General features: G+C 43.7%; 71 protein-coding genes (2 of these 71 running past the window's edge). 16 read left to right on the top strand and 55 right to left on the bottom strand.

The features are described 5' to 3' along the window. Positions 1–842, top strand: the 3' portion of a protein-coding gene (locus tag ACXAFM_RS06870; RefSeq protein ID WP_474833918.1) for an NRAMP family divalent metal transporter. The gene continues 430 nt to the left of window position 1, outside the view; 842 of the gene's 1272 nt are visible here — the last part of the coding sequence; its start codon lies off the left edge, out of view; the stop codon is at positions 840–842. Positions 843–1007: 165 nt separating this feature from the next. Here ACXAFM_RS06870 and glyA read toward each other — a convergent pair whose 3' ends face one another. Then, positions 1008–2264 carry a serine hydroxymethyltransferase gene (gene glyA, locus ACXAFM_RS06865; RefSeq protein ID WP_474828066.1) on the bottom strand — a complete coding sequence of 419 codons (1257 nt, stop codon included), beginning with the start codon at positions 2262–2264 and terminating at the stop codon, positions 1008–1010. A 221-nt stretch (positions 2265–2485) separates the two neighbouring features. On the opposite strand from glyA, the gene ACXAFM_RS06860 reads away from it, so the two are divergent. Continuing rightward, complete coding sequence (locus tag ACXAFM_RS06860) at positions 2486–3343, top strand: LysR family transcriptional regulator (RefSeq protein WP_474833916.1); 858 nt, start codon at positions 2486–2488, stop codon at positions 3341–3343. Between the two features lie 88 nt (positions 3344–3431). On the opposite strand, the gene ACXAFM_RS06855 is transcribed toward ACXAFM_RS06860, so the two are convergent. From ACXAFM_RS06855 to ACXAFM_RS06845, 3 genes are read right to left on the bottom strand one after another with little or no spacing between them, the layout of a single operon-like run. Beyond that, positions 3432–3761, bottom strand: coding sequence for a zinc ribbon domain-containing protein YjdM (locus ACXAFM_RS06855; RefSeq protein WP_474828062.1), 330 nt, complete (start codon positions 3759–3761; stop codon positions 3432–3434). Positions 3762–3785: 24 nt separating this feature from the next. Beyond that, the gene (locus ACXAFM_RS06850; RefSeq protein ID WP_474833914.1) at positions 3786–4241 is read right to left on the bottom strand and encodes a GNAT family N-acetyltransferase; all 456 of its coding nucleotides are present in this window, start codon (positions 4239–4241) and stop codon (positions 3786–3788) included. A 50-nt stretch (positions 4242–4291) separates the two neighbouring features. Then, positions 4292–4720 carry a GNAT family N-acetyltransferase gene (locus tag ACXAFM_RS06845; RefSeq protein ID WP_474833912.1) on the bottom strand — a complete coding sequence of 143 codons (429 nt, stop codon included), beginning with the start codon at positions 4718–4720 and terminating at the stop codon, positions 4292–4294. Between the two features lie 423 nt (positions 4721–5143). Here ACXAFM_RS06845 and ACXAFM_RS06840 point away from each other — a divergent pair, with 423 nt between their 5' ends. Then, positions 5144–5317 (top strand): type II toxin-antitoxin system RelE/ParE family toxin, encoded by a 174-nt coding sequence (locus ACXAFM_RS06840; RefSeq protein ID WP_474833910.1) that lies wholly within the window; start codon positions 5144–5146, stop codon positions 5315–5317. Here the strand turns inward: ACXAFM_RS06840 and ACXAFM_RS06835 are convergent. The 9 genes from ACXAFM_RS06835 to ACXAFM_RS06795 form a co-directional block, all read right to left on the bottom strand. After that, positions 5244–5396, bottom strand: a complete 153-nt coding sequence (locus ACXAFM_RS06835) for a type II toxin-antitoxin system RelE/ParE family toxin (RefSeq protein WP_474835552.1) — start codon at positions 5394–5396, stop codon at positions 5244–5246. The genes ACXAFM_RS06840 and ACXAFM_RS06835 overlap by 74 nt on opposite strands. Positions 5397–5448: 52 nt before the next feature. Further along, the gene (locus ACXAFM_RS06830; protein WP_474828055.1) at positions 5449–5712 is read right to left on the bottom strand and encodes a Txe/YoeB family addiction module toxin; all 264 of its coding nucleotides are present in this window, start codon (positions 5710–5712) and stop codon (positions 5449–5451) included. Continuing rightward, on the bottom strand, positions 5705–5959 hold the full coding sequence (locus tag ACXAFM_RS06825; protein ID WP_334031478.1) for a type II toxin-antitoxin system Phd/YefM family antitoxin: 255 nt from the start codon (positions 5957–5959) through the stop codon (positions 5705–5707). Before ACXAFM_RS06825 ends, ACXAFM_RS06830 begins: the two co-directional genes overlap by 8 nt. 189 nt (positions 5960–6148) lie before the next feature. Next, the gene (locus ACXAFM_RS06820; RefSeq protein ID WP_474833908.1) at positions 6149–6658 is read right to left on the bottom strand and encodes a hypothetical protein; all 510 of its coding nucleotides are present in this window, start codon (positions 6656–6658) and stop codon (positions 6149–6151) included. Between the two features lie 96 nt (positions 6659–6754). Next, positions 6755–7357 (bottom strand): YfbM family protein, encoded by a 603-nt coding sequence (locus ACXAFM_RS06815; protein ID WP_474828050.1) that lies wholly within the window; start codon positions 7355–7357, stop codon positions 6755–6757. A gap of 130 nt (positions 7358–7487) precedes the next feature. Then, positions 7488–7976: a DUF695 domain-containing protein gene (locus ACXAFM_RS06810; protein ID WP_474828048.1), complete on the bottom strand. Its 489-nt coding sequence runs from the start codon at positions 7974–7976 to the stop codon at positions 7488–7490. Between the two features lie 127 nt (positions 7977–8103). Continuing rightward, complete coding sequence (locus ACXAFM_RS06805) at positions 8104–8466, bottom strand: hypothetical protein (RefSeq protein WP_474833906.1); 363 nt, start codon at positions 8464–8466, stop codon at positions 8104–8106. Continuing rightward, the gene (locus ACXAFM_RS06800) at positions 8450–8602 is read right to left on the bottom strand and encodes a hypothetical protein (RefSeq protein ID WP_474833904.1); all 153 of its coding nucleotides are present in this window, start codon (positions 8600–8602) and stop codon (positions 8450–8452) included. Before ACXAFM_RS06800 ends, ACXAFM_RS06805 begins: the two co-directional genes overlap by 17 nt. Then, a complete protein-coding gene (locus ACXAFM_RS06795; RefSeq protein WP_474808919.1) occupies positions 8592–9050 on the bottom strand; it encodes a hypothetical protein in 459 nt (152 codons plus the stop codon). Before ACXAFM_RS06795 ends, ACXAFM_RS06800 begins: the two co-directional genes overlap by 11 nt. A 196-nt stretch (positions 9051–9246) precedes the next feature. Here ACXAFM_RS06795 and ACXAFM_RS06790 point away from each other — a divergent pair, with 196 nt between their 5' ends. Both ACXAFM_RS06790 and ACXAFM_RS06785 read left to right on the top strand, forming a co-directional pair. Next, positions 9247–9495, top strand: a complete 249-nt coding sequence (locus tag ACXAFM_RS06790) for a type II toxin-antitoxin system Phd/YefM family antitoxin (RefSeq protein ID WP_032095995.1) — start codon at positions 9247–9249, stop codon at positions 9493–9495. Then, on the top strand, positions 9485–9778 hold the full coding sequence (locus ACXAFM_RS06785) for a type II toxin-antitoxin system RelE family toxin (protein WP_474833902.1): 294 nt from the start codon (positions 9485–9487) through the stop codon (positions 9776–9778). The genes ACXAFM_RS06790 and ACXAFM_RS06785 overlap by 11 nt, the downstream gene beginning before the upstream one ends. Before the next feature lie 54 nt (positions 9779–9832). Here the strand turns inward: ACXAFM_RS06785 and ACXAFM_RS06780 are convergent, their stop codons facing one another. The 7 genes from ACXAFM_RS06780 to ACXAFM_RS06750 all read right to left on the bottom strand — a co-directional run bounded on the left by ACXAFM_RS06780 (position 9833) and on the right by ACXAFM_RS06750 (position 12825). Beyond that, positions 9833–10264, bottom strand: coding sequence for a hypothetical protein (locus ACXAFM_RS06780; RefSeq protein ID WP_474833900.1), 432 nt, complete (start codon positions 10262–10264; stop codon positions 9833–9835). A 31-nt stretch (positions 10265–10295) separates the two neighbouring features. Next, on the bottom strand, positions 10296–10823 hold the full coding sequence (locus ACXAFM_RS06775; RefSeq protein ID WP_474833898.1) for a hypothetical protein: 528 nt from the start codon (positions 10821–10823) through the stop codon (positions 10296–10298). A 47-nt stretch (positions 10824–10870) separates the two neighbouring features. Next, the gene (locus ACXAFM_RS06770; RefSeq protein WP_474833896.1) at positions 10871–11299 is read right to left on the bottom strand and encodes a hypothetical protein; all 429 of its coding nucleotides are present in this window, start codon (positions 11297–11299) and stop codon (positions 10871–10873) included. 135 nt (positions 11300–11434) lie between these two features. Continuing rightward, complete coding sequence (locus tag ACXAFM_RS06765) at positions 11435–11713, bottom strand: hypothetical protein (RefSeq protein WP_474828035.1); 279 nt, start codon at positions 11711–11713, stop codon at positions 11435–11437. 120 nt (positions 11714–11833) lie between these two features. Further along, the gene (locus ACXAFM_RS06760; protein WP_474833894.1) at positions 11834–12115 is read right to left on the bottom strand and encodes a hypothetical protein; all 282 of its coding nucleotides are present in this window, start codon (positions 12113–12115) and stop codon (positions 11834–11836) included. A gap of 138 nt (positions 12116–12253) precedes the next feature. Continuing rightward, a complete protein-coding gene (locus tag ACXAFM_RS06755) occupies positions 12254–12547 on the bottom strand; it encodes a HigA family addiction module antitoxin (RefSeq protein WP_474828029.1) in 294 nt (97 codons plus the stop codon). Further along, positions 12547–12825: a type II toxin-antitoxin system RelE/ParE family toxin gene (locus tag ACXAFM_RS06750; protein ID WP_334022385.1), complete on the bottom strand. Its 279-nt coding sequence runs from the start codon at positions 12823–12825 to the stop codon at positions 12547–12549. The genes ACXAFM_RS06755 and ACXAFM_RS06750 overlap by 1 nt, the downstream gene beginning before the upstream one ends. Positions 12826–13042: 217 nt before the next feature. Between ACXAFM_RS06750 and ACXAFM_RS06745 the strand changes: the two genes are divergently transcribed. Together ACXAFM_RS06745 and ACXAFM_RS06740 are read left to right on the top strand one after the other, a co-directional pair. Continuing rightward, positions 13043–13285, top strand: a complete 243-nt coding sequence (locus tag ACXAFM_RS06745; RefSeq protein ID WP_014978218.1) for a type II toxin-antitoxin system ParD family antitoxin — start codon at positions 13043–13045, stop codon at positions 13283–13285. Then, on the top strand, positions 13282–13584 hold the full coding sequence (locus ACXAFM_RS06740) for a type II toxin-antitoxin system RelE/ParE family toxin (RefSeq protein WP_474833892.1): 303 nt from the start codon (positions 13282–13284) through the stop codon (positions 13582–13584). Before ACXAFM_RS06745 ends, ACXAFM_RS06740 begins: the two co-directional genes overlap by 4 nt. An 85-nt stretch (positions 13585–13669) precedes the next feature. On the opposite strand, the gene ACXAFM_RS06735 is transcribed toward ACXAFM_RS06740, so the two are convergent. The 21 genes from ACXAFM_RS06735 to ACXAFM_RS06635 all read right to left on the bottom strand — a co-directional run bounded on the left by ACXAFM_RS06735 (position 13670) and on the right by ACXAFM_RS06635 (position 27966). Next, complete coding sequence (locus ACXAFM_RS06735) at positions 13670–13936, bottom strand: DUF2442 domain-containing protein (protein WP_390609594.1); 267 nt, start codon at positions 13934–13936, stop codon at positions 13670–13672. Then, the gene (locus ACXAFM_RS06730) at positions 13917–14153 is read right to left on the bottom strand and encodes a DUF4160 domain-containing protein (RefSeq protein WP_474833891.1); all 237 of its coding nucleotides are present in this window, start codon (positions 14151–14153) and stop codon (positions 13917–13919) included. Before ACXAFM_RS06730 ends, ACXAFM_RS06735 begins: the two co-directional genes overlap by 20 nt. A 166-nt stretch (positions 14154–14319) precedes the next feature. Next, positions 14320–14685, bottom strand: a complete 366-nt coding sequence (locus ACXAFM_RS06725) for a DUF7674 family protein (RefSeq protein WP_474833889.1) — start codon at positions 14683–14685, stop codon at positions 14320–14322. A gap of 124 nt (positions 14686–14809) precedes the next feature. Then, on the bottom strand, positions 14810–15151 hold the full coding sequence (locus tag ACXAFM_RS06720; RefSeq protein WP_474833887.1) for a hypothetical protein: 342 nt from the start codon (positions 15149–15151) through the stop codon (positions 14810–14812). Between the two features lie 1387 nt (positions 15152–16538). Then, a complete protein-coding gene (locus tag ACXAFM_RS06715) occupies positions 16539–17069 on the bottom strand; it encodes a hypothetical protein (protein ID WP_474833885.1) in 531 nt (176 codons plus the stop codon). Positions 17070–17195: 126 nt separating this feature from the next. Continuing rightward, complete coding sequence (locus tag ACXAFM_RS06710; RefSeq protein WP_474833883.1) at positions 17196–17702, bottom strand: DUF2199 domain-containing protein; 507 nt, start codon at positions 17700–17702, stop codon at positions 17196–17198. Positions 17703–17830: 128 nt separating this feature from the next. Then, positions 17831–18127, bottom strand: a complete 297-nt coding sequence (locus ACXAFM_RS06705; RefSeq protein ID WP_105933275.1) for a type II toxin-antitoxin system RelE/ParE family toxin — start codon at positions 18125–18127, stop codon at positions 17831–17833. Between the two features lie 3 nt (positions 18128–18130). Beyond that, on the bottom strand, positions 18131–18349 hold the full coding sequence (locus ACXAFM_RS06700; RefSeq protein WP_474828022.1) for an addiction module protein: 219 nt from the start codon (positions 18347–18349) through the stop codon (positions 18131–18133). Between the two features lie 1083 nt (positions 18350–19432). Beyond that, a complete protein-coding gene (locus ACXAFM_RS06695) occupies positions 19433–19858 on the bottom strand; it encodes a hypothetical protein (RefSeq protein WP_474833881.1) in 426 nt (141 codons plus the stop codon). A 109-nt stretch (positions 19859–19967) separates the two neighbouring features. Beyond that, the gene (locus tag ACXAFM_RS06690) at positions 19968–20282 is read right to left on the bottom strand and encodes a hypothetical protein (RefSeq protein ID WP_474833879.1); all 315 of its coding nucleotides are present in this window, start codon (positions 20280–20282) and stop codon (positions 19968–19970) included. 113 nt (positions 20283–20395) lie between these two features. Further along, positions 20396–20878 (bottom strand): hypothetical protein, encoded by a 483-nt coding sequence (locus tag ACXAFM_RS06685; protein ID WP_474825198.1) that lies wholly within the window; start codon positions 20876–20878, stop codon positions 20396–20398. A 1041-nt stretch (positions 20879–21919) separates the two neighbouring features. Next, positions 21920–22360, bottom strand: coding sequence for an ankyrin repeat domain-containing protein (locus ACXAFM_RS06680; protein WP_474833877.1), 441 nt, complete (start codon positions 22358–22360; stop codon positions 21920–21922). Between the two features lie 93 nt (positions 22361–22453). Continuing rightward, positions 22454–22972, bottom strand: coding sequence for a hypothetical protein (locus tag ACXAFM_RS06675; RefSeq protein WP_474833875.1), 519 nt, complete (start codon positions 22970–22972; stop codon positions 22454–22456). Positions 22973–23118: 146 nt separating this feature from the next. Further along, entirely contained in the window at positions 23119–23493 is a 375-nt protein-coding gene (locus tag ACXAFM_RS06670; protein ID WP_474833874.1) for a hypothetical protein, read from the bottom strand. 117 nt (positions 23494–23610) lie between these two features. Further along, the gene (locus ACXAFM_RS06665) at positions 23611–23922 is read right to left on the bottom strand and encodes a hypothetical protein (protein ID WP_474833872.1); all 312 of its coding nucleotides are present in this window, start codon (positions 23920–23922) and stop codon (positions 23611–23613) included. A 121-nt stretch (positions 23923–24043) separates the two neighbouring features. Next, positions 24044–24502, bottom strand: a complete 459-nt coding sequence (locus ACXAFM_RS06660; RefSeq protein ID WP_474828012.1) for a DUF4262 domain-containing protein — start codon at positions 24500–24502, stop codon at positions 24044–24046. Between the two features lie 141 nt (positions 24503–24643). After that, positions 24644–25009 carry a DUF7674 family protein gene (locus tag ACXAFM_RS06655; RefSeq protein ID WP_474835551.1) on the bottom strand — a complete coding sequence of 122 codons (366 nt, stop codon included), beginning with the start codon at positions 25007–25009 and terminating at the stop codon, positions 24644–24646. Positions 25010–25136: 127 nt separating this feature from the next. Further along, positions 25137–25508, bottom strand: a complete 372-nt coding sequence (locus tag ACXAFM_RS06650) for a GNAT family N-acetyltransferase (protein WP_474825957.1) — start codon at positions 25506–25508, stop codon at positions 25137–25139. A 120-nt stretch (positions 25509–25628) separates the two neighbouring features. Further along, positions 25629–26051 carry a GNAT family N-acetyltransferase gene (locus ACXAFM_RS06645; RefSeq protein WP_474828010.1) on the bottom strand — a complete coding sequence of 141 codons (423 nt, stop codon included), beginning with the start codon at positions 26049–26051 and terminating at the stop codon, positions 25629–25631. A gap of 1062 nt (positions 26052–27113) precedes the next feature. Continuing rightward, positions 27114–27485 carry a GNAT family N-acetyltransferase gene (locus tag ACXAFM_RS06640; protein ID WP_474825957.1) on the bottom strand — a complete coding sequence of 124 codons (372 nt, stop codon included), beginning with the start codon at positions 27483–27485 and terminating at the stop codon, positions 27114–27116. 115 nt (positions 27486–27600) lie between these two features. Continuing rightward, positions 27601–27966, bottom strand: coding sequence for a hypothetical protein (locus tag ACXAFM_RS06635; RefSeq protein WP_474828008.1), 366 nt, complete (start codon positions 27964–27966; stop codon positions 27601–27603). Between the two features lie 286 nt (positions 27967–28252). On the opposite strand from ACXAFM_RS06635, the gene ACXAFM_RS06630 reads away from it, so the two are divergent. Next, positions 28253–29221 (top strand): integron integrase, encoded by a 969-nt coding sequence (locus ACXAFM_RS06630; protein WP_474828006.1) that lies wholly within the window; start codon positions 28253–28255, stop codon positions 29219–29221. 77 nt (positions 29222–29298) lie between these two features. Here ACXAFM_RS06630 and fadA read toward each other — a convergent pair whose 3' ends face one another. Together fadA and fadB are read right to left on the bottom strand one after the other, a co-directional pair. After that, entirely contained in the window at positions 29299–30462 is a 1164-nt protein-coding gene (gene fadA / locus ACXAFM_RS06625; protein WP_071816941.1) for an acetyl-CoA C-acyltransferase FadA, read from the bottom strand. 18 nt (positions 30463–30480) lie between these two features. Further along, positions 30481–32631, bottom strand: a complete 2151-nt coding sequence (fadB, locus tag ACXAFM_RS06620) for a fatty acid oxidation complex subunit alpha FadB (protein ID WP_474828003.1) — start codon at positions 32629–32631, stop codon at positions 30481–30483. Positions 32632–33127: 496 nt separating this feature from the next. Between fadB and ACXAFM_RS06615 the strand changes: the two genes are divergently transcribed. The 3 genes from ACXAFM_RS06615 to ACXAFM_RS06605 all read left to right on the top strand — a co-directional run bounded on the left by ACXAFM_RS06615 (position 33128) and on the right by ACXAFM_RS06605 (position 37950). Beyond that, positions 33128–35191 (top strand): transglycosylase SLT domain-containing protein, encoded by a 2064-nt coding sequence (locus tag ACXAFM_RS06615; protein WP_474828001.1) that lies wholly within the window; start codon positions 33128–33130, stop codon positions 35189–35191. Positions 35192–35443: 252 nt separating this feature from the next. After that, positions 35444–36775, top strand: a complete 1332-nt coding sequence (pepQ, locus tag ACXAFM_RS06610; RefSeq protein ID WP_474827999.1) for a Xaa-Pro dipeptidase — start codon at positions 35444–35446, stop codon at positions 36773–36775. Positions 36776–37233: 458 nt separating this feature from the next. Beyond that, positions 37234–37950, top strand: a complete 717-nt coding sequence (locus ACXAFM_RS06605; protein WP_474827997.1) for a ZIP family metal transporter — start codon at positions 37234–37236, stop codon at positions 37948–37950. 204 nt (positions 37951–38154) lie between these two features. Here ACXAFM_RS06605 and ispB read toward each other — a convergent pair whose 3' ends face one another. Then, the gene (gene ispB, locus ACXAFM_RS06600; protein WP_039222260.1) at positions 38155–39129 is read right to left on the bottom strand and encodes an octaprenyl diphosphate synthase; all 975 of its coding nucleotides are present in this window, start codon (positions 39127–39129) and stop codon (positions 38155–38157) included. An 854-nt stretch (positions 39130–39983) separates the two neighbouring features. Here ispB and rplU point away from each other — a divergent pair. The 3 genes from rplU (at position 39984) to cgtA (ending at position 42005) form a co-directional block, all read left to right on the top strand. After that, positions 39984–40295, top strand: coding sequence for a 50S ribosomal protein L21 (gene rplU / locus ACXAFM_RS06595; RefSeq protein WP_012517169.1), 312 nt, complete (start codon positions 39984–39986; stop codon positions 40293–40295). A 15-nt stretch (positions 40296–40310) separates the two neighbouring features. After that, entirely contained in the window at positions 40311–40568 is a 258-nt protein-coding gene (gene rpmA, locus ACXAFM_RS06590) for a 50S ribosomal protein L27 (RefSeq protein ID WP_012517170.1), read from the top strand. Between the two features lie 258 nt (positions 40569–40826). Continuing rightward, entirely contained in the window at positions 40827–42005 is a 1179-nt protein-coding gene (gene cgtA, locus ACXAFM_RS06585) for an Obg family GTPase CgtA (RefSeq protein WP_474827994.1), read from the top strand. Positions 42006–42221: 216 nt separating this feature from the next. Here cgtA and ACXAFM_RS06580 read toward each other — a convergent pair whose 3' ends face one another. Further along, on the bottom strand, positions 42222–42587 hold the full coding sequence (locus tag ACXAFM_RS06580) for a hypothetical protein (RefSeq protein WP_474827992.1): 366 nt from the start codon (positions 42585–42587) through the stop codon (positions 42222–42224). 164 nt (positions 42588–42751) lie between these two features. On the opposite strand from ACXAFM_RS06580, the gene folA reads away from it, so the two are divergent. Beyond that, positions 42752–43249 (top strand): type 3 dihydrofolate reductase, encoded by a 498-nt coding sequence (gene folA, locus ACXAFM_RS06575; protein WP_474830532.1) that lies wholly within the window; start codon positions 42752–42754, stop codon positions 43247–43249. Between the two features lie 128 nt (positions 43250–43377). Here folA and rpoS read toward each other — a convergent pair whose 3' ends face one another. From rpoS to ACXAFM_RS06525, 10 genes are all read right to left on the bottom strand, one after another. Then, positions 43378–44370, bottom strand: coding sequence for an RNA polymerase sigma factor RpoS (gene rpoS, locus ACXAFM_RS06570; RefSeq protein ID WP_118490355.1), 993 nt, complete (start codon positions 44368–44370; stop codon positions 43378–43380). A gap of 72 nt (positions 44371–44442) precedes the next feature. Further along, positions 44443–45312, bottom strand: a complete 870-nt coding sequence (locus ACXAFM_RS06565) for a peptidoglycan DD-metalloendopeptidase family protein (protein ID WP_474827990.1) — start codon at positions 45310–45312, stop codon at positions 44443–44445. Between the two features lies 1 nt (position 45313). Beyond that, complete coding sequence (locus tag ACXAFM_RS06560; RefSeq protein WP_474827988.1) at positions 45314–45892, bottom strand: YqaA family protein; 579 nt, start codon at positions 45890–45892, stop codon at positions 45314–45316. After that, complete coding sequence (locus tag ACXAFM_RS06555) at positions 45889–46524, bottom strand: protein-L-isoaspartate(D-aspartate) O-methyltransferase (protein ID WP_474827986.1); 636 nt, start codon at positions 46522–46524, stop codon at positions 45889–45891. Before ACXAFM_RS06555 ends, ACXAFM_RS06560 begins: the two co-directional genes overlap by 4 nt. An 81-nt stretch (positions 46525–46605) precedes the next feature. Beyond that, positions 46606–47691: a tRNA pseudouridine(13) synthase TruD gene (truD, locus tag ACXAFM_RS06550; protein WP_474827984.1), complete on the bottom strand. Its 1086-nt coding sequence runs from the start codon at positions 47689–47691 to the stop codon at positions 46606–46608. Then, the gene (ispF, locus tag ACXAFM_RS06545; RefSeq protein WP_474827982.1) at positions 47688–48161 is read right to left on the bottom strand and encodes a 2-C-methyl-D-erythritol 2,4-cyclodiphosphate synthase; all 474 of its coding nucleotides are present in this window, start codon (positions 48159–48161) and stop codon (positions 47688–47690) included. Before ispF ends, truD begins: the two co-directional genes overlap by 4 nt. Further along, positions 48161–48919 (bottom strand): 2-C-methyl-D-erythritol 4-phosphate cytidylyltransferase, encoded by a 759-nt coding sequence (ispD, locus tag ACXAFM_RS06540; RefSeq protein ID WP_474827980.1) that lies wholly within the window; start codon positions 48917–48919, stop codon positions 48161–48163. The genes ispF and ispD overlap by 1 nt, the downstream gene beginning before the upstream one ends. A gap of 5 nt (positions 48920–48924) precedes the next feature. Then, a complete protein-coding gene (ftsB, locus tag ACXAFM_RS06535; RefSeq protein ID WP_025256637.1) occupies positions 48925–49215 on the bottom strand; it encodes a cell division protein FtsB in 291 nt (96 codons plus the stop codon). 98 nt (positions 49216–49313) lie between these two features. Further along, positions 49314–51029, bottom strand: coding sequence for a TIGR03545 family protein (locus tag ACXAFM_RS06530; RefSeq protein ID WP_474833869.1), 1716 nt, complete (start codon positions 51027–51029; stop codon positions 49314–49316). Positions 51030–51344: 315 nt separating this feature from the next. Then, a complete protein-coding gene (locus ACXAFM_RS06525) occupies positions 51345–52967 on the bottom strand; it encodes a methyl-accepting chemotaxis protein (protein ID WP_474827975.1) in 1623 nt (540 codons plus the stop codon). Positions 52968–53407: 440 nt separating this feature from the next. Here ACXAFM_RS06525 and putA point away from each other — a divergent pair, with 440 nt between their 5' ends. After that, positions 53408–54621, top strand: the 5' portion of a protein-coding gene (putA, locus tag ACXAFM_RS06520; RefSeq protein ID WP_474833867.1) for a bifunctional proline dehydrogenase/L-glutamate gamma-semialdehyde dehydrogenase PutA. It continues 2584 nt past the right edge of the window; 1214 of the gene's 3798 nt are visible here — the first part of the coding sequence; the start codon lies at positions 53408–53410; its stop codon lies beyond the right edge, outside the window.

Below are 54621 nucleotides of genomic sequence, written 5' to 3'. Positions count from 1 at the left end.
CAGGGCATTTTGAAGGGCTCGACAACATTGCCAAAGGCATAATGGGCGTGCTTGTAGTGGCAACGATTGCTGTGTTTATCGTTGCTCTTAGTAATTATACTGCACCGCTCATCCCCGCTGATTCGCAGCCCTCTCCATGGACACTCGCCACCTTAGGCTTTTTAGTGGTAACAATGGGGTGGATGCCTGCACCTATTGAAATATCCTCTATTACTTCTCTTTGGTTAAAGCGTCAGTGCAAAGGTCAAGCGGTAACGCCGAAGTCGGCCCTTTTCGATTTTAACCTGGGCTATGCGGTAACCGTATTACTTGCACTGTTGTTTTTGGGGTTAGGTGCGTTAATTCTGTATGGCAGCGGCACAGAACTCAGTACTAGTGGTATTGGCTTTTCTCATCAGCTTATCAGCATGTACTCGTCAACCATCGGGGAGTGGGCGCATCTGCTTATCGCGATAGTGGCGTTTTTATGTATATTCGGCTCGGCGCTAACCGTATATGACGGTTATGCGCGAGTGGTTGCAGAAGCAATTGCGCTATTGTTTAACAAGGATAACGCCGCTCGCAATACACTTGTAACACCAGTATTGCTTTTCATGGCAATATTCAGCTTTGTCATTGTACTCTTTTTCAAGTCTGCTTTATTAGCCATGCTAGGCTTTGCGATGACGTTAGCTTTTGTAACCACGCCAATGTTTGCTTGGCTTAATCATAAGCTGGTGGCACAAACTAAGCTGCACCCTGATGCCGCGCCTAATAAGGTTGTAAAGTTACTTAGCTTGCTAGGCCTGGTTTACCTGTTCGGGTTTCTTTTGGTATTTGTTTGGTGGAAGTGGCTTAGCTAACGGTTTACCCCGGAATATAGCCTCAATTACACCCACCTTTGCCAGCCGGTTACTGCTATTGCTAACCGTCCCACTTCAGCAATTTTAACAAACGAGCTAAACTCGTGTGGCGGGTGATGGTGGCTACCTGCAGCGCACGAGTTCGCTCTTTGTAAGCCGCTAGGTTTACTTAGTGTAAACTGGGCGGGCAGAGGTTAGCGTGGCAACCTTATCTTTAACTTGTTGAATAAGGTTACCGTCTTTAGGTTCTGATAACACATCGCAAATCCAGTTGGCTAACTGGGCGCAGTCGTCTTCACTAAAATTACGAGAAGTCACCGCTGGCGTACCTATCCGAATACCACTTGTTACAAAAGGCGACTGTGGGTCGTTAGGTACAGTATTCTTATTCACAGTAATGTTCACACTATTTAAAATGGCGTCGGCTTCTTTCCCGGTCATTCCTTTGTTTACAAGACTTAGTAGGAACATGTGGTTGTCGGTTCCATTAGATACTACGTCAAACCCACGCGTCATAAATACATCAGCCATAGCGCGCGCATTGATAACCACTTGCTTTTGATATGCTTTAAATTCGGCTGTCATGGCTTCTTTAAACGCTACAGCTTTAGCCGCGATAACGTGCATTAGCGGGCCGCCCTGAATCCCCGGGAAAATAAGTGAGTTAAACTTCTTTTCAAGTTCAGGGTTTGTCTTACACATAATAAGCCCGCCGCGAGGGCCACGTAGTGTTTTGTGGGTAGTGGTAGTAACCACGTGCGCCGCGTTAATTGGCGAGGGATAAACACCCGCCGCGACAAGGCCTGCTACGTGTGCCATATCTACCAGCAAATACGCGCCTACACTATCGGCAATCTCTCTAAACTTTTGCCAATCTACAACGCGAGAATACGCTGAAAAACCAGCCACGATCATCTTTGGGTTATGCTCTTTAGCTAACGCTTGTACTTGGTCGTAGTCAATCTCACCGGTTTCGGTGTTTAGCCCATATTGAATGGCGTTGTATAGCTTGCCTGAAAGATTAGGTTTTGCACCATGGGTTAGGTGACCGCCGTGATCAAGACTTAACCCGAGTATGGTATCGCCAGGGCTTAGTAGTGCCATGTAAACCGCAGTATTCGCTTGCGAACCAGAATGGGGCTGAACATTTACATAATCAGCTTCAAACAGGGCTTTGGCTCTGTCGATAGCAAGCTGTTCAACTTTATCCACGGCTTCACAGCCACCGTAATAGCGCTTACTCGGATAGCCTTCTGCATACTTGTTCGTCAGTTGGCTACCTTGCGCCTGCATAACGGCTTTGCTGGTGTAGTTCTCTGATGCGATTAGCTCAATGTGATGTTCTTGGCGTTCGTCTTCTTGTGCAATAAATTCGGCGATATCTGGGTCTTGCTGGGTAAGGTTTTGGTTTAGCGTATTCATGCTGTCTCCTAATTGTCGTTGTTGTGTATTCGATACTAGAAGTGCAAAATGAATAAATAAAATTAATAAAAAATATGGCATTATAATTTTATTAAATGCCTATGGCTGTGCTTTTGGCACAGCACAGCGCGTTTTTTGTCTGTAATAGAGTAAGCCTTTAAACTTTGTTGGTGAAAGTTCAGTGTTTAGTTGACTCTATAGAGAGGGTGTAAATCAAAGTAATGAAGAACTTGTCCATAGATTTTCTACGCTCGTTCGTGCTTATTGCACAGACGGGTAGCTACACGCAGTGCGCCGAGCAGCTGCAGCGGACTCAACCTGCAATAAGCCTTCAAATTAAAAAGCTAGAGGAAATGATTGGGGAGAAGCTATTTTCTCGCGACAAAAATCGTCTAGCGCTTACTGGCGCTGGTAGCCGCTTGTTGTCATATGGTGAGAAAATAGTAGCGCTTAATGACCAAGCTATGGCTGAGTTCGGTAAGCCTCAGGTGACCGGAAATATTAAGTTGGGCATCCCCAGTGAATTTAGCACCACGCTTATGCCTAAAATTATTCGACAGTTCACACAAACTTACCCGGAAATATCGCTAGAGGTGCATTGCGCGCTAAGCAAAGATTTGTTGAGCGAACCATTAAAAAGCCAGTTCGACTTAATTTTGTCATTACAGGAAACCCCAAATCCACAGCAGGATGGCTTCATCATCTCAGATCAACTGGTATGGGTAGGCAGTCAGCGCTTTGTTAACAGTGTGCCTGCTAAGCTCCCTATTATTGCAGCCCCCTCACCGTGTATTTATCGCAAACGCGCCACTAACCTTTTATCCGCAATCAAAAAGCCGTGGCAGGTGGTATACACCATTGCCGATTTAAACGGTATTCAAACTGCTATTAATGAAGGGCTAGGCATTACGGTACTGGCAAAAAGCTCAGTACCGTCAGGATTACACGTTTTATCTAATTCAGAAAACTTGCCCGAACTAGGGCATGTAGGCGTTTGCTTAGTTAACCCTCAAAAAGTGTCATCTAAAGCGATTAGCCTGCTGACCGAAACCATTACTAACGAAGTCGCAAATTTTTAAAAAGTGATAGATTGCTTTAACTAGCGCGCTTGGTTAACAAAAAAGTAAGTGTGCTAAAAGGAAATGAAGCTTTTCAATAAAGCGCCGTTTATGCCTTTTTAACAAACTGCGCGGTAAGCATCATTTCACCTGCACCATCTACTTTACAATCTAGCTGGTGGTCTTTGGCATCTTTCACATGACGGATGACCGCTTTGGTACCAATTTTAAGTACCAGCGAACTGCCTTTTACTTTCAAATCTTTTGCTAACGTTACCTTGTCACCAGCAACTAATGGGGTACCGTTATAATCTTTTGCAGAGACTTCTTCTTCAACCTCGTTCGGGTTCCACTCGTGACCACATTCGGGGCAAATAAGTAAAGACTGGTCTTCATATACATATTCAGACTGGCAATGCGGGCAAGGAGGTAGTGACATGTGGAATTCTCTTAAAATACTTAATTAAAGCGCTCGGGTCATAAAGTGACTATTAGGGTCAAGCGAATAGTCACCAAAAGGGCCGCAGTCGATAAAACCGAACTTTTTATAAAGCGTTCTCGCCGCTAAAAAGTAGTCTTGCGTTCCCGTTTCTAAACTTACCGAACTAAACCCTTTCATTTTCGCATGTTCTAAGGCAAAAAGTAACAACTGAGACGCCACGCCGCAGCCCCTGAAAGGCTTTGCAGTGCGCATAGACTTAAGTTCGGCTCTATGTGTATCAAGGGTTTTAATAGCCACACAACCAGCAAGCTGTTGCTGTTTCCAGCCACTAAAAAAAGTAATGTTGGGAGCTTTCAGTGCATCAACGTCTAGCGCATGCACGCTTTCTGGTGGTGACGTGGCATACATATCAGATAAATGTTCTTCTAAAAGCGCCAGCACTTCTCCCCCTGTGAGGTCATCAATAATGATCTTCATTTTTTGGCCTGTGGTTAGTTTTCCGTTAAGTGCTTGTAAATGAATTATTTTCAGGGGGATACTGGTTTAATCATGTTGAAAAAACGGTCGTCTTCGCTTTGAATGACAAAACCTACTTTTTTATAAAGCGAAACCGCCGGGCTAATTTTGAAAACCCGTAACGTGAGTAAAGTGGCGTTAGCCCTCAATGCCAGCTTTTCAGCTTCTTCAATGGCGGCGCTCCCTATGCCTTTATTTTGTTCACTCGGAATAACTTGAAGATCGCGTAAAATACAGGTGTTATCTTCAAACTGTAGGCGCATAACCCCCACTGTTTGGTTGTCTAATTGAATGTCGTAGTTAACGAGTTCAGCCGTAACCTCTAGCACTTTTTCAGCGTTCCAGTCGGGAGCAAATTTAGCGTAATACTCTTCCATGTTCGCAAAGGTAAATACAGCAGCACGCCGTAAGTCTGAGCTTGGTACAAAAGTAATTTTCATAATGCTTTAGTTGTCTTTTTCGGATTTTAGCGTTCGTTTAGGTCTCTTGTGGAGCTAACAAAAAAATCGCTATACAAATATAAACACCACGAGCGATCTTGTTGCTGGAAAACACCTATACCTAATGGTTAAGTTCTTTTCTGCCTTTTAACTGGAAATAAGCCGAACCAAAATGCTCCTTCTAGAATAAACCCTAATATGACGAATAGAAACACACCTGACTGAATCCCCATACTGTAAGAAGTGATAGCTGCTACTAAAAGAACTAGAGCAATAAGAATTCGATAAATACCTTTCATTTGAAAACTTCCTTTTAAGTGTCTACCGCCTTTGTAACAGGCTGTAATACGTGGGCTAAAATAGGAGCGAAGCTGAATACGACCTTGAGCATCTGATATCAGAACTAGACGCTGAATTAAAAGAGTGAAACCGTTTAAGTTAACCGTACTGGCAAAATCAGATCTAAAAGATATTGCATTGTTTACTCAACGGAAATGGGGCCGACAACAGCGTAATGTATATCTTAAACAATTCGACGATTCATTTTTGATGTTGTCTGAAAATCAATGTCATCGATACCTTGTACGGTGTGGATAGCAGCTAACTGCATGCGAAGCTTTTTCGCGAGCTTAGTCTGTATGCCTGAAGTTTTCTCTTTTTCGAAAAACAGCTTCAGGCCCTTATGTCAAAATGACTTAATTTTTTTGTTAGCTGCCACCTGCCACCTACTAGTAATGGTAACGACATGAAATAACCGTAATTGCGGTATCGTCCACGGCATATACCAAACGGTTAACGTCATCTATTCTACGGGACCAGAAACCTGAAAGATTTTCTTTTAGAGGTTCCGGTTTTCCAATTCCATCAAATGGAGAACGCTTAACATCGGAAATTAACTTATTGATACGTTTCAAGGTTTTCTTGTCTTGAGTCTGCCAATAAACGTAGCTATTCCAAGCTTCATCAGTCCATGATAACAACCTGTTACTCATCAATAAGTTCTCGCTGGGTCGTTTTTGCTGCTTTTAACTGTGCTATTGAACGATTTAAGTGTTCAGCGTTCGCTGGAGAACGAAGTAGATGAACGGTTTCCATAAGGCTGTTGTAGTAATCTAATGACATTACGACAGCATCCTCAGAGTCACGACGGGTGATCACTGTTGTATCTGCATCGTTGATTACATTGTCCAAAACGGCTTTTAGACCGTTTCGAGCTTCGGTAAAAGAGACAATTCTCATTTTGCACCCCACTTGTACATTATATGAGACAAGTTTAGATCGGAAATGAGTACATGTACAGGATGTTGTGCATTACTGCGCTGTGGCAGCTAACACCTAAATATGGGGCACAAACAGGCAGGCTATAATGGCGAAGCCGCCCCGCGTGTATGCGTCCCAGCGAACGCAGTGAGTGACTTAATTTTTTTGTTAGCTGCCACTTAAACCTACTGATTTCAGATAAACATACAAATATGGAATTAGTATTATCAAGATAACAACTACTGTACCAATGTAAAAAAAATGAGCCTCTTTTTCTGCTTGGTCAAAATCATAGGTTTGCTCAATACTTTCTAATTCGGATGGATCAACTCCATCTTCTATCGCTCTCTCATTTATCTCTGATATTTTTTCGAATAATTTCTCATGCTCAGCCATTGCTGTTTTATGAATATCTGATTTGAATTTTTTATAATCAAGATAATGTCTATGAGCATGGTATGACCACGCAAGGGTGTATATAAAACAGAGCGAGCTAATCGTTGCTGAAAACTCAAATTGCACAACACTAAAAGCTATTAGAAATATCAAAATACCACAAAGACAATCTAAAATTTCACCTGCCGGTTGATACGGACGTCTTAAGCGATTTTTGTCAAAAAGACCAAAACAGCAACTCAACAAAAAAACGCAACAATAAAAATAACCCCAAACAGGCACTTGGTCTCTCCTTGGCAGCTAACGCCCGGCTCACCAGCGCCCAAACCCACAAAAGCAGCGTAGGTTTGGGCGTCTGCGTGGAGCCGCTTGTTATGCTTAGCATATATACACAGCCATACCCAGATTATTGTTGGCGCAATTAGCTACGAAATTTTTAAGATTTACAAAGTATTCCGTAATATACTCCAAGCCTTCGTTGCCATCTCTGCTCCATATGTTTGGGTATATGTCTAACTTATCCATATCCTCTGGATCGTAATTTGCTGACACATCTGCTTCAGTGATGTTTAAAAGGCGTGAATGGATTTCTTTTACCGTCTCGCTATTAAACAAACGCGCGGGTCCGTAACCTACGTCAATATCACCAGCGACTACTCCACCTACAGTAATGAAATCCATTGGAGTTTCCGCTTCATAAGCAGTCTTATTCATGCAGTAGTGAATTCCTTGCCACGACTTATCTAAGTCGTCATCGACGTTCTCACCTTCGACGAAACTTAAATTTGGAATTTCGGTTTCCGTTGTAACTTTCTTTCCGAAAAGCTTAGACAGAAAGCCAGCTCGATTCTTTTCCTTAATTGCTTCTTCATATATTTCTGGGTCATCAGAAGCAATAAGTCTCCAAATAAGCTCCGGACGCTCCAATATTTCTTTAATATTTGCATCTGACACACTATGAAGTGCTAAACACATACCCATGATTTACTTCCTTGCTGGTTTTGAAGCATAACGCTAAGCTTTGGACACAAACGCAGCGCTACAATGGCGAAGCCGCGCTGCGTTTGTGTCCCAGCGACCGAAGGGAGCGAGTTAAGCGCATTGTTATGTTTCATAGCTGTTCGAAGTACCATTTTGCTTGTTTCCATTCGAGGTCTTGCTCCATGTGCCAATCAAAAGGTCTGGGGTGTTTTTGGTTGTCAATGATATGCTGAAGGTGTGCATGAGCTATTTCCGGGTCATATACGCGCCAAACTAGGCGACGAGTTTTATTCCAAGTTTCGCGAACAAAAAATAACGCATTCCCGCCCGACTTAATATCCTCATCGAGTTTGTCACAAAATGGTTCGACGATCTGTCTTTCTTCTTCGGATGGCATTCCATTTTCGATAATATCCGTGAAGTCGATTATGACGGAAAGGTGCCAGCCAAAAACTCTTTTGTGTTCGAAGTTTTTGAGCGCAGAATTCAATACCCCAACGCATGGAAGTTTGTCCGCTTCCCACTCCATGACAGTGTAAGTTTCTTCCGGTAGTGTTACTCGAACCTCGTTTTCTTTAAAAGGTTTATCTTTCTTCTTTCCAAACAACCTACTTAACATGGTTTTCCTCCGTGAAACATAACACCCACATAAGGGGCAGTAACACGTGGGCTAAAATGCGAAGCAGCCCCGCGTGTATGCGTCCCAGCGAACGTAGTGAGTGTGTTGATTGGGTTGTTAGGTGCGCTCATGCCAAGACCCCATTTAGCAGCATACTAGGCATAAAAAAGTAAAAAGCCAATAAGCCCGAACCTGTAAATAGAAGTGCGACGGCACAAAAAGAAGCTTGAACGAAAAAGACGGAAGGTTTAGCGGATGCACTATGCCTAAGAGCTACTACTGAGGTTTTTAAACATTCTTTAATTGCTTGGTATTTAGCTGAGAACCAAGAAATGATTGGAGCAAGGCTAGCAAAAACGAGAGCAAATGCGATTTCCACACCGCCTAATTGAACTAAGAAGGCTATCTCTGGCAAAACTGCGGCCGCAACAACCATTGCGATGCCGATAACTGCGCGTTGTAGATTAGTTAATTCATTCCATGATTTCATAATTTTTCCTTTTAGCACCTAACGTTTGAATAAGGGGCGATAACTCGTGGGGCATAATAGCGAAGCGGCCCTGCGTGTTAGCGTCCCAACGAGCGACAGCGAGTGACTTTACTTGGTTGTTATGTTCAATTTTCATCGGGTAACCTTATTAATGTCAAAAAGGCTTTTAGCAAACCCCAGATGAAGCAAACTACTCCAACCATTAGGACAAAGGCCAGAATCAAATGCTGATTTATAAACAATGAGTGGCTATCGCCCATAAATGGCGCCGAAGCAAAGATAAAAAATACGCCAAGAAAAATATATCCGATAGCTTCCAAATACGGCCGCTGACCTTCTGATAGTCTTAGTATCTCTGAAAGCTCTCTGTTTAACCAATTTGATTCGGGCAGAAATACACTAAACAGGCTTGTTGCCACGCTGAATCCGGACCAGCTGGCTACTACCAACGAAGTGATGAATATGGTTGTCGGAGAGTTGTGTCTTGAAAAATACTCTTCATTATTTCCAATGGATTCAAGGCAGAAGTATGCAAGAAGAACGCTTAAGGCCAATATCACAAAATTTAAAGCTATCTTTTTCATATTCTGAATTTAATTCATCCTTGATTGAACATAACACCCGCATAACGGGCAAAAACACGTAGGCTACAATACCAAGCGAAGCGCTGGGAGCCTACGTATTTTTGTCCCAGCGAACGTAGTGAGCGAGTTTATGTGCTTGTTAAACCAACAATGATAGACTAACATGACCTAATTAAAGACCTTTTAGGAGACCTTTATGGCGGCGAGAGTTTTGGCTGAAGTTGCTGCAAGTATTACAGAACTAAAAGCAAACCCTATGAAAGTTGCGAGCAGTGCATATGGCGATCCTGTCGCCATATTGAATAGGAATGAACCCGCATTCTATTGTGTCCCAGCAGAGATTTACGAAAAAATGATGGATCGTTTGGAGGATCTGGAACTACTACAGCTTGTTAAAGAAAGGCAAGGTGAAGAAAGCGTTTCGGTGAATTTGGATGACCTATAAATTAGAGTTTAAAAGAAGCGCCCTAAAAGAATGGAATAAGCTTGGTAGTACTTTGCAGCAGCAATTAAAAAAGAAGTTAGCAGAGAGGTTAAAAATACCGCACGTAGCCCCAGATAGAGTGTTAGGTGCCGATAATGTTTATAAAATAAAATTACGTCAATCAGGATATAGGTTGGTGTATCAGGTACTTGATGACGTAGTTGTAGTTATAGTGCTTGCAGTGGGAAAACGCGAAAGAAATGAGGCTTACAAAAAAGCATTAAAGAGACTTGATGCTGAATAAGGGTTTAACGCCCCAGCGAGCAGCGCGAGCGCCTTTAGTTTTTTGTTAGGTGTTTCAAACCTTGAGGCCGCTTTTTTCATTTAAGTAACTTTCCAAGAGATGAAAGCCTTTTAGCTGTTCTGTAACAGACAAAAATCGTTTACCTTCAGAGTCGTATAAGTGAAGCACTTGTGTACTTGCGATATGACGGGCTTTAGAAATATTTTGCCAGCTAATACTGATAGCTTGTTTACCTTTAAGTACAGTAATCTCGTTGTCTGTAAGTGTAATCACTGAATTCATGAACGGAAGTGTGCGTAAACCATGAGTTGTCATGTATAGATTGCCACCACCTAATAGCGCAGCCGCAAGAAACATAGCTATATCGTATCGGTCATACCATACAGGCAAAAATAAACACCAAACAGCTAAGCAAAACATGACCGGTAAAAATACCCAGCCTATTAACCTTATCCAATAAGGGTGACGAAGTTGAATGCTATCCACGCACCTACACCTAACGCCGCCATATGGGGCATTAGAACTCCAGCACTCTGTTGAATTTAAAAGCCAAGTGGCCATCAATGCAATGATAGTTTGGCGACACAAACTGAACCGTCCAAGATGGCATTGCATTGGTATTGAACCCTAGTTTTGTAAGATGGCTTTTTATGTCTGTGTCTTTGATGTATTCCGTTGACTCAAACTTAGACGCTACACTTTCAATTGATTTGTCTTCGGGAATTTCGATGCGCGCGTTATAAATACAATCGATATTATCTAGTTCAAGTTCGTTGAACTTTTTATATAGATCAGCGTTCCCACTGATAAAATTATCCAGTTCTTTTTGCTCAGCTTTATCAAGTTTTCGGACCAAAGAAGGATCGCAGCCTTCTTGCTTGAAAGACCTTTTAAAAGTATTTGATACAAAACGTTTTGAAAATACCGTCATTTTCTTCTGCGTTTCACCGTTAATTGGGTTAATGCACTTATACTCTAAAATTTTGTATACCTGCCAAATTCCAGCACTGTAGCTTCTTATCCAATCGCCAATTTTTAAGTCCATGTAGTTTTCTTTGTCCCTAGCGAGCGCAGCGAGTGTTAATGCGTTTGTTAGCTGCCAATGCAATCAGATGGTCGCATAGTAAAACTATGTAATTTTCGCCCATCACGGGTTACGTAGTTTGAAGTCACTGCAACACCCACTTTAGAAAAATAACTATTTTCATTTGAATTACAGTATTCATTTAACTGCGCATCTTTAAGCGGGCCAAAAGCTAAAAGATCCTCGGATTCATAATGGTCAATGATATACTCGTAAACAATTGTTCTACCTTCAAGGCGGACTCGATTTAACTTAGTAATGTCGTCTAGAAATATTGGTGTCATTTCATTCATCTGATTTACAACATCTTGTAATTGATCGTCACTAATTTTTAACGATTCTTTCTGTACAAAAGGTTTCCATACCGAATTCGAAATCAATGAAAGACTTCCGACAATAAGAAGAAAAATAGCTACCGTCTTTGTTGTTTTGTCCATGCTTACCTTCTGGCAGCTAACTTTTAAATAAGGGGCGCAAACTTGTGGGCTAAAATCCGAGCGAAGCGAGTCAGCCCAAATGTTTGCGTCCCAGCCCGCGCAGCGGGCGAACTTAATTTTTTTGTTATACACAACTTAATTCGAAGAACTGCTTTCTTGCTGCAAAAAGAGCAGGATTTTCTCCAGAGAGTAGAAAAATAACTGCAAAACTACATTTAAGCCACCAATGATAGCGCCCCAAATAAAGCCAGTGTCACTTGAATAGTACTCGAGGCCAAGCTCTGAGTGGTTGCGAATATTTGAGTCTATTAATGCCCAGTTGGCAAACATTGCAATAATTAAAAAAACAAACAGCCAAAAAGATGAAAGAAGTTTGTATCGCTTTACAATTTTTTTGATATTTTCTTCTGACACGTAGGGTTCCCTCCTTGTGTATAACTTTTCAATAACGGGCGCAGATGCGTGGGGCATAATGGCGAAGCCGCCCCGCGTATTGGCGTCCCAGTGACCGAGGAGAACGACTTTAGCGTTTTGTTATATTTCATTTTCACTTACAGAGCGATTGCTCTTTGTTTTAAGGGTTTCTTCTATTGCTATTATAGAAGCAAGAACGGAAGACCCAAATAAAGAACATAGAGAATGGGGCAAGAGGCTTATGGCTGAGATATGCATAAAGGTATTTATACCCTCGCTATATTTACTAACGGCTACGATAAGAGACAAAAATAAAAGGCCAAATCCCACATAAGCGAGAAGTCTAGCAATGATGAGGACAAGTCCTAAATTATTTGTTTTTAAGTTTGCATATGGTCTCATTAAAACTCCATTTTTTAAATTCTGAGGGAAATATAACGCCCAACTTAGGGGCACAAATACGGCGGCTATAATCGGAACGAAGTGACACAGCCGCCGTGTTTGTGTCCCAGCGAGCCCGCGAGCGGCTACAGCAGATTGTTAGGCGGCATGCAGATCTATTGGCTGCACGTTATCCAAGTTGATGTTCTGTTTGGCCAGCCAAAGTTCGTAATTGTCTTGCATGCTAAGCCAACTTTCAGGGCTGCGCCCCAATACTTTTGATAGCCTTAAGGCCATTTCTGGCGTTACTGCACTTTTGCCCTTCACTACACGATTTAGTGTTGAAGCGGCAACACCAAGATGGGTAGCAAGTGTCCTGCAACTAATACCGTGTGGCTCCATGTAAATGGATTCAATAAATTCACCCGGATGTGGTGGGTTATGCATATTCATTAGTGATAATCCTCGTAATTTAAGATGTAAGCATTACCATCCGTGAACTCGAAAGTGACTCTCCAATTGCCGTTGACTGATATCGACCAAATATTTGACCTTTCTCCTTTGAGTTGATGAAGAGAGAAGCCCGGTAAATCAATGTCACCGATATCTTGTGCGGTGTGGATAGCAGCTAACTGCATGCGAAGTTTTTTCGCGTGCTTAGTCTGTATGCCTGAAGTTTTCCCTTTTTCGAAAAACAGCTTCAGACCCTTATGTTTAAATGACTTAATCATGGAAAGAGTGTAGCGCATTGCGCAACGCGGTGCAACTTGACGCTTAACACCCACATAATGGGCAGTAACACATGGGCTAAAATCCGAACGAAGCGACAGAGCCCACGTGTTACTGTCCCAGCGAACCTGCGAGCGGCTTAATGTGATTGTTATGCGCTATTGACTAACAACGCGCAAGTACCATAATTAGGTATATATTGGTACTTGGAGAAACCAGATGGCTAAAAACACCAGCATTACCCTTGGAGACCATTTTGATGGCTTTATTGCTAGCCAAATTCAAACTGGTCGGTATGGTTCAGCAAGCGAGGTGATTCGTTCAGCTCTTCGCTTGCTAGAAACACAGGAAACCAAATTAAACACTCTGCGTCAATTACTTGTAGCAGGTGAAGAAAGCGGCGAAGCTGAATACGACCTTGAGCATCTGATATCAGAACTGGATGGTGAATTAAAAGAGTGAAACCGTTTAAGTTAACCGTACTAGCAAACTCAGATCTAAAAGATATTGCATTGTTTACGCAACGGAAATGGGGCCGACAACAGCGTAATGTATATCTTAAACAATTCGACGATTCATTTTGGATGTTGTCTGAAAATCCTGATATTGGTAAAAGCTGCGACGAAATAAGAGATGGATACAGAAAATTTCCTCAAGGTAGCCATGTTATTTTCTACAAACAAACGGGCAGTCAGGAAATTTTGATCATAAGAATCCTTCATAATAGTATGGATGTAAATCCTGTACGCTTTGGCGCATAACTTTCCAATAACGGGCGTAGGCACGTGGGGCATAATGGCGAAGCCGCCCCGCGTGTATGCGTCCCAGCGAACGCAGTGAGTGTGTTTATTGATTTGTTATCTTCTTTCCTTGATTGCCCAAAAGAAGACCATTAACACTTAAGTCCTCGTCCAATTGAGGCCAATGAATACCTTCGCCATCACCCAATATCTCCCAATCTTTAAGTTGATCTTCAGTCGCAGATGAAAGCGATGGAAACCAAGCTAAAGGAACAGAAAGAGAGCGGCCATCAATTAGACTGATAATAAGTGAGTCTGAGTCAAAACTTACTGAGTGAGCAAGAGGGTGATGTTCAACTGCTAAAATAGCCATTCCAAGCCTCCAAAAATGTTTCTTTATTTTCGACCACCAATTGATCGAGTTTTCTTAACTCTTTCGGTGGAAAACGAGTAGAGCTAGCTAAAGCAACGGGCTTTAACCAGAATTTAGCAAGCATCTTCTCTCGCTGAATATGAATGTGTGCGGGTTCACCGTTTTCATTACTATAAAAGAAGAAACGATAAGGCCCTAATCTTAATACTGTCGGCATGCAGTAAGATTATCGCAGAAGAGCAAATATGCCAATTGGAAGATAACTTCCCACTAAGGGGCAAAAATACGTAGGCTATAATACTGAGCAAAGCGAAGGGAGCCTACGTGTTTTTGTCCCAGCGAGCCTGCGAGCGAGTTTATGCGATTGTTAGGTGCTTGCATATTTAAACGACTACTCTAGGGGCTTTGCCATGAAAGTCCAAGTATAGTTTTTTGAGATTATCTGGCACCAGAGGCCAGCCATATTCAATACCTTCTTGAGTACCTTTCCAGAATAAGTGCTCTGTGTAATATACATCTATGTATTCGAACTCTGCTTTAGATGCAGTTTCAAGTTTTTCGCTCATGTACTGCAACTGTTCTAATGCTTCTTCTAAATTACCTTGGTTAAGTAAAATGGTTGTCAAATTTGCGAACTCTTCCATTAGGAATGGATGTTCACATTTTTCATGTTTTTCCATGAGTGGCACAACGTTTGGAAACTTAGTGCAGATTTCATTTAAGAATTGTCTTATTTCTGATTTGGCCATTGATTTCTAAGAAGCACCTAACTTTTCAATAACGGGCGCAGGCACGTAGGGCATAATGGCGAAGCCGCCCTGCGTGTATGCGTCCCAGCGAACGAAGTGAGTGAGTTTATTGGCTTGTTAGGCTTTACTCCCGAGATATCCTATCCCACTGGTGCGCAAAATACCCCTGTTCACTGTTACAGCTTTCACAAACTAAGCATTCAGTATCGTCAGCTCTTTGGTAGGCTTCTAGCAAGTCGGTTCCAGTTAACTCAAATGAGCAATCATTATGGTGACCTCCAGGGTCTGTAATGCCAGAACACGTTACAGACAGATATGGCGTTAATACTGCTTTTTGCTTTGGTGATAAGGAATCGAACCCTTGGGATACCGCAAGTTTGGCGATTCCTTCTGTTCCTTCGAAGCTCGCAGTATCAAAAACTCCATGAGTAATTTGATGCTCTAGTATTTGTTCTGTGGTATTCATAAATTTCCTTTTTTATTTGCGATTAACCTTTATAAGCCTAACGCTAAGCTTTGGGGCGCTAGCACGTGGGCTAAAATCCGAACGAAGTGAGTCAGCCCACGTGTTAGCGTCCCAGCGACCGGAGGGAGTGCCAACAGCGTTTTGTTAGGCGTACAATGAAACGTACGCAGCTTTGCTGCCACCACTAGCCAAATAGGCCGCTTGTTTAAATTATTGAATTTAAGATAAAACAACCCTGTTCGAAATGCCAGATGTTAACGCCAATGCTGGATAAAAGAGCGAGTAGAGATAACTAGGGGTGGTGAATGTTGGCGTTGCGGTGTTTATGAAAAGCACGTTGCTAAAGTCGCTTAAACAGCAATATGTGCTAGCCGCAAAGACAACCTAGCGAAACAACCTTGATGCTGGAATGTCACAGTTAAACCTACTTTTTAATGCTGTAAGTAAATGACGCCTAACGCTAAGCTTTGGGGCGCTAGCACGTGGGCTAAAATCCGAACGAAGTGAGCCAGCCCACGTGTTAGCGTCCCAGCGACCGGAGGGAGTGCCAACAGCGTTTTGTTAGGCGTGCAAAGGTAAGTACGCAGCTTTGCTGCCACCACGAGCCGATAAGGCCACTTATTTAAATTGTTGAAATTAAGATAAAACAACCCTGTGCGAAATGCCAGATGTTAACGACATTGCTGGATAAAAGAGCGAGTTTAGAAGACTGGTGATGCAGAATGTCGGCGTTGCTGTGTGATGAAAAGTACGTTGCTAAAGCCGTTGAAACTACCGAAAAAGCCAGCGGTAAAGACAACCTAGCGAAACAACCTTGATGCTGGAATGTCACGGTTTAACCCACATTTTAATGCTGTAAGTAAATGACGCCTAACTTCCAAATATGGGGCGCGGACGCGCAGGCGATAATAGCAAAGCCGCCTGCGTGTATGCGTCCCAGCGAACGTAGTGAGTGAGTTGATTGAGTTGTTATGCATTACTTCCTCTGTAGTAAATATCTGGTGCTAAAGACGAAGTACCAAAGCGCAAACGACCAAGCGGTAAATTTAAACAATACTACAAAAGAAAACCAGAAAGGAGACTCGGTTAAGGAAACAGAATTGGTAGTTCGTAGATTGAGTATCTCTTGGTGAAAAGCAGCGGCAAGAATTTGGTGTCCCAGCCATATTGTGAGAAACAAGCTTACAAACATCCAAAACCAATTGAATGAATAATTGGGTAAGAGAGCTTTGAGTGAAAACACGCTTTTAAACTTTCCTTGTCGTCTGAGTGCTTATAGTTCTATCGGTAATGCATAACGCCCGCATAAGTGGCGCATAAAAGCTTGGCTATACTAAGCGAAGAATGAGCGCAGCCAAGCTTTTTGCGTCCGCCCTTAATGCGTTTGTTATATGTTTGAGCGCTTAATTTCATTTAATGTGTTTACAACACTAGAAACTTTTTGAAACGCATTGTTTGCGTATGCAATGACAAAAAAGTTACCTCTTTTATTGTTTAAGCCTAAAAATTTATTTGTTAGATCTGTTTTTCGAAAGTGTAAATCAATATCAGCTTGTGAAATATTTAACTCTATTGTAATTCCTTTTACCTGACCATGAAGGGTTTCACTTTTTATAACACCCACATTTTCCCATGCAACATTAAGAGACGACTGATTGTTAACTTCATCGAATGAAGTTGGGAAACTTATCCCTCGATTGTCTGCTGAAAAGTAAACCCAACCACGCCAGTTACTTGGCTTTAAAGCCGGGAACATGAAGATCAAACCTAACATAACAAAAATGTACTTAAAAACTACAGGAGAATTACCTGCCCAATTACCATAAGTGTAAAAAGCAAACAGCATCAAACAAGATACAACCAGATAACAAAAGCAAATTAACTTAGCTCCCCATGGAGGTGTTTCATATTTAAACATTTGATTTTCTTTGAATATGCACCAATATCAAGAAACATATAACGCCCGGCTCACCGAGCAAATTTTGATGGCGACTTTTTTGGAACAAAAAAGGTGACAGTAAAATTTGTCCGGTGCAGCGGCTTGTTAGCCATGCATTGCAACCTCAGAGATTTTTTGCGCTTTCTCGATACTAATACCGTTTACGAAATCGTGGTAAAACTCATGATCTACCTCGTGCAAACAAAGGTAAGGTCGAGCACCATCAGCCTGCGGGTGAACGTCGGTAGCCAACGAATGTGTGCTTTCGTAGTAAGGTAATTTGCTGCAAAACCAACCAAAGTAAGCCCTTTCAGTGTCTGGCTCGTCCCATGTTTCCAAGTAATGCTCGTAACTTTCTTTGCTAAGCGAAACCCACACGCCCCACATGAAAGGCTCTATTACTCCATGAATGGGTATTTCAATTATCACTCGTGCAAAATAATGCGTACCGTCTTCATCAGTGTAATAGCAAAGATCGTCGCCGATTTTTCCTTCCTGCTTTACTTCCTCTGGTTGCCCTAACCAAGGATCAGGTGCTTTAAACCCAAAGCTAGGTGAACCTTCGTGTTGCTTTCCACAACAAGAGCATTTAAAACTAAAAATTCCTGCCATATCTCTGATTCTACTTTTTGGCTAACGCTAAGCTAAGGGGCGCTAGCGTGTGGGCTATAATCCGAACGAAGTGAGTCAGCCCACATGGTAGCGTCCCAGCGACCGGAGGGAGTGGCTTGAGCGTATTGTTAGCCGCGTTCGTGCCAATACCCTGGTTTTCGGTGGTTGTGCATAATAGCTACCACACTAATTTCCCGGTTTTCGATAATTTTATAAATAATAGAGTATGGGAACCTGCTTAAGACAAAGCGTCGATGTGTTTGCCCCATTTTTGTCCATGCCGATGGCAAAGAGCTAACTGAATCGATGGCTTCCTTGAGTTCTTGGGTAAATTCGTGACCCAACCCCAATGACTGTTCTTGATACCAATCAAACGACTCTTTTATTTCCCTTTTAACCTCCGGGTGAAAGGAAACAGGCAGCATCTTTTAATTAAGATCCTTTTCTATCTCTTCCCAACTAATGCTTTTTACCGCACCAGACTCTAGCTCTGCGCTGCGAGATTCTGCAAGTATTAACCACTCGGATTCCACATCGCTATCAATCTTGGTATCCATAGCCGTTAAAAGACAGTGGGCAGCAAGTGCTTTCTCTTTAGTGCTGAGTTGCTCGATATTTTCAAGCAACACTTTTAATGCATCAGACATAAAATAACTCCCGTTGGGTATGATTTGATATTACCACTAAAAAAGAGAAGTGAAAGGCTGGATTTACAAGTAGCGGCTAACGCTAAGCTTTGGGGCGCTAGCACGTGGGCTAAAATCCGAGCGAAGCGAGCCTGCCTACGTGTTAGCGTCCCAGCGACCGGAGGGAGTGCCAACAGCGTTTTGTTAGGCGTACAAAGGAACGTACGCAGCTTTGCTGCCACCACTAGCCAAATAGACCGCGTGTTTAAATTATTTAATTTAAGATAAAACAACCCTGTGCGAAATGCCAGATGTTAACGACATTGGTGGATAAAAGAGCGAGTTTAGACGGCAAGTAATGTTGAATATTGGCGTTGCGCTGTTGATGAAAATCACGTTGCTAAAGCCGTTGAAACTACCGAAAAAGCGAGCTGTAAAGACTACCTAGCGAAACAACCTTGATGCTGAAATGTCACGTACGAACCCACATTTTAATGCTGTGAGTAAATGACGCCTAACACCCGCATAAAGGGCGATAACACATGGGCTAAAATTAGGAACGAAGTGACGCAGCCCATGTGTTAGCGTCCCAGCGAGCTTGCGAGCGATTTAATGCGTTTGTTAGGTTTTTGGCTTGGGGCCACAAAAGTGACCCCGCCAACGGTTACAGAAGCACGATAATTAACCCTAAAGCTCTAATTATTGCAGCAACATTTACAGTAACCTCGTATGTAGGAGTTTTAAAAGTAAACATATTGTTTGCTCGATAACTCCTAGGCCGACCTAGGAAATTAAAACCTAGGTTTTACGTCACTGGCCGTGACGCCACGGATGGATTTCGAGGCCCATTCCGTGGATTGCCGCCCGGGGTACCAACCCAGTTGGCGAGGCGTGGTACCACAGATACTTAGAGGGTATTCCCGCATCCACGGGATCCATAAGCGTCTGTGCGCCCCTCACTGCTAGGGATGGCACTGCCAACCCTGCAATGTTCGATAGAAAACCTAACTTTTAAATAAGGGGCGCAGACATGTGGGGCATAATGGCGAAGCCGCCCCGCATGTTTGCGTCCCAGCGAACGAAGTGAGTGACTTAATTTTTTTGTTATATGCTTTTTGAGCAGCCATTTACAACCAATAATTGATTAAAGTATCTCACTAGTTGCCAGTGTCTTTTTGGGGCACTGTCTAAATGCCCCATACTTGAAATACTAACGTTATTAATTTCGACCGATAGTTTAAATACTATGCCATCCATTTTACCTTCCGAAAAATACGTTGGTTCCCAGCTAATGATACCTGCCTCTTTGAAAAACTCTAATGAGTGAGCAAGCGTATCTTCTGAAATTACACTAGAACAAAGAACTGATTCACTTCCACCTTTGATAGCAATGAGTTTTAGCGAGCTTTGAGAATAAGTAAGTAGCGATTTATCCCGATAAGAACCAAGCTCATAGATAACTTGATCTGCTCGTGTAAAGTACGACGAGCAAGCCAATATAAAAAGAAGAAGCAATCTTTGCATAGGCATATAACACCCGCATAACGGGCAAAAACACGTAGGCTACAATACCAAGCAAAGCGCAGGGAGCCTACGTGTTTTTGTCCCTAGCGAGCGCAGCGAGTGGTTAATGCGTTTGTTAAATGCCAATCACCAACTTCATCGATTCTGCCGCAGATATAAAACCCAATAAAAAGAATAATATACGTGTAAAAGTATTAACTGCAAAACGCAATGCATCAGGTTCAAACCATGGTTTTTTATCAAAATCATATTCTGTACGAAGTTGTCGCTGACACTCTCCAATAATTTGCTTACCAATAACCAGCAAAAAAATTAAGGTGAAAAAGGTAAAAGCGAAAACTCCACCTGGAAGAGAATAAAACTCAATAACAGTGTCGCTGAGTACTAGTAATACTCCAGCCAAAAATGATGTTGTTTTTGTAGCTTCCATTGGCATTTAACACCCGCATAAAGGGCGATAACACATGGGCTAAAATTAGGAACGAAGTGACGCAGCCCATGTGTTAGCGTCCCAGCGAGTTTGCGAGCGATTTAATGCGTTTGTTATAAGCCACCAAAATTACCACTTAGCCATCCTTGATACTCATAACCCTTTGAACGATAAAAGGCTAACTCTACGTTTTTGAAAGAGTCAAAGTATGCAGCGACAAATGGCACAAAGAATATGGCCGCAAAGTTTTGCTTTACCTCACCTTCAGGTATGTACCCTACCTCATGGATGAGCCAATGGTTAATATCGAAGAACCTGAAGAATGTGACAGCAAGTAACCCAAATATTAAAGAGCCAAACAGTTTTGCCCAAGTTAAACGGGCAAACTGCCAAAGAATTCTAGAGACATTTGACAGGAATAACACGTAAAAGTAAAAAATTACAACAAACAAAACAGCTTCGATATTTAAGTCCTTAGGGATTAAAAAATATGCGAATGCTGGAGCCATAAAACCTAACATCTTACGCTTATAAGTTTCTACGAAGAATGAACCTTCGTTTATTACATCATCAGGAAGTGAAGTTACTGTTTTCATAGTGGCTTATAACGCTAAGCTTTGGGGCGCTAGCACGTGGGCTAAAATCCGAGCGAAGCGAGCCAGCCCACGTGTTAGCGTCCCAGCGACCGGAGGGAGTGCCAACAGCGTTTTGTTAGCCGATACGGCCACTTATTTAAATTATTGAATTTAAGATAAAACAACCCTGTGCGAAATGCCAGATGTTAAGGACATTGCTGGATAAAAGAGCGAGTTTAGAAGACTGATGATGTTAAATGTTGGCGTTGCGGTATTGATAACAAGCGGGTTGCTAAAGCCGTCGAAACTACCGAAAAAGCCAGCGGTAAAGACAACCTAGCGAAACAACCTTGATGCTGGAATGTCACGGCTGAACCCACATTTTAATACTGTGAGTAAATGACGCCTAACACCCAACTTTGGGGCAAAAGTACGTAGGCTAAAATAAGGAGCGAAGCGACGGGAGCCTACGTATTTTTGTCCCAGCGAACGCAGTGAGTGGCAACAGTTGTTTGTTAGACACGTACTTAAAGCGATCTCGAAATTTGTTTGCATATAGATACGTCATTAGCCCTAGCACTACTATATTTTTTTCCGTTTTTTCTGAAAACTAGCCTACAGCTTCGGCTTCTGCTATCCGGATCGAAAGTTGATTTTGGATTATCCAATACTATGTGCTTATTTGCAGGGTATACATAGCGTAATTCGATAGTCCCACTCCCTTTGTTATAAAGGGCGTAAAAAACGTCAAGATATTGTTTGTAACCATAGTATGTACACAATATTGGTACCACAGGAGAAAACAAAATGATTTTATATAAACTCAAAGCTGTATTGTATTTAACCTTATAAATTAGGCCAACAACAATACTTAAAAATGCCGCTGCAATGGAGACATTTTTGATGACCTCAAAATGAAAGAGAGGTATAGCGGGATCTGTTAATGTGATATCCATGACAAGTGTCTAACGCCCAACTAAGGGGCGATAACACATGGGCTAAAATTAGGAACGAAGTGACGCAGCCCATGTGTTAGCGTCCCAGCGAGCAGCGCGAGCGCCTTTAGTTTTTTGTTATGTTGCATTTGTTAAAAAGAGCCACAATACTCGAATTTTCCACTACTTGAGCAAGCGATCTTGGTGTAACACCATGGTTATTAACTGTATCTGGATTAGCGCCATAAACCAGTAATAGAGAGATAATGTCATTATTATTGTTGGAATAAAAAACAGCTTTATGAAGAGCGCTATTACCGTTTGATTCAAGTAAGTCTGTGTCAGCTCCATTTTCTAGTAAAGCTTTTACAGCAGTATACGATTGTTCCTGTACTGCAAAATGTAGCGCGGACCATCCATTAATATCCTGTGCATTAACGTTAATTCCCTTATCGACTAACTCTTTGATACCTGCTGGATGTTCTGCAATAGGTGAGTCGATGATCAGGTAATGAAGCTTATTCCTTCCGTAAGAATCCACATTTACCCCGCAACATAACACCCGCATAACGGGCAATAACACGTAGGCTAAAATGGGAGCGAAGCGACCGAGCCTACGTGTTATTGTCCCAGCGAGCCCGCGAGCGAGTTTATGCGTTTGTTAGCTGCGTAGTGAAGGCCATCCTGAATTCTTATTGAATCCAGCTTCGATTTTGAGCCTTGAAATAACGTCAGATATAACATCGTAATCGGATTCACTCTGAAATAGTGCCCCTTTATCTTTTATGAAGTCACTTTTCTTTAGAGGTGTTCCGTATTTACCGGCCCAGATGGTGTATACACTTAAGCGTTTAAACAACTCTATTTCCTTTTCAGAAAAAGTATGGCCTATTTTTTCTGAAAGCCATTCCAAGTCATGGGGAGAAACACCTTTTGGGGTAATTGATTTTAGTCTATCGTTTTCAATTTTCAGTTCTTCTTTAAAAGCCAAAACTCCTTTGAAAGCATTCTCAGTAGCTATTCCTAGTAAAAAAAGAGAGCCTTTATGCGCACCAACCCGAAATTCATCTGATGAATCCCTTGAAATCATTGAGTTAAATAAAGCCTTAGATGCTTCAAGCATTTGAGACGCTTGTGTAAACCAAAACTCTGCGTTTTGCAATTTAGTATGAAAATCCATGTCCATTAAATCCTTCAAGCAGCTAACGGCCCGCATAACGGGCAAAAAGACGTAGGCTATAATACCGAGCGAAGCGAAAGGAGCCTACGTGTTTTTGTCCCAGCGAGCTTGCGAGCGAGTTTATGCGATTGTTAGGTGCTTCTGACTTAGTTTGAAACATCATTGCCAAGCAAAGTAAATTCGTCGGAATAACCTATGAAATAACCGCCATCCTCAAAAGTATAGGCACCGTAATACTCATAATTGTCCGCTTTTTCCGCTTGAATCAAAACAACATTGGTTTTTACACCTGATTCTTCGTCATAGTGAGTAGCGTACTGAGGAAGTTCAATATCCATCGGAGTGCCGATGTTTACACCTTCCGATTGGAGTAGGAAAACGGCTGCACCGCGATTAATGTCGTCTTCTGTCGCGACTCTGCCAGATACGAATGGAATTTCCTTTAGGGAAGGCCACTGCACGTCATCTGCTCCTTTTACATAAAACGGTAATACCGCAAGAATAATCAACAGTAATTTCACTTGGCACCTAACACCTAAATATGGGGCACAAACAGGCAGGCTACAATGGCGAAGCCGCCTGCCTGTTTGTGTCCCAGCCCGCCTGCGGGCGACATGATTTTTTTGTTATAAGACATGTTACTTAAAACCTTGAATAGTGCCATTGGTACCAACAATAAGGCATACGCCACCATAATATAAACAATCATCTTTTATGAATGGTGAAGAGCCATAAATATCCAGTGGAACAATATTATTAACTTCGTTGATACTTTTACCTATAAGCTGCGCGTTAATTAGAACGAACAGTTGCTCCGATATTTTAGTTTGGGTTTCTAGGCTTGCTTCCATGTAAGTTAAAGAGACGCCGTTATCCAAACTCCGATACATCCAAAACAAGTTGGTTAGTAGGAGTAATATTGAAAGGATACTGATAACAACCTTGTTCACTGAATTCCCTTTGTCTTATAACGCTAAGCTTTGGGGCGCAGGCACGGGGCTATAATCGCGAAGCGGCCCCGTGTTTGCGTCCCAGCGACCGAAGGGAGTGCCAACAGCGGTTTGTTAGGGCTCACCATGCTGAGACTTCCTGAAAACTTGGTTGCAGTGCTTTAAAGCTGTCTGAGGCATTTGCTTCCCACGGCCAAATGCCATGGACGGTAGGAAAGATTAGCTGAAGTGCTGGGTAACTAGTACCCTCATATAGCCAATTACACGAAAGCATAAACTCTTCTTTAAACCTCTTTGCTACAGGTTTAAAACAAACTTCAAATCCATCGAGAAACCCTTCATAAAAGCCGTCCTCTGTAAAAGTTTCTCCTTCTTGGACGCGGCGATTATATTCATTTGCGATCCAGGAGGACAATTCACTTCTTAAACCAAGGATGAGCACTTCTGGGCGACTTTCCTGTTTGTTGATGCCGACGGTATAAGTGAAATTAGGATCTTCTTCTTTGGGGTCAAATACAGAAGTAACATGGCATCCGTATTTTTCTATATTTTCTATAATCTTAATTTCTGCTTGGTTCATAAAACTTCCTTGTGAGCCCTAACTTTTAAATAAGGGGCGCAGACGTGTGGGCTAAAATCCGAACGAAGTGAGCAGCCCACATGTTTGCGTCCCAGCCCGCGCAGCGGGCGAACTTGATTTTTTTGTTAGGTGCGTGCATTTTTAAATCACTTCCCTAGGTGGTTGACCATGAAAGTCCAAGTACAATTTTCTGAGATTATCTGGTACGAGAGGCCAGCCACGTTCAATACCTTCTTTGGTACCTTTCCAGAATAAGTGCTCTGTATAATATACATCTATGTACTCGAATTCCGCCTTGGTTGCAGTATCTAGTTTCTTGCTCATGTACTGCAACTGCTCAAGTGCTTCTTCTAAGTCGCCTTGGTTTAACAAAATAGTTGTCAAATTTGCGAACTCTTCCATTAGAAATGTAAGCGCCCAACTCTCATGTTTTTCCATAAGAGGAACAGCGTCAGGAAATTTAGTGCGGATTTCTTTTAAGAATCGTCTTATTTCTGATTTAGCCATTGATTTACCAGAAGCACCTAACTTTTCAATAACGGGCGCAGGCACGTAGGGCATAATGGCGAAGCCGCCCTGCGTGTATGTGTCCCAGCGAACGAAGTGAGTGAGTTTATTGAGTTGTTAGGTGCGTTCACGATAAGACCTTTATAATTTGACCATTTACGACAGAAAAACCATTTTTGAAGTACCATTGCTCTAATCGATTTGTTTCTCCAACAATCTTTCCTGTCAGTTTGTTTAGGCCAATTCGTTTACAGTGTGCAATAACTGATTTCAGCAATAAAGTGCCGTAGCCTTTATTCCTGTGGGAAACAATTGTCTTCTTAGATGAAAAAAAAGAGTAATTATAGTGTGTTCTCTCTATAACTATGATGTCCGAAAGAACACCATCATTACCCTTAATACTGACGTGAGCCTTGCCCACTAATTCGTTTTCTACTTTACAGAGGAGTGAAAAACCAAAGGGCAACCTATCCTGAAACTCCATTTCTATTATATCCATGAGAGCACCTAACTTTCCAATAACGGGCGCAGACATGTGGGGCATAATGGCGCAGCCGCCCCGCGTGTATGCGTCCCAGCGAACGCAGTGAGTGTGTTGATTGGGTTGTTATACCCGTGCCTAATCATATATGCCAGGCGTTAAAATTTGCATCAACTTCTCAGGGTTTTCAACAGATGTAAAACCAAACTGCGAGTACAATCCGTGTGCGTCACTTGTTGCTAGCATAAACCTACGGAGACCTTGTAGGTCTGGATGGGATGATATGTTTTCCATAAGTTGTTTGCTTACCCCTTGACCACGAAACTTCTCTATTACAAAAACGTCGCTTAGATATGCAAATGTAGCTCTGTCTGTAATAACTCTAGCGAAACCAACTTGGTCTCCCCCGGTTGCATAGGCTCCAAATACAAGAGAATTGTCTATAGATTTTTGTAATGTTGAAAGCGGGATGTTTTTTGCCCAATAGGAGTTCGCCACAAAGGAGTGGATTAATTCGATGTCTAAGTCATCGTGGCTTGTACTTATATTAATCCCTTTCATTCTATCGATCCTTCAGAGGGTATAACGCCCGCATAACGGGCAAAAATACGTAGGCTACAATTACGAGCGAAGCGAGGGAGCCTACGTGTTTTTGTCCCCAGCGAGCGCAGCGAGTGGTTAATGCGTTTGTTATAAGCCGTATTAAATACAATCTAGTTGCACATAACAACCGGTAACCAAAGCAAAAAATGGCCATAAAAAACAATTAATAAATGCCAAGAAAGCAGAAATCACATGACGTGTATTGGCACTATTTTTTTGCGTAAGCCACGTTAAAAAATGACATACGATAATTGGAACTACAAATACTATTACGCTGAAGCTTATCAGGGCTATTTGCTTTGTCTCTCGCGCGTACATTGATGACGAGGAAAAATATGAGTAGAGAAATCCCAAAAGCAACCCTACTAACGACAAAACGATTGCCGCTCTGTTTCCGTACCGATTGATTACATAGTAATGAAGTTCAATCCATAAAAATGTACAAACAAATACGCTTATAAATAATATTGCCAAACTCAAATTCCCTGTGGCTTATAACGCTAAGCTTTGGGGCGCTAGCACGTGGGCTAAAATCCGAACGAAGTGAGTCAGCCCACGTGTTAGCGTCCCAGCGACCGGAGGGAGTGCCAACAGCGTTTTGTTAGGCGTACAAAGGAACGTACGCAGCTTTGCTGCCACCACTAGCCAAATAGACCGCGTATTTAAATTATTGAATTTAAGATAAAACAACCCAGTGCGAAATGCCAGATGTTAGAGAAAATGCTGGATAAAAGAGCGAGTTTAGAATACTGGTGATGCAGAATGTTGGCGTTGCGGTGTTGATGAAAAGCACGTTGCTAAAGCCGTTGAAACTACCGAAAAAGTAAGCTGTAAAGACACCCTAGCGAAACAACCTTGATGATGGAGTGTCACGTCTGAAGCCACATTTAATGCTGTAAGTAAATGACGCCTAACTTTTCAATAACGGGCGCAGGCACGTAGGGCATAATGGCGAAGCCGCCCTGCGTGTATGTGTCCCAGCGAACGAAGTGAGTGAGTTTATTGAGTTGTTAGGTGCGTTCACGATAAGACCTTTATAATTTGACCATTTACGACAGAAAAACCATTTTTGAAGTACCATTGCTCTAATCGATTTGTTTCTCCAACAATCTTTCCTGTCAGTTTGTTTAGGCCAATTCGTTTACAGTGTGCAATAACTGATTTCAGCAATAAAGTGCCGTAGCCTTTATTCCTGTGGGAAACAATTGTCTTCTTAGATGAAAAAAAAGAGTAATTATAGTGTGTTCTCTCTATAACTATGATGTCCGAAAGAACACCATCATTACCCTTAATACTGACGTGAGCCTTGCCCACTAATTCGTTTTCTACTTTACAGAGGAGTGAAAAACCAAAGGGCAACCTATCCTGAAACTCCATTTCTATTATATCCATGAGAGCACCTAACTTTTAAATAAGGGGCGCAGGCATGTGGGCTAAAATCCGAACGAAGTGAGCAGCCCACATGTTTGCGTCCCAGCCCGCGCAGCGGGCGAGCTTGATTTTTTTGTTATGTTTTGTTTTTAAAAACAACATACCGAAACATTAAAGCCTGAACCGAAGCAATTACGCCAAGTATCCAAGGGCCGTTAGTAGTACCACTTACCAGTAAAAAGGTAACTGGTAAAACCATGTAAAACAAATAGTTTGTTTTTTTGTACTTACAAGCCAGCCAGTGAACTGGAAACCCGATAATTAACCAGCCTGCTATAGATACCAGTAGGAAAACTCCAATATAGAGCGAAAAAGTTGCTATTAATCCGGGGATTTCGGAACTTTGTAAGTTACTTGCGCGGATAAGAAAGATCGCTGGCAATAGTAAACTAGATGTCAGTAAGCTCCTTATTATTGCCTTATCCCAATCACCTAAGTACACATGTTCCCCTGAAAAACATAACAATTTAATCGTTCCCTAAACGGGGCGATTTAACGAACCAGAACGGGGTTTTTGTCCGTTTGGTTTTAAATATGGTTAAACCATAACCTATCGATAGGATTAGTAAAATACGTTTTTGGTGTATTTTGCTCAAAGGTTAAAAACACCAAATCGGGTTGCAGGTGAATTTGGGGTATTTCGTGAATACTCTTGCAATAAAACAGGTACTAAAGTCAGTTATCTCGTTGTGATTTTTTAAATAGACTTTTTTATTTTGGAGTCGAACATGAAGTCTCAGTTTATTAAATCCCTGTACGAGCACATGATGCTCAAGCGCTATGCAAAGCGTACCATACAAACCTATATCAACTGGATTTCAGACTACATTCGTTTTCACAAATTTCAGCACCCGAAAGATCTCGACGTTTTGCATGTTGAAGCATACCTTACGCATTTATCCACCAAGCGAAAAAATGCGCGGTCTACACAAGCTACTGCACTAAATGCGCTGGTTTTTCTCTACAACAAGTATTTAGAGCAGCCGCTACCTACAGACATGAACTTTGTGGGAAGCGGAAGGGAAAGAAAACTACCGGTTGTGCTAACCCAGTTAGAAGTAAAAGCATTGCTTGGTAGAGTGCCTACCCATCATTACTTAGCGGTAGCACTTCTTTATGGAAGTGGGCTTCGGTTAATGGAGTGTGTTCGCCTTAGAGCGGGCGACATAGACTTCGACTACAAGTGTGTGAGGATTTGGTTTGGGAAAGGGGGCAAGCATCGAGTGGTAACGCTGTCGGAATCGCTGATTCCACTTTTAAAAAATCATATCAGTGAAAGTGAAAAACTTCTGCAACGAGATTTGATGGTGCCAGACTTTGCTGGAGCTTGGATCCCGCACGGGTTGAGGGAAAAGTATCAGCAGCGCAATAAAACGCTGGAGTGGCAATATTTGTTTCCTGCATCAAAATTAAGTATTGATCCAGAAAGTAAGCTATTGCGGCGACATCATATAGATGAGAAACAGATACAGCGTGCCGTAAGTCGCGCCTCAAGTGATGCGGGAATAATTAAGCATGTTACGCCTCATACACTTCGTCATTCAATAGCTACACATTTGCTGCAGTCAGGTGCAGATATCAGAACGGTGCAAGACCAGTTAGGGCATGCCGATGTTAGAACTACTCAAATCTATACACACATACTTCAACAAGGGGCGAATGGTGTAGTCAGCCCACTTTCTAATTTAGCTTTTTGATTTTAAATATGCGCTGCAACAAAAAAGGGCCCGAAGGCCCTTTTCAAAATTTAGCTTTAAAGCTCTAATATAAACGCTTATACACGCTCAAATACGGTAGCAATACCTTGGCCTAAACCAATACACATAGTCGCTAAGCCTAGGCTTACGTCTTGTGATTCCATTAGGTTGATAAGCGTACCTGAGATACGTGAACCAGAACAACCTAGTGGGTGACCAAGTGCAATCGCACCACCGTTAAGGTTAATCTTAGTATCTAGATGGTCCATCCAACCTAGTTGCTTAATGCACGATAGTGCCTGTGCCGCGAACGCTTCGTTAAACTCAGCAAGCTCAATATCGTCCATAGTAAGGCCAGCACGCTTAAGGGCTTTTTGTGTTGCTGGAACTGGGCCGTAGCCCATAATTGCCGCATCACAACCAGCCACCGCCATTGAGCGAATTTTCGCACGTGGTGTTAGGCCAAGCTCTTTCGCACGGTCTGCTGACATAAGTAGCATAGCAGATGCACCGTCAGACAGCGCAGAAGACGTGCCTGCAGTAACGGTACCGTTTACTGGGTCGAACACAGGGCGAAGTGCCGCCATGCTCTCAGCCGTGCTTTCTGGGCGTACTACTTCATCGTAGTCAATTAGCTTTAATACGCCGTTTGCATCGTGACCTTCAACAGGCACAATCTCGTTAGCCCAGCGGCCTTCAAGGTGTGCTTTATGCGCTAGCTGGTGCGAACGCGCACCAAATGCGTCTTGTTGCTCACGAGTAATACCGTTTTGACGGCCAAGTAGCTCGGCGGTCATACCCATCATGCCCGACGCTTTTGCCGTGTACTTAGCAAGACCTGGGTGGAAGTCGATGTTGTAGTTCATCGGTACGTGACCCATGTGCTCAACACCACCAATCATGTAAATGTCACCACGGCCGCTCATGATGCCACTTGTTGCATCGTGAAGCGCTTGCATTGATGAACCACATAAACGGTTAACCGTTACCGCGCCTGTTGTGCGTGGAATTTGTGTTAGTAGTTGCGCGTTACGTGCAACGTTGAAGCCTTGTTCTTTAGTTTGCTGAACACAGCCCCAAATGATGTCTTCAATTTCCGCTGGGTTTACGCCAGGGTTACGCTCTAGTAGCGCGGTCATTAGTGCTGCAGAAAGGTCTTCTGCGCGCACATTTCTGAAAACACCGTTTTTTGAACGACCCATAGGGGTACGTACGCAATCGATTACGACCACTTCTTTCATTAGTTTTTCCTCCGGGTCTTATGCGAAATATGATTTACCAGCAGCGGCCATTTCACGAACGCCGTCTGAGATCTGATAAATAGGACCAAGTTCAGCGTACTTGTCTGCCATAGCAACAAAGTTCGCCAAGCCAATGGTTTCAATCCAACGGAAAATACCACCGCGGAATGGAGGGAAACCTAAGCCGTAAAGTAGCGCCATATCTGCTTCAGCTGCGCTATCTACAATGCCTTCTTCTAGGCAGCGAATTGCTTCGTTTGCCATAGGGATCATAAGGCGTGCAATAATGTCGTCAGCTTCAAAGTCTGTCTTTTCAGCTACGTGTGGCGCCATTAGTGCGTATGCTTCTTCAGCAGGTGTTTTAGACGGCTTACCGCGCTTATCAACACCGTAGTTGTAGAAACCTTTACCGTTCTTCTGACCTAAACGTTCTTCTTTGTAGAACAGGGTTACCGGGTCGTTGTCTAGGCGCGCCATACGCTCTGGAATACCCGCTGCCATCACGTCTGCTGCGTGATCGCCCGTGTCGATACCTACAACGTCCATTAGGTAAGCAGGTCCCATAGGCCAGCCGAAGATTTTTTCCATTACTTTATCAACTGCAACGAAGTCTGCGCCGTCGATAAGAAGCTTACTGAAGCCCGCAAAGTATGGGAACAATACGCGGTTTACCAAGAACCCAGGGCAGTCGTTAACCACAATTGGGGTTTTGCCCATTTTAAGGGTAGCGGCTACTACCGCATTGATGGTTTCTTCTGACGTTTTTTCGCCACGAATAATTTCAACAAGCGGCATGCGGTGCACTGGGTTGAAGAAGTGCATACCACAGAAGCGCTCTGGCTTGTCTAGGCTTTCAGCTAGCTGATTGATAGAGATAGTAGAAGTGTTTGAAGTGATGATAGCGTCGTCTGCTACGTTGTCTTCTACTTCCTTGAGTACAATACCTTTTACTTTCGGGTTTTCTACAACCGCTTCAATCACAAGGTCTGCATCTTTAAGCGTGCTGTACTCAAGGGTAGGTGTAATTGCGTTAAGCGTTTGCGCCATTTTAGTCGCATCAACTTTACCGCGCTGCATACCTTTACCAAGAATTTTTGCTGCTTCTGAAAGACCAAGGTCTAGTGCACCTTGGTTAATGTCTTTCATGACTACCGGTGTGCCTTTCACCGCGCTTTGGTATGCAATACCGCCACCCATGATGCCTGCACCTAGTACAGCGTTAAGCTTAGATTGCTTGGTTGCCGCTTTTGCTTGCTTTTTACCTTTGCTCTTAACTAGCTGGTCGGCAAGGAAAATACCAATTTGCGCTTTCGCTGCGTCGGTTTTCGCTAACGCCACAAAGCCTTCATTTTCAAGCTTAAGTGCACCTTCACGGTCTAGGCCCGCTGCTTTTTGAACAGTCTCAACCATTTTGTGCGGTGCTGGGTAATGTTTGCCAGCTTGCGCAAATACCATAGCTTGAGCTGTCGAGAAGCTCATCATGGCTTCGTTTTTGTTTAGCTGTAGTGGGGCTTTCTTAACCGCACGACGTGCTTGCCAGTCAAATTTACCGTCAACGGCGTCTTTCACCATTGAAAGCGCGCCTTCAACTAGCGCCTCTGGTGCTACAACTGCATCAACTGCGCCTTCAGCAAGGGCTTTCGCGCCTTTTCTGTCACGGCCAGTAGTCATCCACTCAAGCGCATTGTCTGCACCAATAAGGCGAGGTAGGCGAACCGTACCACCAAAACCAGGCATGAGGCCTAGCTTAACTTCTGGTAAACCAATTGAAGCGGTAGTGTCTGCAATACGCATGTCACAAGCCAATGCCATTTCACAGCCGCCGCCAAGCGCGAAGCCGTTAACTGCAGCGATGGTAGGGAAAGGTAGGTCTTCGAAGCGGTCGAATACTTGTGAAGTATTGGCAACCCACTGTAGTACCTCGGCATCGTCCATGGCGAATAAACCAGTGAACTCGGTGATATCTGCACCTACGATAAATGCAGGTTTTGCACTGCGTACTACTAAGCCTTTAACATCGCCTTTAGCAAGTAGGGCTTTTGTTGCTTCGTCAAGCTCGGTCACCGTTTGGCGGTCGAACTTGTTTACTGAACCTTCGGCGTCGAATACCAGCTCAGCAAAGCCGTCATCTAACAGGCTGACGGAAAGACTTTTGCCTGTGTATATCATTATCATCTCCTTCGGCATTGGCCAGGATGTTAGTGAAGTAATCCAACTAATTTGTAGGGTCGTATGCATTCACTAACGCGTTAGGGTGGCTAGATTCTTTACAAAGCCACACAAAATTTCAACAAAAAATCAAACAAGCGTTTCAATTTGTCTAAGGTAGTGGTCCGATGACTTAAATTCAAGTCTAAATATCGAATTCACGCTTCATTTCGGTATTGGTGGTTGTATAATGAGCGTTATTGGCCCAAAGCGCCAATCCAGCAAAAGAATAATCTACAATCATGTCAACTATGTTTGTAAAGCATAAATAACGACAGCTGGCACAACATCTTCTTTGGCACGGAGCCAGGCTGAAATTTTCCCTTTGTTTATGAAACAAATGTAGTGGGTCAGTCGTAGTGCTGCTTTATCAGCAACATTTTACAATCAGCTCGATTAGGCTAATTCTCCGGTTTTCATAGGTCATTCGAGTGTAGAGCAGGGTAGGAGTTCTATTGTGTCTGGTTTTTATTTTAGTTCACGGTCAGGTCAGCGCTCGCTGGCAAAAAATAATAAATTATTCGCCACCGTTGTGGGGGCATTAGTTTGCTCGCTTTCTTCATTTTTCTCTATCGGCGCATGGGCTGCACAGCCTTTAACACTACCCGAAGATATTTTCGAAAAAGATCGTGCCCGCTATTTAGAAGTTGAAAAGAAGCTGCTTACTTATTCGAAACACCGCCTTCAACACCTTGATAACGACATTTATGAGTTAGCGCATTATCCACTTTATCCGTACCTGCTACGGCTTAAACTAGAGCGCACCATGTCAATCAAAACAAAGCGCGAAGTTAGTCAGTTTTTGGACGACTTTAACGGTCAGCCAGTAAGCTACGGAGTGCGCTACAAGTGGCTCAACTACTTAGCTAAAAAAGATTACCGCAGCACCTTTCTAGAAAATTATCGCCCCGGTATGGGCGCGCGGCTTACCTGTGTTGCGCTTAATTACCGTTTAAAAGAAGGTGAAAGCGAACAAGATATTCTCCATGAAGTGGATGCGCTTTGGCTTCATGGTCAGTCCCAGCCTGACGAATGCGATCCGCTTTTTGCGAAGTGGAAAAAAGCAGGCATGATGACGCCAGACATGGTGATAAAACGCATTGAAATTGCGGCAAAAGAAGACAACCGAAGTATTATCTCTTACCTAAAACGCCAACTTCCCAGCGATAAGCAATACATTGCAGACGCATGGTTATCGGTAACCCGCGACACTAGCCGCGTTAATAAAACCGCGCTTTTCCCACTTAAAAATACTTCGCATGAAGCTGAGGTAATAGTGTGGGCAATAGAAAAACTAGCCTGGCGAAACCCTGATTTAGCAGGCAAGGTTTTTAACCGTTACAACGACAAGAACATCTTCTCACAAGCCCAGCAACACGTTATGCGAAGAGCAATAGCGCTTAGCTACACACTAGACCGCCTTCCCCAAGCCCATCAGTGGCTAGAACTTGCTGATGTGCAAGGCGCCAGTGAAGATGTAAAGCTTTGGCATATTTCCCATTTATTGCGCACGAAAAAGTGGCAGGAAGTGGTTAATGTTATTGAGAGCGCTCCTGCCAGTTTGCAGCAAGAAGAAAACTATCGCTATTGGAAAGCCCGTGCTTTAGAAGCGCTTGGTCAAACTATGCAGGCTACTGTGCTTTACAAAGAGCTTGCGCAAGAACGCCATTACTATGGCTTTATGGCCAGTGCACATGTAGGCGAAATTCCGTCTCTTGCTCATACGCCGGCACCAAGAAACACGGCAGCTATAGCCAGTGTGGCGAAAACCCCAGCTACTATGCGCGCTGTAGAATTTTTCAGGTTAGACAGAACTACAGAAGCGCGTAGAGAGTGGTACTACTTGCTTTCCCATTTGCCTGAGGCGAAAGTGACTGATGCAGGCATACTCGCTTATGAGTGGGGGCTGTACGACCAAGCAATTACCAGCTTCGCAAGAAGCGGCTATTGGGACGATGTGGAACGCCGATTCCCACTGGCCTTTAATGATGTATTCAGCGAAAAGTCACAGGCATACAGCATTTCAAAGTCGCTGGCTATGGCTATAGCACGCCGCGAAAGTTCGTTTAGAAGCGATGCGATCTCTTCTGTGGGTGCAGCAGGGCTCATGCAGCTTATGCCTGGAACCGCGCGTTATGTGGCAAAAGAGAAAGTAAGTCGTAGCACACTTTTTCAGGTAGACGATAACGTTGAATACGGCGTGCAGTACCTTCGTTATTTAATGGACAAGCTAAACAATAACCCTGTGCTGGTGTCCGCATCGTATAATGCGGGGTGGCGCAAGGTGTTAGAATGGTTGCCAGCTAACGAAGCGCTGCCCGTGGATATTTGGATTGAGAATATTCCCTATAAAGAAACCCGTGCTTACGTAAAGGCGGTGATGGCGTATCAGCATATTTACGACCAACAGTTAGGTGGAAACGAGAATATCTTCCCTCAACTTACCCGCGATATGATCCCATCGGCTGATGCGGTCAGTACACATCCGGTAACAGGTACACTGCAACTAGCACCGCGATAGTTGTCAAAGGTTAGGCGTATAAGGGTACGCCTTTCAATACGTTATTATTTACCAGTTGGGAAACTTAACGTAAACAACAGCACAGCGGTCTTAGCGAGTATGCACGTCATACTGGCCTCGTGGTACACTGGTAGCTAACACCAGTCCGCATATGTCATTACCTACTCAGCCAGAGTAAAAATGTTCGTAATCGCGGTGTGTTACCGCAGGTATAATGTGTTCCATCTAACGACTAAAAAGATAAGAGGGGCTATGTCGCAACATAAAGCAACCTACCAACAGCATATCGAAGAGCTTCAAGCTAGAACTCGCGAAGCACTGCAGCGAGAAGGGCTAGACGGACTAGTTATTCACTCAGGGCAGGGCAAGCGCCTTTTCTTAGACGATAATCATTACCCATTCAAGGTAAACCCGCAGTTCAAAGCGTGGGTGCCTGTTATTGATAACCCTAACTGTTGGCTGGTGGTGAACGGTGTAGACAAGCCTACGCTTATTTTCTATCGTCCCGAAGATTTCTGGCACAAAGTACCGCCAGAGCCAAATGATTTTTGGACTGACAGCTTCGACATTAAGTTGCTTCAACAGGCCGATGCGGTAGAGAAATTCCTGCCTTATGACAAAAGCCGTTTTGCTTATGTAGGCGAATATATTGAAGTGGCCAAAGCGCTGGGCTTTGATAATGTAAACCCAGACCGCGTGTTGCATTATTTGCACTATCAACGTGCTTATAAAACCGACTACGAGCTAGATTGCATGCGCGAAGCTAACAAGCTGGCGGTAGCAGGTCATAAGGCGGCAGAGCAAGCCTTCCGTGAAGGTAAAAGCGAGTTTGATATCAATCTTGCCTATGCAGCCGCATCTCGACAAGGCGATAACGATGTGCCTTACACCAGTATTGTGGCACTTAACGAACACGCTTCAATTCTTCATTATATGCAGTGCGATACTGAAGCGCCAAAAGAATCCCGTTCGTTTTTGATTGATGCGGGTGCTAATTATCATGGCTATGCGGCAGATATTACCCGTACTTATGCTCAAGACGGAGTTCAGAATTCAGCGATGTTTCGCGACCTCATTCAGGCGGTAGACAAGGTAACGCTGACTTTGGTCGACTCGTTGAAGCCTGGCGTAGCTTATACCGACATTCATTTGTTGGCCCACGACGGCATTGCACAAATTCTTCACGATACTGGCATGGTGAATTTAACGCCGCCAGAAATCGTAGAAATGGGTATTACCCGTACTTTTTTCCCACACGGTATTGGTCACTTCTTGGGCCTTCAGGTGCACGACGTAGGTGGTCTTGTCAACGACGATCGCGGTACGCCTAAGCCTGCTCCTGATGAGCACCCGTTCTTGCGCTGCACGCGAATGGTTGAAGCCCGTCAGGTGTTTACTATTGAACCTGGCTTGTACTTTATCGAAAGCTTGCTGCGCGACCTGAAAGCGACGCCTGCGTCTAAGTACATTAACTGGGGTACTATTGATGCATACAAGCCGTTTGGCGGCATTCGTATTGAAGACAATATCATTGTGCATCGCGACAAGAACGAGAATATGACTCGAGATTTAGATTTAAATTAATCGGTTTTTTCGAGTTTAGCTAATCGCAAGCTCAAACTATTTTCATGAATATAAAGGGCAGCATAAGGCTGCTCTTTTTTATTGAGCGCGTAGAAAAAGATTCTGAAATTTATATTTATACCATTCCGCATAGATAATTGCCCACTCAGAAGGCGCTGGAAAGCTTCATAGCGAAGCGTGGGAATGCCAAGAACGGCTGACCCTTTCAAATTCCCAGAATGAAGCTAGGATGCTTGCCAGGCCTTCCCGAAGGGCGAGTTTAAAATGTACGTACTCTTTGTTGTGTCACCTTGATGTAGAACCACTATACCTGCGGTAACACGCCGCGATTACGAACATTTTAAATCTCGCTGAGTGGGTAATAATCTGTACGGACTGGTATTATTTGTAAACCAATGCTGCTGTGTGTAGTAATCAATAAATAGACGTGCACAGACAAAAGCGAGAAAGGAGTCTTTATGTCACAAGGCGATATTGTAGGTTTACTGGTAATGGCAACGGTAGCAGGCTTAGCCATGCCCGCGGGCGCTATTTTAGCGACTTACCAGGGTATCCAACCTAAGTGGCTGGAAAAAGAGTTACGCCACGGCATTTTAGCACTTGGGGCAGGGGCCCTAATATCAGCAGTAGGCTTAGTACTTGTGCCCGAAGGGATAAAAGATGTATCGGTATTTGCTGCCATATCGTGTTTTATTGGTGGCGCCTTAGCTTTTATGGCCCTTGATATTTATTTAGCGAAAAAGAAAACCGCAGGCAGCCAGTTAGCCGCTATGCTGAGTGACTTTGTGCCAGAGTCTATCGCCCTAGGTACCACGGCAGCTTTAGGCGGTGGCACCATGCTACTAGGCCTATTGATTGCGGTACAAAACCTACCAGAAGGGTTTAACGCCTACAGAGAAATGTTGCCCAAAAACAAACAGCGTAGCAATAAACTCATTGTTATCTTTGTTCTGATGGCGTTACTCGGGCCGTTATTCAGTTTGCTAGGCTTTTACTATTTAGCCCAGTTCCCAGTGATTATGAGCGGGATTATGCTGTTTGCTGCAGGTGGTATTCTTTATTCAGTGTTCCAAGATATAGCACCGCAAATTCGTATGGAAAACCATTGGTTGCCACCCCTTGGTGGTATTCTTGGCTTCTTAGTAGGCCTGATCGGCTTTATGCTTGAAGGGTAGCTTATAAAAATGCGCTTAGCCTAAACGTTTGTTTTCATGATGAATCAGCGCAGAGAAAGTTCTTTATTGAATTGGCTTGTCAGAGCTTTGAAAACATTTTGTGTATCGACAAGTTTGAAGCCTACGTTTTAAGTGCTATCCAGGTTTTACCCACAAAAAAGGCGTGTTGTTTACAACACGCCTTTTCATAACATCAGTCGGTAACTAGCTCGTACGCTCAATTGAAATATGTGCCAGCGCAATAAGCGCTTCTTTATATTCAGAGTCTTCTATAGCGTTAAGGCTATCAATGGCCATTTGCACTTCTTTTTGTGCACATTCACGTGTGTAGTCCAAAGCGCCGGTTTCTTCCATAATGCCTTGAATACGCGTGAGGTGTGGTAGGCCGTTACTTTGCTCAATGGCTTCTTGAATAAGCGCTTTATCGTCATCATTCTTTGCGTGCCACATAGCGTACAGTAATGGCAGCGTAGGCTTACCTTCAGCTAAGTCGTCGCCAGCATTCTTGCCCATTTCTTCGCTGTCAGCCATGTAATCTAGTATATCGTCAGCTAGCTGAAAGGCTGTGCCTAAGTGCTTGCCGTATTCTTGCATGGCGTGTTCAATGTGTTCATTTTGGTCGGTCAGCACAGCCGCTAATTGTGTAGCAGCTTCAAACAAGCGCGCTGTTTTGCCGTAGATCACGTCAAAATAGCGGGCTTCTGTCGTGCTGGCATCGTTACAATTCATCAACTGTAACACTTCGCCTTCTGCAATTTGGTTTGTGGCTTCCGACAGTATTTCCATAACGCGCATGCGTTTTAGGCTTACCATCATTTGGAAAGAGCGAGTATAAAGAAAGTCGCCTACCAATACCGATGCCTGATTACCAAAGATAGCATTTGCAGTCTCACGCCCTCTGCGCATGGTCGACTCGTCAACCACGTCGTCGTGTAGCAGGGTAGCGGTATGAATAAACTCTACAATTGCAGCAAGCGTGTGGTGATCATTATTATTAATACCCATTGCCCGCGCACTTAACACGGTAAGAAGTGGGCGTAAGCGTTTGCCGCCACTGTTTACTATGTAAAAACCAAGCTGATTAATAAGGGCAACATCAGAGTCGACTTGTTGTTGAATCAGCTGGTTTACCGCTTGCATATCATCATTAGACAGGGCGCGGATTGAATCTATATCCATAGGCATGGCAATAAATACTTACTCTTATCGTCTTGGGCAATTATTGGTGGCGATTGTACCTTAATCATCAGTACTATCCACCAAATTGTCTTAAAAAATGACAGCTTAACGTATTTACGTGTAATTCCTTAAATACGGTTAAACCGAAAGTGAAATTAGTCGAAATGTAATCCACCATCGAAATTCCGTTTTCTGCAGTGTATTTGTTCAAGCGTTTTGTTTCCAAATCGGGCGAATCCATTCAATTACCTCTGATTATAGATGCTCTTGTCAATTTTTCATGTCAAAGCGCTATTTTTTGATGTTTAAGCAAGAAAGTTGAGCGGTACTGCTAGGTTGATTTTGGTGCATAAGAAAAAGATGAAAATGGGCGACGGAGATCGAGATTTCACATTAACAATAAATCGCCCAAATGTTGAAGCGATCCATACTTGAGATTTGATCATCGCTTGTACAAACAACCCCAGCACTATACTCAGAGGGAATGTAATTACAACTAAGTCAGAATTTAAAAGTTTGATCGTAGTAGTACGTTGTCGATCTGTTAGCGATCTGGCTAACGGATCTCATACGATTGAGATCGCGTTTTTCATCAAACTTAACCTGTATTACGGCTACTTTTATCTTCCCACACTGATAGTTTTTTGCTGATTTAACGAAAAAAATTGTGATTTTTTAACGGTTTTTGGGCATTTGAAGCTGCATCAAATACGCAATTGGGGCATAATTCGCCCCATGTTGGAAAAATAATCTATTTTTCTGCGAATCGGGGTTGTGATTTACGGATGTTTCACGTACAATTCGCGCCCTGTTTTTTGAATTGAAGCGTCAGTGGACGCAGAGCGGAGTTAACTATGTACGCGGTTTTCCAAAGTGGCGGTAAACAACACCGTGTGGCCGAAGGCCAAACCGTTCGTCTTGAAAAAATCGAAGTAGCCCCAGGCGAAACGGTTGAATTTGACAAAGTTTTAATGGTAAGCAACGGTGACGACGTAAAAATCGGCACACCAATCGTTGCTGGTGGTAAGGTGACTGCTGAGGTTGTTACACACGGTCGTGGCGATAAAGTAAAAATCGTTAAGTTCCGTCGTCGTAAGCACTCTCGTAAGCAAGCGGGTCACCGTCAGTGGTTCACAGAAGTGAAAATCACTGGTATCAACGCATAATAGGAGCACGAACACATGGCACACAAAAAAGCTGGTGGTAGTACCAAAAACGGTCGTGATTCAGAAAGTAAACGCCTAGGTGTTAAGCGCTTTGGTGGTGAATCTGTTCTTGCTGGTAACATCATTGTTCGTCAACGTGGTACTCGTTTCCACGCTGGTGACAACATGGGTATCGGTAAAGACCACACGTTGTTTGCACTAAAAGACGGTAAAGTTCAGTTCGACGTTAAAGGACCGAAGAACCGTAAATTTGTAAGCATCGTAGCTGAGTAAGCGCGAAAGCTTCTCGCCGAACAGGCTTAGAAAAACCCCGCGCTTGCGGGGTTTTTTGTTTTGTGAAACCTTTCTTTCTTTTTCTGTTCTTATTTTACAGCGTTTAAATTCTAGAACGAATTAACGCTAGGCAAGGTTTTACTTCTCGTTTTTTAAAATGCTGAGTAGACTCAAAAGCGCCGACGCGCAATTTGGTGTAAACTTAGTATTCGCATTAAAAAAGTTAATAACCCACGGCATTACAGCCCGGAGTGATAAATGAAATTTGTAGATGAAGCTGAAATTCGCGTTGAAGCCGGTGACGGCGGCAACGGTACCATTGGCTTTAGAAGGGAAAAATACGTACCTAAAGGTGGCCCAGACGGTGGCGACGGTGGTGACGGCGGCAGCGTATTCTTACAAGCCGATGAAAACCTAAATACATTGATCGATTATCGCTTCGAGCGCTTTCACCGTGCTGAGCGCGGCCAAAATGGGCAAGGCGGCAACTGTATCGGTAAGAAAGGCAAAGACCTCACCGTAATGGTGCCAGTGGGTACACGTGCTACTGATAGCGATACGGGCGAAGTTTTGGGTGACTTAACTCGTCATGGCCAAAAGCTTAAAGTGGCACAAGGTGGTTTTCACGGTTTAGGCAATGCTCGTTTTAAAAGCAGCACAAACCGTGCCCCACGCCAAAAGACCAATGGTACACCAGGTGAAATTCGCAACCTTAAGCTAGAGCTTATGCTTCTAGCCGATGTGGGTTTACTTGGAATGCCTAACGCAGGTAAATCAACCTTTATACGCTCTGTATCGGCAGCTAAGCCTAAAGTGGCTGATTATCCGTTTACAACGCTAGTGCCTAACTTGGGTGTAGTTCGTCAAGACTCACAGCGCAGCTTTGTTGTTGCTGATATCCCCGGTTTGATTGAAGGTGCTGCGGATGGTGCTGGATTAGGCATACGCTTCTTAAAGCACTTAGAGCGTTGTCGTATCTTGCTTCACGTTGTAGATATTTTCCCTGTTGATGAAACCGATCCTGCCGAACATGCAAAAGCGATCATTGAAGAGCTTGAAAAATACAGCCCTAAATTGGCAGAAAAGCCCCGTTGGTTGGTATTTAATAAAGTCGATTTGCTACTTGAAGAAGAAGCGGAAGAGCGCTGTCAGCATGTTATTGACGCATTAGAGTGGGAAGGCCCAGTTTATCAAATATCTGCGTTCCAAAAGATGAACCTAGATCCTTTGTGTAACGACATTATGGACTTCATCGAAACCCTTCCTGCGGAAATAGAAGAGGAAGAAGAGAAGAAAGAAGTGGAATTTAAGTGGGACACTTACCACAAGAATACACTTGAAGCCCATGATGAATTCGAAGACGGCTTAGGTGACGATCTCGATGATGACGACTGGGACGAAGACGATTACGACGTGGAAGTTGAGTATCGTCGTTGAGAAACAATCGCTGAGAAACAGTCGTTTGATAGCAATCGCTTAAGGCAGCTGTTAGAAATCAGATTTAAGCAACAACCGATAAGAAAAGACCGAAGGCAATTAGCATCGTGTTTGTATCGGTACTAGTTTGACGCAAATAAACCGTTGTCAAAAATAGAAAGCTCGCATATTTGTTATAGCAAAGTGCGAGCTTTTTTCATGCAGCGCAAATCATTTTTATACGGTAAAGCGCATTGGTATGGTGTTGTTGGCAACACTATTCGACGCTTTTATTACCGCATGAGCTCTGTCTACTATGGCGTTTCTATGATGAGGAAGTGTTAAGTGGAAATAGATCTCTTCAAGTAAGCTGGTTAAGTTCATAATTTTGGCAGTCATCGCGCTATTTTCGCCGCCGTCAACTTCAAGCAAAATAACGGCGATATCAAATGCGCATCCAAGATAAGGGATTGCTTCACTTAGCTGATCACTCTGCATCAGCATAGTGCCTTGCATTTCATCCCGTGCCATTGCGTGAAGCGCTTGCTCTGGATTGCTATAAACCCAGTCAGCATGTTTAGGGCATAAGTAATTTATTAGCATTGTAGCCACCTCCTAACTCTACATTAGAGTATCTTTTTTGTTATTGCAAATGATAATGGTTTTTATTTGAGGTGTTGTGACATGGACGCTTTTTCCTTTCGAAGTTGATATACTTCATTGTATAAAAGAGAACTCAGCGTGAAGGTTTAACAATGAAAATAGCGATGATTGCTGCTATGGCAAAAAACAGAATTATTGGTGCAGACAATGATATGCCGTGGCATTTACCCGCTGACTTGAAGCATTTTAAAGCTATCACTTTGGGCAAGGCTGTCATAATGGGTCGCAAAACCTACGAATCAATCGGTAGGGCGCTTCCGGGTAGGCCGAATATTGTGATCACGAGTAATGAAGATTACAGCTTATCTGACGCTACTGTGGTTGACTCGCCAGAATCGGCATTCGAGGTCGCAAAGGTATTAAGTAATAAAAGTGGCGAGAATGACGAGGTAATGATTATTGGTGGCGGCACTATCTATCAATCTTTTTTAGATAAAGCGGATACCCTGTACCTTACGCATATTGAACTTTCAGTAGAGGGAGATACCCAGTTCCCGGATTATGAAGCAGCAGCAAGCTGGACGGAAGTATCGCGGGAAGCGCACAGCGCCGATGAAAAGAATGCGCATGATTATACTTTTGTAACGCTCGAGAGAAACTAATATCGTCAGAACGAGAAGAAGCTTGTTAGGTTACTTTGAATTTAAAATAAAAATGCCAGTGTTGAAGCGCTTGTTTAAGAGCGTAACAACACTGGCATTCAAGTTTTACTCTACAATGTGAGTAGTAGCTACTTCATTTGGTCGAACAAGTTCTCTAATGAGAGGCCTTGATGACCCAGCATATCGCGAAGGCGGCGAAGTGCTTCCACTTGAATTTGACGTACACGCTCACGTGTTAAGCCAATTTCTGCACCCACATCTTCAAGGGTTGAAGGCTCATATCCCATAAGACCAAAACGGCGAGCGAGTACCTCGCGCTGCTTAGGGTTAAGCTCTTCAAGCCAAGTTACAATATTACTTTTGATGTCAGAATCTTGTAAGCTCTCTTCAGGGCTAAACTCTTTCTCATCAGCGATAATATCTAGCAGTGCTTTGTCATTTTCTCCGCCAATAGGTGTATCGACAGAGGTAATACGTTCATTCAACCGAAGCATCTTTGTTACATCTTCCACTGGCTTATCAAGGGCCGCCGCAATTTCTTCTGCAGTTGGCTCATGGTCAAGCTTTTGTGAAAGTTCACGAGAAGCACGTAAATAAACGTTTAGTTCTTTGACTACGTGAATTGGCAAACGAATAGTACGCGTTTGATTCATAATCGCGCGTTCGATAGTTTGGCGAATCCACCAGGTTGCATACGTTGAAAAGCGGAATCCGCGTTCAGGATCAAACTTTTCTACGGCACGGATTAGACCCAAGTTACCTTCTTCAATTAAGTCGAGAAGTGCTAATCCACGGTTGTTATAACGGCGAGCAATCTTTACAACAAGGCGAAGGTTGCTAACAATCATACGTTTGCGAGAGGCTTCGCAGCCTTTCAGTGAGCGGCGCGCAAAATAAACTTCTTCTTCTGCGGTTAGCAGTGGTGAAAAACCAATCTCGCCTAGATAAAGCTGTGTGGCATCTAGGTTTTTAGGTTGGTCATCCTGACTGAAAATGGCATCGTCATTTTCTAGTTCAGCGTCGTTTGTTAAGGTTTCGTCAGCTTTCATATCAGCTGGCATATCGATGACATCTAAGTCATCTTGCGGTTTTGATTCCAAGGCTTTATTTGACTTACCCATCATGAATCTCCTGCTACAAGGTTTACCTTATGACGTTTCTCCTTTGTCTTTTTTTATTGTTATTTATTTTTATTATTTTAATACTGGCAGGTATTTCATCGGGTCTAATGATTTCCCTCTATACCTAACTTCAAAGTGAAGTTTTACCGAATTTGTTCCGCTATCACCCATGGTTGCAATTTGCTGCCCCGCTGACACCCATTCTCGTTCTTTAACTAAAATAGTGTCGTTGTAGGCGTAAGCACTTAAGAAAGTATCGGTGTGTTTAATAATAACTAACTTACCGTAACCTCTTAAGGCACTCCCTGAGTAAACAACTTTTCCATCTGCTGCTGCGACGACTTTACTGCCTTTGGCACCAGCAATATCAATTCCTTTATTGCCTGACTCTGACTTACTGAAGGTACCAACTAACTTACCTTCTGCAGGCCAAACCCACTTTTGTACTTTGCTTGGGAAGCTCGTTGGCGTTTGTTTTTTGACGCTTTGTGACGGCTTCTTGACAGTCGTAACTTTTTGTGGCTTAACAACTTTTTCACTTTTACGATACGCTGGTGGCGATGGGCGGTCAACCAAACTTTTGTCTACATTAGAGGTGGTCGGAGTTGTTGACCGTTTGGTCTTTACCTTAGGTTTTACGGGGGCTACAGCTACATTTGAGGGTGGTGTAACCTTTAAAATTTGACCAGGGAAAATGGTGTAAGGGGCTGATAATTGGTTGTATTTTGCTAAATCGCGATAGTCGTTTCCGGTGTACCAAGCTACTGCGTAAAGTGTATCGCCTCGTTGTACTTTATAGGTGTTTTTTGTGTATTCCTCGGTTCCATCTGAAACTTGGCTATTTAATAAAACAACAGGAGCTGGCGCAGTTCTTCCTGCACAACCCCCGATAAGTACACAAAAATATAACAAAAAACCTATATGAAAAAGAGGCTTATGCATATCACCGCAATAGTAAATAAGCGAGAACGGCAAGAATAACGACTGCCCATCCAAGCACTTCTACATACTGTCTTAGCTTTTGCTCCATTGCGGCTCCTCCCCAGCGCATAAGAGCTGCAACTAAGAAAAATCGCGCGCCGCGCCCAATGGCGGATGCAAGCACAAAGGGAAGAAAAGCCATCTGTAAAAAACCGGCACTAACGGTGAAGATCTTATAAGGAATGGGTGAGAAACCCGCTAAGAAGACTACCCATACACCATAATCTTTAAACCACTGCATTGCAGTTTCAATTTTATGGGTATACCCCCAGCTTTCTATAAGCGGAGCTAGCCAAGCATCAAACGCGAAGTAACCAAGCCAGTAGCCAGCAATACCACCCAAAATAGAGGCAATGGTAGTAATTAGAGCAAACTGCCACGCCTTATTAGGCTGCGACAAGGCCATTGGTGCTAGCATCACGTCAGGGGGAATGGGGAAGAAAACTGACTCTGAGAAGCTTAACCCGCCCAAATATTTGGTTGCGTGACGATGTCTCGCCCAGCGTAACACCATGTCATAACACGGCTCAAAAAGCTTCACATTAGCTCTCCTGCTACAAGGGGAACAAATCGAACCGATTCAATGGTCGATGTTTTTAGTTCACCTTCAATCCTATCTATACACAGCAACGCTTGTTGCTCGTTACCCACCGGAATAATCAACCGTCCGCCTTCTTTAAGTTGATCGCACAAATCCTTTGGAAGACTTGCAGCTGCGGCGGTGACAATAATGGCGTCATATGGGCCTTTTGATGCCCAGCCTTTCCAACCATCGCCGTGTTTCATTGCAATATTGTGAAGGTCGAGCTGATTCATTCGGCGCTTGGCTTGGAATTGCAATGATTTTATACGCTCTACGCTGAAGACTTTGGCGAATAGCTGCGCAAGAATAGCAGTCTGATAACCCGATCCCGTACCGATTTCTAGTACTTTCTCGGGTTTATTAGGGCTACCTAGCAATAGCTCTGTCATTTTCGCAACTATGTAAGGCTGCGAAATTGTTTGGCCCTGACCTATCGGTAGTGCCGTATTTTGATAGGCCTTATGTTTCAGCGCGTCGGGTAAAAAGCTTTCCCGCGGCGTACCAGCAATGGCGTTCAATACTGCTTGTGAACGTATTCCCTCGTTATAAAGCAGTTGTGCTAACGCGTCTCCTTTTCTAGAAGCTCTCATGATGTTGCGTACTTCCTTTATTTTTATTCACAGCTACGCGAGGTTAAATCTGTTGCGCGCCACACTTTTCTATCAATACTGTTAAACCCGGTTAATGGGGGATAAGGTCTCTACGCACTCTCTAAGGACTGAGGTTGCAAAGCAGCCACTTGGAAGCGCAAACGAGATTGTAAATGTATCACCCTTACTCTGCCATTCAAGCTGTGAAGGCCAAATTTTTATCGCTCGGCGCTCTTGTTCGAAGCCGCATTGACTTAAAAAGTCGATAACTTCGATATTTTGTGTTGCTACTGACTGCTCCAATGCTAGCGCGTCAGCTTGCGTAACAAGTGCTCCCTTACCCCAAAGTGGCGCTGAAGGGCACACGTCTTTTGCAGCAAAGCGACGTTGTGCATCTTGTTGCTGTTCTGAGCCTTGAGCACCTTCATTAATGAAAAAGCTATTAGACCCCGAAAGCACCAGTGCATCGCCTTGGTTTACTTTATCAAATGTGCCTTTTTCAAGGCGCGTAGAAAGCATTTCATTGAACAGCCAGCTGCGCAGTGCTGAAAGTGCCATAGAGCGTTTGTTACGATGCCTAATGGTTTCACCATTTACCATGCGTTCGGCCATTACCAGATTTCCGCCACGCTGTACTTCACCCATATCATTTAAGCGCATTACACCAAAGCGTTGCTCGCCGTAGTAATTAGGTACCCCATGCTCTGCAATTTCTTGCAAACGCTCTTCAATAGCTTCTGGGTGCAATACCTGACGCAAGGTAATAGTAAAGTGATTGCCTTTAAGCTGACCGGTACGCAGCTTTTTGTTGTGGCGCATTTGTTTGAGTACTTTAACGCCTTCCAGCTCGAAATTGCTAAAATCGAAATCTGGTTTGCCTGGGGCGTGTATGCCAAACCACTGTTGTGTTACTGCGTATTTATCTTTACGACCAGCATAAGTAATTTGGCGTAGTGGCAAGTTAACGAAGCGCGCAAGTTGTTCCGCTACAAATGCGGTATTTGTGTTGGTTTTTTCAATAAACACAAACTGGTGCTCACCTTCACCGCAGGGCGTGTAGCCTAAATCTTCAACAACTTGAAAGTCGTCGGCTTGGAATTTAAATATGCCAGTAGATACAGGCTTTGTGAAATAGTACTGCCAGTGATCAGTGTTTAAGGGCTTCATAGTTTTTCCAATAGCACGACAGCGTGAGAGGCAATGCCTTCTTTGCGGCCGGTGTAACCGAGTTTTTCTGTCGTCGTAGCTTTTACATTAATGTCGTCAAGCACGACGTTACAGTCTTGCGCGATGATCTCGCGCATAGCTTTAATATGTGGGGCCATTTTCGGCGCCTGCGCCACTATCGTCATATCGGCATTGCTTAACGTGTAGCCTTTTTCTTTCACTACATTCACAACGTGGCGCAACAGTACGCGACTGTCGGCACCTTCGTAGGCATCGTCTGTATCGGGGAAATGCTTGCCGATATCACCAAGTGCTGCCGCACCTAGCATTGCATCGCAAAGCGCATGAAGCAATACGTCGCCATCAGAATGTGCCACTAGGCCTTGTTCGTAGTCGATGCGCACGCCACCTATTGTGATGGGACCTTCGCCGCCAAATTTGTGTACATCGAAACCGTGTCCTATTCGCATTATAAGTTTGCCTTTTGATCTTGTGCGCAATGGCTTTTTAGGTTGTCGCCTTGCGCGCTAAATTTTTGCTTAAGATAGAATTCTGCCAAAGGAAGGTCGGCTGGGTGAGTTATTTTTATATTTGCTGGGCTTCCATTAACCATAGCTACCTTGTAGCCAGCAAGTTCCATAGCCGACGCCTCGTCAGTAATCGCTGCGCCTTTTGCTAAACCGTCCTGAAGGGCCTGCTTTAAAAGTGTTGCGGGAAAGAGCTGTGGCGTTAGTGCGTGCCATAGGCCGTCTCTGTCCTCGGTGTGAGAAATGATACTGGTATCGGTATTGGTATCAAGCGCAACTCGCTTCATGGTATCTCTAACAGGCGTTGCCAGAATACCGCCGGCAACCGACTTATTGTCTATTAAGGCGATAAGCGCCGAAATATCACTCTTTTCAATACAGGGGCGAGCTGCATCGTGCACCAAAGCCCAGTCATGCTCTCCTAAAGACATGATACCGTTGAGTACGCTGTCTGCCCGTTCTTTGCCACCGTCTACCACGTGAATTGGTTTATCCCGCAGTCCATAGGTATCGAAGTATGCATCGCCTGGGCTGATGGCCACCACAACCTCGTCAACTAATGGATGGGTTAACAAGGCGTCTATGGTATGTTCAAGAATGGTTTTACCGTTTAAGGTAAGGTACTGTTTGGGACGGTCGGCTTTCATTCGGCTGCCAACTCCGGCTGCGGGGATAACCGCAACAACGCGGGGCGATGTCATTTTATTCACTTAGCATCTGCGGGCAAAATACGGTAAAAGGTTTCTCCCTTTTTAATCAAACCGAGTTCATTTCGCGCTCTTTCTTCAATAGCTTCTAAACCAATTTTTAAATCGCTGATATCAGCTTTAAGTAACGCATTGCGTTGAGCAAGGTTCGCGTTTTGAAGGACTTGCGTATGAACTTCTTGTTTTCGGTTGAAGTAATCGGGAATGCTATTTTTTCCAAACCATAGCCTGTATTGCAATAGACCAAGAAGTACTATTAATACGATGGGAAGCCATTTACCTTGTAACACAGATTCACCTGACAGTATGGTTAAGCGGAAAAAAGCAGAGACACTGTGCCTCTGCTGTGTTGTATTATGCCGCGAAGAAGCGCCGAGTCAAAGGTGCATTATTCGCCCTGACCAAATTTACCCTTCAATTTGTCAAACAGTTTGCTTTTTTGCTGTTCAACAACGTTGTTAAGCTGAGCTTGAAGTAGTTCCTGAAGGGCTGCACTGTCGCCTTGGGCTGCGCTAAGCATACTGTTTACGTCAACAAGCTCGCCAGATAGAAGTGACTGCTCGCTACTTATCATGCTATTGAGCTTAGTATTTAGCTCGTCTAGTTTATCTTTCTGACTAGCAGTAAGCTGCGACAGCGCCGCCTTAGCTAACTTATTATCAAGGTCAGACTTAATGTTAAAGCCAGGGTCTGAAAGGGTGCCATCAAGCAACATCGTCATGTTCAAGCTGGTTAGTGTTTGCAATGCCTGAGCGATAGCACTGGTAATATCGCTAGTACCCGTTGCTTCCATGACAAGTTGCTGTAGATCGACTTCGCCGGTACCGGTAAGCATATTGTCAGTCACCTTCATCGACCCGTTAGTCTTCATTAGCGCAGATTTGAGCACGGCATTAAGCGTTTCATTGCCACTAAACGAAATGTCAGACATATTTACGCCGGCTAGCTCCCATACTTGGCTAGCATCAACACCTTCACCATCAATCCAAAACTCACCGCTAGAGGTAAACGACTTTAATAAATCGCCAGCCGCTTCAATAGTAAAGGTGGTTGGGTTACCAAATACTTCGTGAACGTTAGTGATATTGTTCCACTTGCTCGTGATAGATTCGTTTTGCCATAGTACAGAGACATTAGCCTCTTTTACTAAAATTGAGGGCACTTCAGCAGGTGCTTCGCTTTTTTCTTCACCCTGAATAAGCGGCATAACAATTTGCATTGCGGCCATTAAATACTCAGTGTATTCCGCCGCTTTGTCACCAAACACAAAATATGTCACTTGAGAAAGGGCGGCTTGATCGCCTGCAATCACCCCTTTTAGTAAAGCGTAATCTTCTTGTGGTGCTTTTTTTAGTGCTTCAACACTTTCACTTAAAGCTTGTTTTGCATCGCTAGCCTTTTCAGTGAAGTTGCTGATAAGCGCGCGGTCTGCCTGCATCTCTTCTTTCAGTTTATCGAATGCTGACTTGGCTTGAACCAACGCTTGAGGGTCTTTGTAATCCGTTTCTTTTAGCTGAGCGACCTGTGTTTTGTAGTAGTCAATACGCGCTTTGTCAGGCAAAGATTCATAGTCGTCTTTCAAACCTTTGCCATAGGTTTCGTAAGCAGCCTTGGCATTTTCGATGGCTGCGGTCGTTTTTAGCGGGTTGCGTGCAAGTAGTTCATCAACCGTAGGCACGGCCTCTTTCGCTTTCGTTTTGATTTCATCAAACGACAGTGAACGCTCAGGAACGCGATATACTTCACCTTCTGACTCACGCTTGGTATCAAACTGTACTTCTAAAAGGTCTAGGTTATTAACAATAACCTGCTCATCAAGCAGTGGCTTTAATTCGACGTCCGCATTAGCTTCACCCACAAAAACTTGGTTGTGAGATGGCTTGGTTGGGTTGGTTAGCGCGATGCCTTTCAGCGTAACGGTAGTGGGGAAAAGAGAATGGTCGAACTCGTCGATGTTCACTTCTGCGCCGTATGACTCACCTAATTTTGACTCAAGAATAGATTTTATAATGGTGTTGGCGAACAAAAAGTACACCAAGAATAACAACACAAAAAAACCGGCAACCCATAGTAAAATAGGCTTCCCCTTAGAACCACTACTCATATTCAACTCCTTGATTTGATACGCGTCTAACGTTACAAGCGCTTAAGCCATTGCCTAAATGCTTTGGTAAAGCCGATCACATAAAAGAAATCGGCACTCGGCCACTTTATGTGCTTCTGAGTGTAATGCACTCAGGCCTTTTGTTCCACAGGCAGAGCTTGTCACTGATAGCTTAAGAGCGCCTAAATGCGACAAAGTTTAGTTTTTGTTATCGAAAATTGTGGCATCTAGAGCAAGGAAGGGCGAAGCTAAGGTGTAAGCGGCCTGAACGCGCGCGAATTGCTTCACGGGTTCTCTAAGCCGCGTTCGAAATGTTTACAGCTTAAAACGGTTTGCTATATCCATAATTGCTAAGCAACTGCTTTTAAGTGCTTGGCTTGCAGCAGCCAGTTCATCTGCTGTTTTTAAGCTACTGTCAGCAGCCCCTGACAACGCATTTATTCGCATATTCGCTTCTGTTGCGGCTTCCGCCTGTTGCTCGGTAGCCCGCGCAATTTCGCTACTCATATCCGCAATTTCAGTCATTAAGCGGTCAGCTTCTTGCAGGTTTTGGTTTGCTTGTATGGCATTTTCTACCGTTTTGTTTGACGCAGACTGACTAATTTGTACTGCGTCTACCGCACTTTTCGCGTTACTCTGCAGTTTTTCAATCATGGCTTGAATTTCATCGGTACTTTGTCCAGTTCGACTTGCCAAGGTGCGAACTTCATCTGCTACTACTGCGAAGCCTCTTCCTTGTTCACCGGCTCGAGCAGCTTCAATAGCGGCATTAAGGGCGAGTAAGTTAGTTTGTTCCGCGATGCCTCGAATTACGTCAAGCACAGCGCCGATACTGTCTGTTTGCGCAGCAAGTTCAGTCACTACGTTGCTCACGCTTTCTATATCAGTGGTCAGCGAGCGGATATCTTGCACTGTACTGTCTACTACAGCTGCACCGTTTTGAACGTTCCTTCGAGCACTACTCGTACTCTTCTCGGCAGAATCCGCATTGCTGCTGACATCGTTAATCTGCGTTGTCATTTCTTCCATTGCTGCGGCAACTTGGAGCATATTCTCGTTTTGTGTTTGCGCTTGTACATTACTATTTTGGCTGGATGACTCTACGAGTTCAGCTTGCTGGGTAAGAGAGCTAATATTTTCGCGAATACCCAGTAAAGACTGACGCATTTTATCGGTATACTCGTTAAAGTAGCGGGCTAACCGAGTAACTTCGTCGTGTCCAGTTTCAGGAAGAGAGCGAGTCAGATCGCCTTCTCCCTGAGAAATATCTTTCATCCGTTCAGACACTTCTTGGACAGGTTTTACAATGCTTCCACCTATTACATAGACCAGCAGTACAACCAACACAATGCTCACTAGGCAAAATACCAAGATAAGGTTGCGAAGGTGCGCGAACTCTTCTTCAAGGTTTGTAAGGTAGATACCTGAACCTACAGTCCAGCCCCACGGTTTAAATTCTTTTACATAAGAAATTTTGTCAGTAGGGGTTTCTTCGCCGGGAAGAGGCCACACGTAATCAACAAATCCGTCCCCTTGCGCTTTGACTTTCTGCGCCATTTCTATAAAGAAGGCTTTGCCGTTTCCGTCTTTAAATGTTCTTAGGTCTTTACCGTCGAGCGCCGGCTTAATGGGATGCATAACCATAGAAGGGGTTTGATCTTGGATCCAAAAGTAATTGCTGCCGTCATATCGCAGCGCTTTTACCGCTGCTAGCGCTTGTTGTTTAGCCGTAGCCTCGTCTACGTCGCTACGCGCTTCGAAGCTGGCTAACATAGTGTGAACTACTTCAACTAAATGTTGGTTTTCGTCATAGGACTTTTGCTTTAAAGCTTCATAGTGCCTGTTTAAAACAACAGCAGTTAGCAATACAAACAGCAGAGTAATTAGGGCAACAATAATGCCCAGTCGTTGAATTAAGCTAAATTTTCGTAACCACATTGGCAATACCTAATTATTATTTTGTTTTTTTATAGTGTAGTCGGTTTTTAGTTAGCCGCTTTTTATTACGATTAAAAATACATCAGTTTCAACAAGCTTTTACTACGAGCTTTGGCGTAGTGAGTCAACGGACTGATTAACTAAAGCTGGAGGAGCTTTGAAAGGGTGGTATATGTCATCTAACGCACTGAATACGTAGCTTGACAGAGAAAACGAAAAACTTTGATTGTGGGGGCTTGGCAGGGCCTTTTTGTGTGCTACTATCCGCGCAAATTTGGTTCCATCGTGATCTTCATCCAAAAGTATAAAGTTAAAAGAAGAACGACAGGTCAATGCAGGGTTTCGACTTTGCTTGTTTTTTAGCCGCTTCCATGTAACCGTGGGCAGTCTTACACGGCGGGAACGCTTTTTGTTACAGCTATTTCTATGAAAGGGTTGCAATGCTCATTAACGACACACTTCATACAACTTCACCCCTACGCCAGCGCATAAGAGACTACTATCGCATTAGTGAGTCGGTGGCTGTGGATCAAATACTTCCTATCGCCGAGGTTAACCCGCGTGCACGAAGTCGCGCATGGGAACGCGCACGAAAGATGGTGCTTCAAATTCGTCGTGAACAAGAAGGTCACGGTGGCGTTGACGCACTATTGAATGAATACTCGCTATCTACAGCAGAAGGTGTGGTATTGATGTGCTTGGCTGAAGCCCTTTTGCGTGTTCCAGATAAAGCCACTCAAGACGAGCTTATTCGTGACAAATTGTCTCAAGGTCAATGGACGCCGCACTTAGGCAATTCAGAATCTTTATTTGTTAATGCATCGGCCTGGGGCTTATTGTTCACCGGTAACATGGTGAACTATGCCGACAAACGCAAAAAAGAACAGTTTGGTTTATTAAAACAAACCCTTGGCCGCTTAGGTGAACCCGTTATTCGCCGTGCAATGAACATTGCCATGCGCGTTATGGGCCGTCAGTTCGTTATGGGTGAAACCATTGAAGATGCGGTGGATCGCGCCAAAGAGAAAGAAACCAAAGGATATGTGTATTCTTACGATATGCTTGGTGAAGGCGCACGTACCATGCATGATGCTGAGCGTTACTACGATGCATACGTGAAAGCCATTAAAGTTATCGGTAAAGCGGCCAATGGTCGTGGGCCCAAGCGTTCACCGGGGATTTCGGTAAAACTTTCTGCTATTCATCCGCGCTTTGAATTTTCACATCGCGAACGCGCTATGGAAGAAATACCGCCGCGTTTAAAAGCGCTGTGTATGATGGCGAAGGAATACGATATTGGTTTAACGGTAGATGCGGAAGAAGCCGACCGTCTTGAGCTTTCTTTAGATATCATCGAAGCCGTATTTCGCGACGAAGACTTAAACGGTTGGACGGGCTTTGGCTTGGCGGTGCAGGCTTACCAAAAGCGTGCAATCCATGTTATCGAACATTTGCGTGAGCTTACTCTCGAAGTAGGTCGCCCGCTAATGGTGCGTTTGGTTAAAGGCGCATATTGGGATACTGAGATTAAGCTGACCCAACAGGCGGGTCTTGAAGAGTTCCCTGTGTTTACCCGTAAGTCTTCAACCGACGTGTCATACCACGCCTGTGCGAACCGCTTACTTGAGTACCGCGATACCATCTATCCGCAGTT

Source organism: Alteromonas sp. ABD4_190 (assembly GCF_056160105.1).
Note: the sequence above shows the minus strand (reverse complement) of the source record. Positions and strands in the feature narration are given on the sequence as shown.

Coding starts and splice junctions, on each gene's coding strand:
- ACXAFM_RS06655 (WP_474835551.1), bottom strand. CDS start 25,009: ATGGCTAAATCAGAAATAAGACGATTCTTAAAAGAAATCCGCACTAAA.
- ACXAFM_RS06565 (WP_474827990.1), bottom strand. CDS start 45,312: ATGCATAAGCCTCTTTTTCATATAGGTTTTTTGTTATATTTTTGTGTA.
- ACXAFM_RS06745 (WP_014978218.1), top strand. CDS start 13,043: ATGGCTAAAAACACCAGCATTACCCTTGGAGACCATTTTGATGGCTTT.
- ACXAFM_RS06795 (WP_474808919.1), bottom strand. CDS start 9,050: ATGAAAAAGATAGCTTTAAATTTTGTGATATTGGCCTTAAGCGTTCTT.
- ACXAFM_RS06850 (WP_474833914.1), bottom strand. CDS start 4,241: ATGAAGATCATTATTGATGACCTCACAGGGGGAGAAGTGCTGGCGCTT.
- ACXAFM_RS06695 (WP_474833881.1), bottom strand. CDS start 19,858: ATGCCTATGCAAAGATTGCTTCTTCTTTTTATATTGGCTTGCTCGTCG.
- ACXAFM_RS06645 (WP_474828010.1), bottom strand. CDS start 26,051: ATGAAAGGGATTAATATAAGTACAAGCCACGATGACTTAGACATCGAA.
- ACXAFM_RS06755 (WP_474828029.1), bottom strand. CDS start 12,547: ATGAATATGCATAACCCACCACATCCGGGTGAATTTATTGAATCCATT.
- ACXAFM_RS06760 (WP_474833894.1), bottom strand. CDS start 12,115: ATGAGACCATATGCAAACTTAAAAACAAATAATTTAGGACTTGTCCTC.
- ACXAFM_RS06825 (WP_334031478.1), bottom strand. CDS start 5,959: ATGAGAATTGTCTCTTTTACCGAAGCTCGAAACGGTCTAAAAGCCGTT.
- ACXAFM_RS06725 (WP_474833889.1), bottom strand. CDS start 14,685: ATGGCCAAATCAGAAATAAGACAATTCTTAAATGAAATCTGCACTAAG.
- ACXAFM_RS06810 (WP_474828048.1), bottom strand. CDS start 7,976: ATGTTAAGTAGGTTGTTTGGAAAGAAGAAAGATAAACCTTTTAAAGAA.
- glyA (WP_474828066.1), bottom strand. CDS start 2,264: ATGAATACGCTAAACCAAAACCTTACCCAGCAAGACCCAGATATCGCC.
- ACXAFM_RS06845 (WP_474833912.1), bottom strand. CDS start 4,720: ATGAAAATTACTTTTGTACCAAGCTCAGACTTACGGCGTGCTGCTGTA.
- ACXAFM_RS06715 (WP_474833885.1), bottom strand. CDS start 17,069: ATGTTTAAATATGAAACACCTCCATGGGGAGCTAAGTTAATTTGCTTT.
- ACXAFM_RS06530 (WP_474833869.1), bottom strand. CDS start 51,029: ATGAGTAGTGGTTCTAAGGGGAAGCCTATTTTACTATGGGTTGCCGGT.
- ispD (WP_474827980.1), bottom strand. CDS start 48,919: ATGACATCGCCCCGCGTTGTTGCGGTTATCCCCGCAGCCGGAGTTGGC.
- ACXAFM_RS06770 (WP_474833896.1), bottom strand. CDS start 11,299: ATGGACAAAACAACAAAGACGGTAGCTATTTTTCTTCTTATTGTCGGA.
- ACXAFM_RS06705 (WP_105933275.1), bottom strand. CDS start 18,127: ATGCTGCCTGTTTCCTTTCACCCGGAGGTTAAAAGGGAAATAAAAGAG.
- fadA (WP_071816941.1), bottom strand. CDS start 30,462: ATGAAAGAAGTGGTCGTAATCGATTGCGTACGTACCCCTATGGGTCGT.
- ACXAFM_RS06720 (WP_474833887.1), bottom strand. CDS start 15,151: ATGAATACCACAGAACAAATACTAGAGCATCAAATTACTCATGGAGTT.
- pepQ (WP_474827999.1), top strand. CDS start 35,444: ATGTCGCAACATAAAGCAACCTACCAACAGCATATCGAAGAGCTTCAA.
- ACXAFM_RS06675 (WP_474833875.1), bottom strand. CDS start 22,972: ATGGATTTTCATACTAAATTGCAAAACGCAGAGTTTTGGTTTACACAA.
- ACXAFM_RS06790 (WP_032095995.1), top strand. CDS start 9,247: ATGGCGGCGAGAGTTTTGGCTGAAGTTGCTGCAAGTATTACAGAACTA.
- ACXAFM_RS06605 (WP_474827997.1), top strand. CDS start 37,234: ATGTCACAAGGCGATATTGTAGGTTTACTGGTAATGGCAACGGTAGCA.
- fadB (WP_474828003.1), bottom strand. CDS start 32,631: ATGATATACACAGGCAAAAGTCTTTCCGTCAGCCTGTTAGATGACGGC.
- ACXAFM_RS06785 (WP_474833902.1), top strand. CDS start 9,485: ATGACCTATAAATTAGAGTTTAAAAGAAGCGCCCTAAAAGAATGGAAT.
- ACXAFM_RS06710 (WP_474833883.1), bottom strand. CDS start 17,702: ATGGCAGGAATTTTTAGTTTTAAATGCTCTTGTTGTGGAAAGCAACAC.
- ACXAFM_RS06830 (WP_474828055.1), bottom strand. CDS start 5,712: ATGAGTAACAGGTTGTTATCATGGACTGATGAAGCTTGGAATAGCTAC.
- ACXAFM_RS06700 (WP_474828022.1), bottom strand. CDS start 18,349: ATGTCTGATGCATTAAAAGTGTTGCTTGAAAATATCGAGCAACTCAGC.
- cgtA (WP_474827994.1), top strand. CDS start 40,827: ATGAAATTTGTAGATGAAGCTGAAATTCGCGTTGAAGCCGGTGACGGC.
- ACXAFM_RS06775 (WP_474833898.1), bottom strand. CDS start 10,823: ATGGACTTAAAAATTGGCGATTGGATAAGAAGCTACAGTGCTGGAATT.
- rpoS (WP_118490355.1), bottom strand. CDS start 44,370: ATGGGTAAGTCAAATAAAGCCTTGGAATCAAAACCGCAAGATGACTTA.
- ispF (WP_474827982.1), bottom strand. CDS start 48,161: ATGCGAATAGGACACGGTTTCGATGTACACAAATTTGGCGGCGAAGGT.
- ACXAFM_RS06860 (WP_474833916.1), top strand. CDS start 2,486: ATGAAGAACTTGTCCATAGATTTTCTACGCTCGTTCGTGCTTATTGCA.
- ACXAFM_RS06580 (WP_474827992.1), bottom strand. CDS start 42,587: ATGCTAATAAATTACTTATGCCCTAAACATGCTGACTGGGTTTATAGC.
- ACXAFM_RS06685 (WP_474825198.1), bottom strand. CDS start 20,878: ATGAAAACAGTAACTTCACTTCCTGATGATGTAATAAACGAAGGTTCA.
- ACXAFM_RS06730 (WP_474833891.1), bottom strand. CDS start 14,153: ATGCCGACAGTATTAAGATTAGGGCCTTATCGTTTCTTCTTTTATAGT.
- ACXAFM_RS06660 (WP_474828012.1), bottom strand. CDS start 24,502: ATGAACCAAGCAGAAATTAAGATTATAGAAAATATAGAAAAATACGGA.
- rpmA (WP_012517170.1), top strand. CDS start 40,311: ATGGCACACAAAAAAGCTGGTGGTAGTACCAAAAACGGTCGTGATTCA.
- ACXAFM_RS06750 (WP_334022385.1), bottom strand. CDS start 12,825: ATGATTAAGTCATTTAAACATAAGGGTCTGAAGCTGTTTTTCGAAAAA.
- truD (WP_474827984.1), bottom strand. CDS start 47,691: ATGAAGCCCTTAAACACTGATCACTGGCAGTACTATTTCACAAAGCCT.
- ACXAFM_RS06650 (WP_474825957.1), bottom strand. CDS start 25,508: ATGGATATAATAGAAATGGAGTTTCAGGATAGGTTGCCCTTTGGTTTT.
- ACXAFM_RS06525 (WP_474827975.1), bottom strand. CDS start 52,967: ATGTGGTTACGAAAATTTAGCTTAATTCAACGACTGGGCATTATTGTT.
- ACXAFM_RS06630 (WP_474828006.1), top strand. CDS start 28,253: ATGAAGTCTCAGTTTATTAAATCCCTGTACGAGCACATGATGCTCAAG.
- ACXAFM_RS06690 (WP_474833879.1), bottom strand. CDS start 20,282: ATGGAAGCTACAAAAACAACATCATTTTTGGCTGGAGTATTACTAGTA.
- folA (WP_474830532.1), top strand. CDS start 42,752: ATGATTGCTGCTATGGCAAAAAACAGAATTATTGGTGCAGACAATGAT.
- ACXAFM_RS06555 (WP_474827986.1), bottom strand. CDS start 46,524: ATGAGAGCTTCTAGAAAAGGAGACGCGTTAGCACAACTGCTTTATAAC.
- ACXAFM_RS06805 (WP_474833906.1), bottom strand. CDS start 8,466: ATGAAATCATGGAATGAATTAACTAATCTACAACGCGCAGTTATCGGC.
- ACXAFM_RS06735 (WP_390609594.1), bottom strand. CDS start 13,936: ATGGCTATTTTAGCAGTTGAACATCACCCTCTTGCTCACTCAGTAAGT.
- rplU (WP_012517169.1), top strand. CDS start 39,984: ATGTACGCGGTTTTCCAAAGTGGCGGTAAACAACACCGTGTGGCCGAA.
- ACXAFM_RS06800 (WP_474833904.1), bottom strand. CDS start 8,602: ATGAAAATTGAACATAACAACCAAGTAAAGTCACTCGCTGTCGCTCGT.
- ACXAFM_RS06855 (WP_474828062.1), bottom strand. CDS start 3,761: ATGTCACTACCTCCTTGCCCGCATTGCCAGTCTGAATATGTATATGAA.
- ACXAFM_RS06815 (WP_474828050.1), bottom strand. CDS start 7,357: ATGGGTATGTGTTTAGCACTTCATAGTGTGTCAGATGCAAATATTAAA.
- ispB (WP_039222260.1), bottom strand. CDS start 39,129: ATGGATATAGATTCAATCCGCGCCCTGTCTAATGATGATATGCAAGCG.
- ACXAFM_RS06640 (WP_474825957.1), bottom strand. CDS start 27,485: ATGGATATAATAGAAATGGAGTTTCAGGATAGGTTGCCCTTTGGTTTT.
- ACXAFM_RS06680 (WP_474833877.1), bottom strand. CDS start 22,360: ATGCGGGTGTTATGTTGCGGGGTAAATGTGGATTCTTACGGAAGGAAT.